This window comes from Pseudomonas inefficax, from assembly GCF_900277125.1.
In the GTDB taxonomy this organism is placed as follows: Bacteria; Pseudomonadota; Gammaproteobacteria; order Pseudomonadales; family Pseudomonadaceae; genus Aquipseudomonas; species Aquipseudomonas inefficax.
Window position 1 is genome coordinate 340,736 of the sequence record NZ_OPYN01000207.1, and the last position, 56,116, is coordinate 396,851.

A 56,116-nucleotide genomic window follows, 5' to 3' on the forward strand; every position below is an offset into this window, starting at 1 on the left:
CCGCCACTTCGCGGCCATCGTTGAAATCCCGCACGTAGCCGACAAAACCGACCACCGCGCCCACGCCGACATTTGCCGCGTGCATGGCATTGGTCTCGGCCCCCGGGTCGAACGCGCCTTCCTGTACTCGCACAGCCATGTTCAGCCTCCGGTCACCGGCGGGAAGAACGCCACTTCATCGCCCTCTTCCAGCGGTTCATCGAGCTTGCACAGCTCTTCGTTGCGCGCACACATCAGGTTCTGCTCGGCCAGCACTTCGTAATGCCCGCCCTTGGCCACCAAGGCCTGGCGCACATCGTCGAGCACCTTGAACGCGCCCTCCACCCGCTCCACATCCACGCCCAGCAATTCGCGGTAACGGGCGAAGTACATCACCTTGACCTTCATCACGCCTCCACCTTGTAGTGGCCGCTCTTGCCGCCGAGTTTTTCCAGCAGGCGCACCTGCTCGATGACCATGCCCTTATCCACAGCCTTGCACATGTCATAGATCGTCAGCGCGGCCACGCTGGCGGCGGTCAGCGCCTCCATCTCCACGCCGGTCTGCCCGGCCAGCTTGCAGCGGGCGACGATGCGCACGGCGTCCTGCCCCTCGGCGCTGAGCTCGACCTTTACGCTGGTCAGCATCAGCGGGTGGCACAGCGGGATCAGGTCGCTGGTCTTCTTCGCCGCCTGGATCCCGGCAATGCGCGCCACGGCGAACACGTCGCCCTTGGGGTGTTCACCGTCGACGATCATCTGCAAGGTCTGCGGCAACATGCGCACCCGCGCCTCGGCGGTGGCCTCGCGCTCGGTCACGGCCTTTTCAGTGACGTCGACCATGTTGGCCCGCCCCTGGGAATCAAGATGTGTCAGCACTGCTCTGCTCCTGTGAAGGGAACTCGCAGTGTAAACCTGTGAGTCAGGTTTGAGCAGAGGGGTGCGTCAACCGGGCCGGCCTCTTCGCGGGCACGCCCGCTCCCACAGGATTTGCACCTGGTTCGAGGCAGTGGAGATCCTGTGGGAGCGGGCGTGCCCGCGAAAAGGCCGGGCGGCGAACCGCCCGGCGGTGAGGGTTACAGATGTGACTCGGCGTACTCGGCCAGCACCGAGCGTGGCACGCCCTGCAGGGTGATGTGCACGCCATGGGGGAAGTCCTTGAAGCGCTCGGTCAGGTAGGTCAGGCCCGAGCTGGTCGCGGACAGGTAGGGGGTGTCGATCTGCGCCAGGTTGCCCAGGCAGACCACCTTGGACCCGGAGCCGGCACGAGTGATGATGGTTTTCATCTGGTGCGGCGTCAGGTTCTGGCACTCGTCGATCAGGATCAGGCTCTGCTGGAAGCTACGACCTCGGATGTAGTTCAGCGACTTGAACTGCAACGGCACACGTTCGAGGATGTATTCCACGCTGCCATGGGTGCTTTCGTCATCCATGTGCAAGGCTTCGAGGTTGTCGGTGATGGCGCCCAGCCAGGGCTCCATCTTCTCGGCCTCGGTGCCCGGCAGGAAGCCGATCTCCTGGTCCAGCCCCTGCACGCTGCGGGTGGCGATGATGCGCCGGTAGCGCTTGCTGACCATGGTCTGTTCGATGGCTGCGGCCAAGGCCAGGATGGTCTTGCCGGAACCGGCGGCGCCGGTCAGGTTGACCAAGTGGATATCCGGGTCGAGCAGGGCGAACAGCGCCAGGCTCTGGTGGATGTCCCGCGGTTTCAGGCCCCAGGCTTCCTGGTGCAGCAGCGGTTCCTGGTGCAGGTCGAGCAACAGCAGCTCATCGTTGCGGATACCCTTGATCCAGCCGACGAAACCCTGTTCATCGATGATGAACTCGTTGACATGAACCGCCGGCAGGTTGTCGATCAATTGCACGCGATGCCAGGTGCGGCCGCGCTCCTGGCGGGTATCGACCTTGCTCACCCGGTCCCAGAACGAACCGGTGACCGAATGGTAGCCCTTGGACAGCAAGGACACGTCATCGACCAATTGGTCGGTGCTGTAGTCCTCGGCCGCGATGCCACAGGCACGCGCCTTCAGGCGCATGTTGATGTCTTTGGTGACCAGCACAACGTCCAGGTCGGTGCGCCGGGCCCGTACTTCGAGCAACTGGTTGATGATGATGTTGTCGTTGAGGTTTTCCGGCAGCAGCTTGTTCGGCTCGTTGCGCGGAGTCATCAGGATGGACAGGAAGCCCTTGGGCCCGCTCTTGCCACGCTGGATCGGCACGCCCTGCTCGACATCGCTGGGAGAGGCGTCACCAAGGGTCTGATCGATCAGGCGAATGGCCTGGCGGCATTCGGCGGCGATGGTCTGTTTGCCGGTCTTGAGCTTGTCGAGTTCCTCCAGCACCGTCATCGGGATGGCGACATGGTGCTCCTCGAAGTTCAGTAACGCGTTGGGGTCGTGAATCAGGACGTTGGTATCGAGCACATACAGGATAGGCTTGCTGGAGGAAGGGTTGCGTCCTTGGTCATCCATACTCGGTCACCTTATGTCGAAGCCACACGGCGTGGTCTGTTACGCCGCAGAGTGACTGCCGCTGTCCCCGTATCCGCGTTGTTACGGGCGGGAAGCGAACCTGGCTAGGTGGGCCTGGATGACGCCACCTGTGCTGCAGGAATCGGCTGTCTGGTTTCTTCATACAGCAAAAATGATGACTAAAAAAAGTCTTTTTACGTGCAGGTGAAGTTTATTTTTCCAAATGACGAACAGGGGTTGGCGAGGGGGCGCGTGGGGGCTACAGTAAAAATTCAGGCTGGCATTGGCGGGGGGCGCTTCGCACCCCGATCGCGACACAAGGCCGCTCCTACAGGCATCGCGTAACCTTGTAGGAGCGGCCTTGCGTCGCGATGGGCCGCAAAGCGGCCCCTACCCCCTCAAGCCATAAGCTTGGCAATCTTCCCAACCAATCCCGCTCTGCGCCGTATTGCGCAACAGCCACTCCACCGCTGGCTGCGCCTTGGGCAGGCTGTCATGGAACTGGATCACCCCCTTGCGCCATAGCAGCATCAAGGTCAGCACCCGCTGGGCAGAGGCCTCGGCGCTCAGTGCGCCATCGTCCTGGGCATCGATGTCCCACAACGACACCTGCAACTGCTGGCTGGCCATGAACGCCTCGCCATCGGCCCGGCGCTGCCCGTAAGGCGGCCGAAACAACGGTACATACTGCTCCGGCAGGTCAGCCTGCACCCGCGCCTGGCTGCGCCGCAACGAGTCCTGCCAGCCGGTCCACTGCGCATGGGAGCGGTACTCCCAACCTTGGATCCCCACGCACTGCCCGCCATAGAGCTGGCGCAAGGCATCTGCCGCCCCGGCGTCGCGGCGTTGCTGCAGACGGTTGCCGAGCACGAAGAACGTACCTTCAAGCTTTTGTCGACGCAGGTAATCAGCCAGCAGATCGGTGCTGCCGCCATCCGGCCCGGGGCCGCCGACGAAGGTCAGCAGGAACATGCGGTCGTTCAGTTCATCCCCATTGCGCTCGCCCGGGGACAGCCGCTCCACCTCGCTGCTGGTCTGTGGCAGCAACGCAGCCTTGCGCAGTTGGTCGTCCAGATAACGGACATGGAACTGATGGCTAGGCTCGATCCAGCCTGTATAGAACGTGCCGACATCAGCGGCGAATGTCGCTGCCTGCGTACGCAAATCCGCCATCGACGTGACCGGATAGCAGAACGACGCATCCTGCTCGCAACTGCGCTGCGCCTGTTGATACCCTTCCCACAAACGCTGCCACATGCGCGCCCGCACCTGGCGCACCTTCTGCAGGTTGACCTGCCTTAGCCCCAAGCGTGCCGCCAGCGCCGCGTCGTCCAGCAGTTCGCTTTCGTGCAGCACCTGGGCGAACGAGAGGATCTCGGCCCGCGAGGCCACATCGAACAACGCCGGGCTGTCCAGCTGTTCAGGCCACAGGCTCCGGTCCAGGCTCGGCTGGGGTGAAGGGGCGGCTTGCGCGGCCAGGCTCAGCAGAGCGGCCAGCAAGGCAGAGGCAATACGCACGGTTGAAGGCTCCGCAACGGCGAAACGCGCACTATAGCCTCTGCATCGGCCATGGTCTGTGACTATCGTCGCCATAGTTTGGAGTTGCACTGTCCAGCCCGTAGAATTCCCGGCCAACGATGCCAGGAGCCGACCCGATGCTGACGGTGATTTCACCCGCCAAGACCCTCGACTACGACACCCCGCCGGTAACCGAGCGTTTCACCCTGCCCCAGTACCTGGACGACTCCCAGGAGCTGATCCAGCAGCTACGCGACCTGTCGCCGGCGCAGATCAGCGAACTGATGCATCTGTCCGACAAGCTCGCCGGCCTGAATGCCGCGCGCTTCGGCAGCTGGACCCCGGACTTCACCCCGGCCAATGCCAAGCAGGCGCTGCTGGCGTTCAAGGGTGACGTGTACACCGGCCTCGACGCCGAGAGCTTGAGCGAGGATGACTTCAGCTACGCCCAGCAGCACTTGCGCATGCTTTCGGGGCTGTACGGCCTGCTGCGCCCGCTCGACCTGATGCAACCCTACCGCCTGGAAATGGGCACCAAGCTGGCCAACGCCCGCGGCAAGGACCTGTACGCCTTCTGGGGCACGCGCATCAGCGAATGGCTGAACCAGGCCCTGGCCGAACAAGGTGATGATGTGCTACTGAACCTGGCCAGCAACGAGTATTTCAGCGCGGTAAAACGCAGTGCGCTGAAAGCCCGGGTGATCAATGTCGACTTCAAGGACCTGAAGAACGGCCAGTACAAGATCATCAGCTTCTACGCCAAGAAGGCACGGGGGATGATGAGCCGCTTCGTGATCCAGCAGCGCATCAGCGAGCCGGAGCAGCTCAAGCAGTTCGATGTACAGGGGTACTACTACAGTGCAGAGCAGTCGAAGCCGGACCACCTGGTGTTCCTGCGCGATCATCCTTCCGAATAGTCAGGCAATACACAATCCCCTGTAGGAGCGGCCTTGTGTCGCGAAAGGGCCGCATAGCGGCCCCGGCAATTTCTGCTTTGATGCTGAAATCCTGGGGCCGCTGCGCGGCCCTTTCGCGACACAAGGCCGCTCCTACAAAAAGCGCTCCCCTCCTTACCCCTCCGCCCCGCAACAGGGCACGACGCAAAGCGCCATCACGCCATAAAACCAACGCCAAAAAATCGACACGCCACCACTTATAGCCAAACGCCATAAGACCGTTCGTAGCTTTTTTGACGAATTTTTCAAAATATTTTTCGATGCTGGCACAAAAATATCTCGCAACAGTTTCGCCCTTTATATATAGGGGCAAAACACCCGTGTGCTATCAGATTGAAATTGTCTGCCACTGAAAAAATATTTAGAAATCTTTCATCCGCGCCGAACCCACCCCGGAACTTCTGCTACGACGAATCGCTCATAGTGCCGTAACGATTTTCCTGCCCCCGGGCTGTGAGAGATGACTTACAGATGACAACGGCAGGTATCCACTACCAGCCCCAACAACTTCGACAGGTATGACGGCAACCCCCGAAGACCCTGTCCACGCAGGAGAGACGCGTCCCTTACAATTCGTCCTAGTGGTTGATTTCAAAGGATTTTTCCACTTGAAAAAACAAGCACAGCAAAGCGCCATGTAGCGCATTGCAATAAAGACGGCTGCATTCCAGGGCACGTTTTTTAATTAATGGCTTTTTACTGCCACATTTGAGTGCATAACTTTTTGCGCTCCGGATTTATTTTGCCTGCGCTCGGCGAAGTGTGCATTTCGCCATGGATCCGTGCGCCCGAAAACTGTTGTTAATCAACCCAGCCCGGCTCTCTCCAGAGGCGCCGGCGTGATAAACACATGAGGTGATAGCGATGCGTATCAGCATCTTTGGTTTGGGTTATGTGGGTGCAGTCTGTGCAGGCTGCCTGACGGCGCGAGGCCATGAAGTGATCGGTGTGGACGTATCCAGCACCAAGATCGACCTGATCAATCAGGGCAAGTCGCCCATCGTCGAACCTGGCCTGGAAGCACTGCTGCAACAGGGCATCGCCAACGGCCGCCTGCGCGGTACTACCGATTTCGCCGAAGCCATCCGTGCCAGCGACGTATCGATGATCTGCGTGGGTACCCCAAGCAAGAAGAACGGCGACCTGGGCCTCGAATACATCGAGTCGGTTTGCCGCGAGATCGGCTACGTGCTGCGTGACAGCGAGCGCCGCCACACCATCGTGGTGCGCAGCACCGTGCTGCCGGGCACCGTGAAGAACGTGGTCATCCCGATCCTCGAAGACTGCTCGGGCAAGAAAGCCGGTGTCGACTTCGGCGTCGCGGTCAACCCGGAATTCCTGCGTGAAAGCACCGCGATCAAGGACTACGACCAGCCACCGATGACCGTCATCGGCGAACTGGACAGCGCCAGCGGCGACATCCTGCAGGCCCTGTACGAAGAGCTCGACGCACCGATCATCCGCAAGCCGATCGAAGTGGCCGAGATGATCAAGTACACCTGCAACGTGTGGCACGCCACCAAAGTCACCTTCGCCAACGAGATCGGCAACATCGCCAAGGCCGTAGGCGTGGATGGTCGTGACGTGATGGACGTGGTCTGCCAGGACAAAGTGCTGAACCTGTCCCAGTACTACATGCGCCCTGGCTTCGCCTTCGGCGGCTCGTGCCTGCCCAAGGACGTACGTGCCCTCACCTATCGTGCCGCCAGCCTCGATGTACGCGCACCGCTGCTCGACTCGCTGATGCGCAGCAACGAATCGCAGGTGCAGAACGCCTTCGAGCTGATCGAAGCCCACGACAAGCGCAAGGTCGCACTGCTGGGCCTGAGCTTCAAGGCCGGTACCGACGACCTGCGTGAAAGCCCGCTGGTGGAGCTGGCCGAACGCCTGATCGGCAAGGGCTACCAGCTGGACATCTACGACGAGAACGTCCAGTACGCCCGCGTCCACGGCGCCAACAAGGACTACATCGAGTCGAAGATCCCGCACGTGTCGTCGCTGCTCAACGCCGACTTCCAGAAGGTGATCGACAACGCCGACATCATCGTCCTGGGCAACCGTGACGAGCAGTTCCGTGAACTGGCCCAGCAAGCGCCGGCCGGCAAGCACGTGATCGACCTGGTCGGTTTCATGAGCAAACCGACCTGCGCCACCAGCCGTACCGAAGGCATCTGCTGGTAAGTGCTGGCCGGGCAGCGGTGTGGCTCTCGACAAGAGCGGCACCACCGCTGCCCACCTTTTCCCGAATTCTCGACGGATGCTGAACATGCAAAGGATCCAGACAGTGCTGTTGCAGTGCGCCGGTTGGCTGCTCTACATGAGTCTGCTCATGTTGATCGCCCTGGCCCTGCCAGCCGATATCTTCGACTCGCAGTCGAAGCACTTCATCTTCCTGGTCGGCGCAGTCGGCATCTGGCGCTATTCCATGGGCGCCACCCACTTCATCCGCGGCATGATCTTCCTCTACGGTGTGTACCCGTACCTGCGCCGCAAGGTGCAGAAGATGGGCAAGGACGCCGACCCGTCCCACGTGTACCTGATGGTGACCAGCTTCCGCATCGAAGCACTCACCACCGCCCAGGTGTACAGCTCGGTGATCCGCGAGGCGATCAACTGTGGCTTCCCCACCACCGTGGTCTGCTCGCTGGTGGAGATGTCGGACGAACTGCTGGTGAAAAGCCTGTGGGCCAAGTACAACCCGCCAGCCCACGTGAAACTGGACATCGTGCGCATCGCCGGTACCGGCAAGCGTGACGGCCTGGCCTACGGTTTCCGTGCGATCTCGCGCATGCTGCCGGACGAGAACGCTGTAGTGGCGGTGATCGACGGCGACACCGTGCTGGGCGATGGCGTGGTACGCAAGACCGTGCCGTGGTTCAAGCTGTTCCCCAACGTCGGCGGCCTGACCACCAACGAGTTCTGCGAAGTGCGTGGCGGCTACATCATGAGCGAGTGGCACAAGCTGCGCTTCGCCCAGCGCCACATCAACATGTGCTCGATGGCCCTGTCCAAGCGCGTGCTGACCATGACCGGGCGCATGTCGATGTTCCGCGCCAGCGTGGTGACCAACCCCGAGTTCATCGCCGACGTCGAAAGCGACTCGCTGATGCACTGGCGCCTGGGCCGCTTCAAGTTCCTCACCGGTGACGACAAGTCCAGCTGGTTCAGCCTGATGCGCCTGGGCTACGACACCTTCTACGTGCCGGACGCCGCCATCAACACCGTCGAGCACCCGCCGGAGAAGAGCTTCCTCAAGGCCAGCCGCAAGCTGATGTACCGCTGGTACGGCAACAACCTGCGGCAGAACTCCCGTGCGCTGGGCCTGGGCCTGCGCCGCCTGGGGCTGTTCACCAGCATCGTGCTGTTCGACCAGCGCGTGTCGATGTGGACCAGCCTGCTGGGCCTGACCGTGGCGGTGATCGCCAGCCTCAAGTTCGGCTTGGGCTTCCTGCTGGTGTACCTGCTGTGGATCGGCATCACCCGCCTGATCCTCACCATCATGCTGCTGTGCTCCGGCCACAACGTCGGCCCGGCCTACCCGCTGATTCTCTATTACAACCAGATCGTCGGCGCGCTGATGAAGATCTACGTGTTCTTCCGCCTCGACAAGCAGTCCTGGACGCGTCAGCCCACTGCCCTCAAGCGTGACCTCGCCAGCTTTCAACAATGGTTCAACACCTGGTCCTCGCGGACCATGACCTTCTCGGCTGCCAGCATCTTCGTTGCTGTGCTGTTCATGGTCGTGTGAGCCCAACCCGGATCGGAACTAACAGGAACAAAACACATGAATACCGCCGTGAACGTCAACGTCGTGCATGAGTCCGAAGCCCAGCGCCAGCATGCCCGGGTACGCATCCCCGCCAAGCTGCGGTTCCTCGACCCTCAGCGCCAGGCCCACGATGTGAAGGTCGACGACCTCTCCGCCGGTGGCCTGAGCTTCCACACCAAGCAACCACTGTCGGTTGGCGACGTGCTCCGCGGACGGCTGCAGTTCACGGTCGACAACCTCGGCCTGTCGATGGACATCGAGTTCCAGGTGCGCTCCTACCACCCGGACAATGGCCGCACCGGCGCGCAGTTCCAGAACCTCGAGCCACGTGACATCGCCACCTTGCGACACATCATCACCTCGCACCTGTCGGGTGAGCTGATCACTGCCGGCGATGTGCTCAGCACCTTGCAGCGCGACAACTTCACCAAGGCGCGCAAGCAGAAGGACGGCGGTGCCGGCCTGAGCGCCTTCGGCCGCCTCAAGGCGGTCACCGTCACCCTCGGCGTATTCGTGGTCGGTGTCGCCGCCTTCGGCTTCATCGCCAAGTCGCTGTACGGCATGTACTTCGTCAGCCATGCCGAAGCCGGCGTGGTCGCGGTACCCACCACCAACGTCACCATGCCGCGCGACGGCACCGTGAACAGCCTGGTCGAAAGCGGCGGGCAGATCGCCAAGGGCGCGCCACTGGCCAGCTTCACCACCAGCATGCTGGACATGCTCAAGGGCAACCTGGAGGACGCACAGCTGGAGCCGGCGAAGATCGAGGAACTGTTCGGCAAGCAGCTGTCCGGCACCCTCACCAGCCCCTGTGATTGCGTGGTTGCCCGCCAGCTGGTGGACAACGGCCAGTACGCTGCCAAGGGCCAGCCGATCTTCCAGCTGATCCCACGCACCACCAACCCGATGATCGAGGCGCGCTTCACCTACCGCCAGTTCGACGAGGTCAAGCCAGGTACCCAGGTCAACTTCCAGGTAGCCGGCGAAGACGAAGTGCGCACCGGCCAGATCGTCAGCAGCGCCAGCCTCAACAGCGAAGATCTGGCCGCCGACATCCGCGTGCAGATCAAGCCCGACAGCGCCCTGCCCGCCGAACTCGCCGGCCGCCCGGCTTCGGTCAACAGCGACCGTGGCCCATCGCTGAACTGGCTGATCGACAAAGCCATGGCCCGTGGGCTGTAAGAGGACAAGCCTATGACTAGCAGACAACCCGATACCTGTGGGAGCTGGCTTGCCGGCGATCGAGTGCGCAGCACTCGCCCAGCAGATGTATCGCCTGCACTGGCCAATCGCCGGCAAGCCAGCTCCCACAGGGTTCGTGTGAACCTTGGTTTGTGTGGCCTGGCCATGGCCATCGCCTTGGCCGGCTGTGCAGGCCTGCCCGACCAGCGCCTGGCCAACGAAGCCATGAAGCGCGGTGACACGGCACTGGCCGAGCGCAACTACAAGGCGCTGGCCGACCTGGGCTACAGCGAAGCGCAAGTGGGCCTGGCCGACATCAAGGTCGCCACCCGCGATCCGGCGAAAATCAAGGAAGCCGAGGCCACCTACCGCGCCGCGGCCGCCATTTCGCCGCGTGCCCAGGCACGCCTTGGCCGCCTGCTGGTGGCCAAGCCTGACAGCACCCAGGCCGAGCGCGAAGAAGCCGAAACCCTGCTCAAGCAAGCCGCCAAGCAGGGCGAAAGCAACACCCTGATCCCGCTGGCGATGCTCTACCTGAGCTACCCGCAGAGCTTCCCCAAGGTCAACGCGCAGCAGCAGATCGACCAGTGGCGCGCCGCCGGCAACCCGGAAGCGGGCCTGGCCCAGGTGCTGCTGTATCGCACCCAGGGCACCTACGACCAGCACCTGGGCGAAGTGGAGAAAATCTGCAAGGCCGCACTGAACACCACCGACATCTGCTACGTCGAACTGGCCACCGTGTACCAGAAGCGTGGCCAGGCCGACCAACAGGCTGCCCTGCTCGGCCAGCTCAAGGCCGCCTACGCCCGTGGCGCAGTACCGGCCACCAGGGTCGACAGCGTTGCCCGGGTACTGGCTGACCGCAGCCTCGGCCAGACCGACGAGAAAACGGCCAAGGACCTGCTCGAACAGGTGGCCCCGGCCAACCCGGCGTCCTGGGTCAGCCTGGCGCAACTGGTGTACGACTTCCCCGAGCTGGGCGATACCGACCAGTTGATGGCCTACATCGACAAGGGCCGCGAAGCCGAGCAGCCACGCGCCGAACTGTTGCTGGGCCGCCTGTACTACGAAGGCAAGACCCTGCCTGCGGATGCGGCCAAAGCCGAACAACACCTGCAGGCCGCCGCCGACGCCGGCGAAGTCAGCGCCCATTACTACCTTGGCCAGCTGTACCGCCGCGGCTACCTGGGCAACGTCGAGCCGCAGAAGGCCGTCGACCACCTGCTGGCCGCCGCCCGTGGCGGGCAGAACAGCGCCGACTATGCCCTGGCCCAGCTGTTCAGCGAAGGCCACGGCATTCGCCCGCAACCGGGCAACGCCTGGGTATTCGCCCAGCTGGCCCAGGTCAACCCGACGCCGCAGTCCGCTGAACTGCTGCAGCAGCTCGACCAGCAACTCACGCCTGACCAGCGCAGCCAGGCGCAAACCCTGCTCGCGCAAGAGAAGCAGGCCCGCGGCAGCATGAGCCAGGGCGCCAACAGCACCCTGGCCATCGAAGCCCTGCAAGACGACGAAAAAGAAGTAACCGGTGAGGACTCGCTATGACGCTCAATCCCTTCGTGAAAGCCGGCATCGGCCTGAGCTTCGCCCTGCTTTGGTCTTGCCCGACCCTGGCGGAAATGACCGCTGAAAAGAACTTCGGCCTGGATGTGAAAATCACCGGCCAGTCGGAAGACGACCGTGACCTGGGCACCCGCTCCGGCGGCGACGTCAACGGCCTGGGTCTCGACCTGCGCCCCTGGGTATATGGCGAGCGTGGCAACTGGAGCGCCTATGCCATGGGCCAGGCCGTCACTGCGACCGACACCATCGAAACCGACACCCTGCGCCAGAACGACGACGGCACCAGCACCGATACCGCTGCCGACGGCCGTGAACAGGACAAGAGCTACCTGGCCATGCGTGAATTCTGGGTCGGCTACAGCGGCCTCACCGCCTACCCCGGCGAGCAGCTGCGTTTCGGCCGCCAGCGCCTGCGCAGCGACGATGGCATGTGGCGTGACACCAACATCGAAGCACTGAACTGGACCTTCGATACCACCCTGCTCAAGGCCGACCTGGGCGTGGCCCAGCGCTTCAGCGAATACCGCACCGACCTCACCGAGCTGGCCCCGGAAGACAAGGACCGCACGCACCTCTACGGCAACGTCGCCACGCAATGGACGCCTGGCCACTGGGTCGGCGTACGCGCCCACCACACCCACGACGGCGGCAGCCTGAAGAACCCGGGCGAAACCGTCGATGCGCTGGACAAGACCCGCACCGGCGACCTCACCTGGCTGGGCCTGGAAGCGAACAGCGACGCCTACAACTGGCGCAACGACCACACCGTCAACTACTGGGGCAGCGTCACCTGGCTGACCGGTGATCGCGACACCCTCAGCAGCCAGGTCGTCGGTGACGAAACCGTGGCCACCGGCAAGCAGAGCGGTGACGTCAACGCCTGGGCCACCGACCTCGGCATCCGCCTGCGCCTCGACCCGCAATGGCAGGTCGGTGCGGCCTACGCCCGTGGCAGCGGCGGCGGTGGCGACGACGGTTCGAGCAACTACGAGCAGACCGGCCTCGAGAGCAACCGCTCCAACTACACCGGTACCCGTTCGCGCGTGCACCGCTTTGGTGAAGCCTTCCGAGGCGAGCTGGGCAACCTGCAGGCGGCCACCCTGTTCGCCTCGTGGCAGCTGCGCGACGACTACGACGCCAGCTTCATCTACCACAAATTCTGGCGTGTCGATGGCAACCAGAACATTGGTTCCAGCGGCATCAACGCGGTGGTCAACGACAACGGTGTGAACCGCCCGCTGGTCGATGGCGAGAAGGACCTTGGCCAGGAAATGGACGTGGTCGTGACCAAGTACTTCAAGCAAGGCCTGCTGCCGGCTTCGATGAGCCAGGCCATCGACGAGCCATCTGCCCTGGTGCGCCTGCGCGCCGGCGTGTTCAAGCCGGGCGATGCCTACGGCAAGGAAGCGGACTCGTACATGCACCGCGCCTTCGTCGACGTGATCTGGCGCTTCTGAGGCCGGTAGAGGACTTACCGTTATGAACCTTCACCCGCACTTACGTCACAGCCTGTTGGCCAGCGCCTTGCTGCTGGCCAGCGGCCTGGTGGCTGCCGCAGAGCCCAAGGTGATCGCCAAGGAGCTGCAGCAGGCCAAGACCTACACGGTCTCCAGCGCACCGGTCGAGCCGCTGCACATGGACCCGCCGAAGCTGCCCGACCTGACCGGCTACACCGCCGAGGCGGTGCAGAAGAAAATCGACCGCCGCCACAAGGGCAAGGTCAGCCTGCGCCGCATGTTCCAGGAGGACACCCTCAAGGAATTCGTCGGCGGCGACAACAAGGCGGCCGAGTGGGTCCAGCGCCAGCATGGCATTCCGCAGGCGATCTTCGTCGATGACGGCCATGTCGACCTGGTCGAGCTGAGCAAGAAGGTACCCAAGCAGTACCTCAGCGAAGTCGAGCCGGGCGTCTACCTGGCGCGCCTGCCGATCGTGGTCGGGCAGAAGGGCATCCTCGAGATCAACGGCAAGGTCAAGCAGCTGCGCCTGTCCCAGGAAGGCGGTTCGTTCCTGGTCAACGACGGCAAGCTGTTCGTCACCGACACCCAGGTGACCGGCTGGAGAGAAAAGGACAACGGCCCGGCGACCTTCCGCTCGCCCAAGGAATTCCGCCCGTTCCTGTTGTCGTGGGGCGGCACCGAGACCTACATCGTCAACACCAAAATGGCCAGCTTCGGCTACGCCAAGTCCAAGTCGTACGGCGTGAGCATCTCGCAGTACACGCCGAACATGGCCAAGCGCATGGGCCGCCCGGAGCCCACCGGCTGGATCATCGGTTCTGAATTCAGCGACATGTGGTACGGCTTCTACTGCTACGAAACCCAGGACTTCGTGGTCAAGGACAGCACCTACCGCGACAACATCGTCTACGGCATCGACCCGCACGACCGCTCGCACCGGCTGATCATCGCCGGCAACACGGTGTACGGCACCAAGAAGAAGCACGGCATCATCGTCTCGCGTGAAGTCAACGACAGCTGGATCATCAACAACAAGAGCTTCGACAACAAGCTCTCGGGCGTGGTGATCGACCGTAACAGCGTCAACAACCTGATTGCCTACAACGAGATCTACCGCAACCACACCGACGGCATCACCCTGTACGAAAGTGGCGACAACCTGATCTGGGGCAACAAGGTGATCAACAACCGCCGCCACGGCATCCGCGTGCGTAACAGCGTGAACATCCGCCTGTACGAAAACGTCGCCATGGCCAACGGCCTGGTCGGTGTGTACGGGCACATCAAGGACCTGTCCGACACCGACCGCGACATTGCCCTCGACCCGTTCGACACCAAGGTGTCGCTGATCCTGGTCGGCGGCGAACTGGCGGCCAACGGCTCCGGCCCATTGTCCATCGACTCGCCGCTGTCGGTCGAGCTGTACAAGGTAAGCATGCTCGCCCCGCGCAAGGCCAGCGGCATCAGCCTCAACGGCATCCTCGGCGAACGCCAGGACGAAATCCTCGACCTGCTGGTACGCCAGCAAAAGGCTGTGCTGATCGACCCGGTCGAACGCCAGACCGAAATGATCGATTAAGGAAGCCCAGACCATGACTCCACATCTGATGAAACTGCTGGGCCTGTCCGCTGCCCTCCTGGCGATCAGCCAGGGCGTGCGCGCCGAAGACGTCAAGGCCCCTACCTTCAGCGCCGAGCCTTGCTGCCAGCTATGCCCTGAAGCGCATGACGCCAGCCGCTACACCACCCGTTACCAGCAGAACTTCACCACGCTGGTGCAAGCTCAGGGCGACTGGCTGTTCCGTACCCGCGAAGACCTGCGCACCGAGTTCAATACCACCCCGGCCGGCTACAAGCGCCTGCAGCAAGTGCACGACGCGTTCAAGAAACGCGGCGTGGAACTGGTGGTGGTGTACCAGCCGACCCGTGGCCTGGTGAACCGCAACATGCTCAACCCGGCGGAAAAAGCCGCCTTCGACTACCAGAAGGCCCTGGGCAACTACCAGGCCATGCTCAAGCGCTTTGCCAGCATGGGCTACAACGTGCCCGACCTGTCGCCACTGACCAACGAACAGCTGGCCGCCGCCGATCAGGGCAAGGACTTCTACTTCCGTGGCGACCAGCACTGGACGCCTTACGGCGCCGAGCGCGCGGCAAAGATCGTGGCCGATACCGTGCACAAGATGCCGGCCTTCGAAGGCATCCCGCGCAAGGAATTCGAAACGAAGAAGTCCGGGCGCATGGGCAAGACCGGCACCTTGCATAACGTCGCCGGCCAAATCTGTGGCACCAGCTACGCAGTTCAGTACATGGACCAGTTCGCCACTGAGCCGAAAGGCTCCGACGGTGGCGGTGACGACCTGTTCGGTGACACCGGCAACGCGCAGATCACTTTGGTGGGTACCAGCCACAGCGGCAAGAACTATAACTTTGCGGGCTTCCTGCAACAGTACATTGGTGCCGATGTCCTGAACGTGGCCTTCCCTGGCGGTGGCCTGGAAGGCTCGATGATCCAGTATCTGGGCAGCGAGGAATTCCAGAAGAACCCGCCGAAGATCCTGATCTGGGAATTTTCCCCACTGTATCGCCTGGACCAGGAAACTATCTGGCGGCAAATCCTTGGCCTGCTCGACGACGGCTGCGATGACCGCCCGGCCCTGATGAGCGCCAGCGCCACCCTCAAGCCCGGCAAGAACGAGCTGATGGTCAACGGCAAGGGCGGTGTGATCAAAGACCTGATCAACCGCAACATGCAGATGGACGTCAAGTTCGAAGACCCGTCGGTGAAGGTGCTGCAGGCCACCCTCTGGTACCTCAACGGCCGCCATGAGGACATCAAGCTGGAAAAACCGGAAACCTCCGACACCGACGGCCGCTTCGTCTTCCAGATGCGCGAAGACGAGGACTGGGCCAGCCAGAGCCTGCTGGCGTTCGAGGTGCAGGGGCCGGAAAGCGGTACCCAGAAAGTCGAAGCCAAGCTCTGCAAACGCAACAACTTCGCCGTGCCCGCGCAGACTGCGCAGGCCGGCCAGTGAGGCGACCATGATCCCGTTCAAGCGAATTTCCCGCCCCGCCCTGCTTGCCCTGGCGTTGTGCGGCGGTGCCGCGCACGCCGCGCTGGTACCGCCCCAGGGTTACTACGAGGGGATCGAAAAGCTCAAGACCGGCGACGGCAACTTCCGCTGCGAGGCTGCCCCCAAGCCATACACCGGTGCCCTGCAGTTCCGCAGCAAGTACGAAGGCTCGGACAAGGCGCGGGCAACGCTCAATGCCGACTCGGAAAAGGCCTTTCGCAAGTCCACCGAAGACATCACCACCCTTGAGAAAGGCGTGAGCAAGATGATCGGCCAGTACATGCGTGACGGCCGCCCGGCGCAGCTCGACTGCACCCTGGCCTGGCTGGGCAGCTGGGCCCGCGCCGATGCGCTGATGTCCACCGACTACAACCACACCGGCAAGTCGATGCGCAAATGGGCGCTGGGCAGCATGAGTGGTTCGTGGCTGCGCCTGAAGTTCTCCAATTCGCAGCCGCTGGCCGCGCACCAGGCCGAGGCCGAGCTGATCGAAAAATGGTTCGCCCGCCTGGCCGAGCAAACCGTGCGCGACTGGAGCGACCTGCCACTGGAGAAGATCAACAACCACAGCTACTGGGCGGCCTGGGCGGTAATGGCCAGCGCCGTGGCCACCGACCGTCGCGACCTGTTCGACTGGGCCGTGAAGGAATACCGGGTTGGCGCCAACCAGGTCGACGAGCAGGGCTTCCTGCCCAACGAGCTGAAGCGCAAGCAACGTGCCCTGGCCTACCACAACTACGCCCTGCCGCCGTTGGCGATGATCGCCAGCTTCGCCCAGGTCAATGGTGTGGATGTGCGCGGCGAGAACAACAACGCCCTGCAGCGCCTGGCGCAGCGGGTGCTGAACGGGTCGAAGGACCCCAGCGAGTTCAAGGCCCGCAATGGCGAGAAACAGGACATGAAAGACCTGAAGATCGACAGCAAGTACTCGTGGATGGAGCCCTACTGCAGCCTGTATGCGTGCAGTGGCGACACCCTGCAACGCAAGCGCGGCATGCAGCCGTTCAACAGCTTCCGGCTGGGCGGCGACCTGACCCGGGTCTACGACCCGAGCGCGGAATCGAAAAAGTAACGCAAAACCCCTGTGGGAGCGGGTTTACCCGCGAAAAGGCCAGACCTGCCATGTGCGGTGCCTGTGCCGGCCTCTTCGCGGGTAAACCCGCTCCCACAGGAATCTAGGTAGCCCGCCACGAACATGTGGGGGGTTTGGGGGGCGCTTTGCCCCGGATGCTGTGAACAAAAAGGAGAACCGGGATGGTCTTCTCGTCCAACGTGTTCCTGTTCCTGTTCTTGCCGATCTTCCTCGGCCTGTACTACTTGAGCGGGCAACGTTATCGCAACCTGCTGCTGCTGGTCGCCAGCTACATCTTCTACGCCTGGTGGCGGGTGGACTTCCTGGCCCTGTTCGCCGGGGTCACCCTGTGGAACTACTGGATCGGCCTGAAAGTCGGCGCCGCCGGTGTACGCACCAAGCCCGCGCAGCGCTGGCTGCTGCTCGGCGTCGGTGTCGACCTGGCGATCCTCGGCTACTTCAAGTACGCCAACTTCGGCGTCGACAGCCTGAACGCGATCATTTCCTCGTTCGGCCTGGAGCCGTTCATCCTCACCCACGTGCTGCTGCCGATCGGTATCTCGTTCTATATCTTCGAGTCGATCAGCTACATCATCGACGTGTACCGCGGCGACACCCCGGCCACCCGCAACCTGATCGACTTCGCGGCGTTCGTGGCGATCTTCCCGCACCTGATCGCCGGCCCCGTGCTGCGCTTCAAGGACCTGGTCGACCAGTTCAACAACCGCACCCACACCCTGGACAAGTTCTCCGAAGGCTGCACCCGCTTCATGCAGGGCTTCATCAAGAAAGTGTTCATCGCCGATACCCTGGCGGTTGTGGCCGACCACTGCTTCGCCCTGCAGAACCCGACCACCGGTGATGCCTGGCTCGGCGCCCTGGCCTACACCGCGCAGCTGTACTTCGACTTCAGCGGCTACAGCGACATGGCCATCGGCCTGGGCCTGATGATGGGCTTCCGCTTCATGGAGAACTTCAAGCAGCCGTACATCAGCCAGTCGATCACCGAGTTCTGGCGGCGCTGGCACATCAGCCTGTCGACTTGGCTGCGCGACTACCTGTACATCACCCTGGGCGGTAACCGCAAAGGCACCTTCAACACCTATCGCAACCTGTTCCTGACCATGCTGCTGGGTGGCCTGTGGCACGGCGCCAACTTCACCTACATCATCTGGGGCGCCTGGCACGGCATGTGGCTGGCCATCGAGCGCGCGCTGGGCCTGGACACCAACCCGCAGCGCTTCAACCCGGTGAAGTGGGCCTTCACCTTCCTGCTGGTGGTGGTCGGCTGGGTGATCTTCCGCGCCGAGAACCTGGAAGTGGCCGGTCGCATGTACGGCGCCATGTTCAGCTTCGGCGACTGGCAGCTGTCGGAGCTCAACCGTGCCCAGCTCACCGGCCTGCAGGTAGCCACCCTGGTGGTCGCCTACATCACCCTGGCGTTCTTCGGCCTGCGCGATTTCTACCGCAACGCCCGGCCAACGCCCAAGGCCACCCCGGTGGAGATCAACAGCGACGGTTCGATCGGCCTGGACTGGACCCGGGTGATGACCCGCGCCCTGGTGCTGCTGCTGTTCGTGGCCTCGATCCTCAAGCTTTCGGCGCAGAGCTACTCGCCGTTCCTTTACTTCCAGTTCTGAGGTTGATGACATGACCCGGACATTACGCATTACCTATTCGCTGTCGTTCCTGGGCCTGCTGGTGGGCATGGGCGTCTGGTCCACCGGTGGCCTGCAAAGCTTCCAGCGTACCGAGCAGATGACCCTGCTCAACGGCAAGCTGGCCAAGGCCGCCGAGACCCATTACGACGAGCAGTTCCCGATCAAGCGCCTGGGCACCAACCTGTGGGCGGCAATGGACTTCAAGCTGTTCAACGAAGGCCGCCCCGGCGTGGTGCTGGGCCGCGACCAGTGGCTGTTCAGTGACGAAGAGTTCAAGCCCACCGCCGGTGCCGAGCAGCTGATGCAGGAAAACCTGGCGCTGATCCGTGGCGTGCGTGACACCTTGCAGCAGCACGGCAGCCAGCTGGTGCTGGCGATCGTGCCAGCCAAGGCACGGGTGTACGCCGAGTACCTGGGCAAGGAACTGCCGACCAGCCTGCATGACGACCTGTACAACCAGTTCCATGCCCAGGCACGCCAGGCCAACGTGTTCGCCCCGGACCTGATGGCCCCCATGGAGCAGGCCAAGGCCCGCGGCCAGGTGTTCCTGCGCACCGACACCCACTGGACGCCGATGGGCGCCGAAGTGGCGGCGCAGGCACTGGCCGAAGCAGTCAGCCGCCAGAGCCTGCTCAACGGCGACCCGCAGGCGTTCATCACCGAAGCCGGCAGCACCGCGCCATACAAGGGCGACCTGACCAACTTCCTGCCACTGGACCCGCTGTTCAGCAACCTGCTGCCGGCCCCGGACAACCTGCAGCAGCGCACCACTCGCCCGGTAGAAGCCGAAGGTGAAGCCGGTGACGCACTGTTCGCCGACACGCAGATCCCGGTTGCGCTGGTGGGCACCAGCTACAGCGCCAACCCGCACTGGAACTTCCTCGGCGCGCTGCAGCAGGCCCTGCGCAGCGACGTGGCCAACTACGCCGAAGACGGCCATGGCCCGCTACTGCCGATGCTCAAGTACCTGCAAAGCGATGCCTTCAAGAACGCCGCACCTCAGGTGGTGGTGTGGGAATTCCCCGAACGTTATCTGCCAATGAAGAACGACCTCAGCAGCTTCGACCCGCAGTGGATCGCGCAGCTGAAGAACTCCCGTAAATCCGAAGAAAACCTGGCCTTGTCGTCCACCCGGACGAACCACTGATAAAGAGAGGAACACGCAAATGACTACCAAGACTTCCATTGCCAAAGCCCTCACCCTCGCGGCCGGCCTGTCCCTGGCCTCGATGCAGGCCTTCGCCGGCGCCGACGCCGCGCTGTACGGCCCGAGCGCACCGAAAGGCTCGACCTTCGTGCGCCTGTACAACGCCTCCAGCGCACCGACCGCAGCGTCGGTCGGCAACACCCAGATCAAGCAGGTTGGCGCCCAGGCCAGCAGCGACTTCAGCTTCCTGCCAGGGGGTGACTACACCGCCCAGGTCGGCGGCAAGAGCGTGCCGGTCAAGCTGGCTGCGGACAAGTACTACACCCTGGTCAACAGCGCCAGCGGCAACCCGCAGCTGATCGAAGAGCCGCCGTTCAAGAACAAGCAGAAAGCCTTGGTTCGCGTGCAGAACCTGAGCGACCAGCAACTGACCCTGAAAACCGCCGATGGCAAGACCGAAGTGGTCAAGCCGGTGGCCGCCAACGGCCGTGGCGAACGCGAAATCAACCCGGTCAAGGTCAACCTGGCCCTGTACCAAGGAGACAAGAAAGTGGGTGACGTGAAACCCGTCGCCCTGGAGCGCGGCGAAGCCGCAGTGCTGTACGTAACGGGTTCCGGCAACGCCTTGTCGCCGGTGTGGGTAACTCGCCCCGTGGCTAGCAACTGATTCCCCTGCCTCTCAACGACTATTGGAGAAACATGATGATCCCGGTAATTCTTTCTGGTGGTAGCGGTTCCCGTCTGTGGCCTCTGTCGCGCAAGCAGTTCCCCAAGCAGTTCCTGGCCCTGACCAGTGAACACACGCTGTTCCAGCAAACCCTGGAGCGCCTGGTGTTCGAAGGCATGGACACACCGATCGTGGTCTGCAACAAGGACCACAAGTTCATCGTCCAGGAGCAACTGGCCGCGCTGAAGCTGGAAACCCAAGGCATCCTGATGGAACCGTTCGGCCGCAACACCGCGCCGGCCGTGGCCATGGCTGCCATGAAGCTGGTCAACGAAGGCCGCGACGAGCTGATGCTGGTGTTGCCCGCCGACCACGTGATCGATGATCAGAAGGCCCTGCAACGCGCCCTGGCCCTGGCCACCGTGGCCGCCGAGCGCGGCGAGATGGTGCTGTTCGGCGTGCCGGCGACCAAGCCGGAAACCGGCTACGGCTACATCCGTTCCAGCCAGGACGCTCTGCTGCCTGAAGGCGTGGCGCGCGTGGCGCAATTCGTCGAGAAGCCCGACGAAAAACGCGCCGCCGAGTTCGTCCAGGCCGGCGGCTACTTCTGGAACAGCGGCATGTTCCTGTTCCGTGCCAGCCGCTTCCTCGAAGAGTTGAAGAAGCACGACGGCGACATTTACGACACCTGTGTACTGGCGCTGGAGCGCAGCCAGGAAGACGGTGATGTGCTGAGCATCGACGAAGCCACCTTCGCCTGCTGCCCGGACAACTCCATCGACTACGCGGTGATGGAAAAGACCCAGCGCGCCTGCGTGGTGCCGATGTCGGCCGGCTGGAGCGACGTGGGCTGCTGGTCGTCGCTGTGGGAAGTGCACGAGAAGGACGACAACGGCAACGTCACCAAGGGCGATGTGGTGGTGCAGGACAGCCACAACTGCATGATCCACGGCAACGGCAAGCTGGTGTCGGTGATCGGCCTGGAGAACATCGTGGTGGTCGAGACCAAGGACGCCATGATGATTGCCCACAAGGACAAGGTCCAGGGCGTCAAGCAGATGGTCAAGACCCTCGACGAGCAGGGCCGCAGCGAAACCCAGAACCACCTGGAAGTGTATCGCCCGTGGGGCTCGTACGACTCGGTGGACATGGGCGGCCGCTTCCAGGTCAAGCACATCACCGTCAAGCCGGGCGCTAGCCTGTCGCTGCAGATGCACCACCACCGCGCCGAGCACTGGATCGTGGTGTCCGGCACTGCCGAGGTAACCTGTGACGAGAACGTGTTCCTGCTGACCGAGAACCAGTCGACCTACATTCCGATCGCGTCGGTGCACCGCCTGCGCAACCCGGGCAAGATCCCGCTGGAGATCATCGAAGTGCAGTCCGGCAGCTACCTGGGCGAGGATGACATCGAGCGGTTCGAGGATGTATACGGCCGTACCTCCACGCCGATCGAGCGTGGTGTTTCGGTGAAGACCATCGCGCAGTAAGCAAGACCCTGGGGTCGCTTCGCGGCCCTATCGCGACGCAAGGCCGCTCCCACAGGGATCGCATGTTCCACTGCATTATCGATCCCTGTGGGAGCGGCCTTGCGTCGCGATTGGAGGGCGTAGCCCTCCCCTCTTTTGAGCCCACTTCCATTTCGGGCTACGATGGTCAGACCCTGCACAATCAAGGTCTGCCCGCCCCATGATCATCGGTGCCTTCCTCATCCTCACCTGGCTGGTGCTGCTGTTGCGTTACCCGGCCAAGGCCCTGCCGATCTCGCTGGCTGCCATTTGTGGCCTGGGCCTGGTGGCCCTGTTCGTGGTCTGGCAGGACACCCGCGAAACCTCGCAACTGGCCCGCCTGGACCTGCGCCTGACGTACGCCCCCGAACACTGCCCTGCCGACCGAGCCCTGCAAGCAAGCGTGAAGAACGGCAACGAAGTGCCGCTCACCGAATTGCGCTGGCGAGTGGCGGCGTATGCGCCGGGCGATACCGTGAACCTGGCGGAGAACACCTACAACGCCCCGCGCTACCGCGGGCCGGGTGAGTTGCAGCCAGGGGCGGAGTGGAAAGACTGCCTGCCACTGCCGCCACTGCGCTCCGGGTACCGGCCGCAGACTCTGGAGTTTCGTGCAGAGCATCTACAAGGTACGTTTGCCAACTAATGTATCGCCTGTGCCGGCCTCTTCGCGGGCTCGCCCGCTCCCACAGATACTTCACAGCCCTCAAATTCTGTGGGGACTCTGTGGGAGCGGGTTCACCCGCGAAGAGGCCAGCACAGGAAAAAACCAATCTCCTGACAACAGGCCCCAACCATGCCCACCGTCCTGATCACCGGTTGTTCCAGCGGCATCGGCCGCGCCCTGGCCGACGCCTTCCGAGATGCCGGCCACCATGTCTGGGCCACCGCCCGCAAACCTGAGGATGTCGAGCAACTGAACGCCGCCGGCTTCACTGCCCGACAACTGGATGTGAACGATAGCGAAGCGCTGGCCCGCCTGGCCGAGGAACTGGAAAACCTCGATATCCTGATCAACAACGCCGGCTACGGCGCCATGGGCCCGCTGCTCGATGGCGGCGTGGATGCCCTGCGCCAGCAGTTCGAAACCAACGTATTCGCCGTGGTCGGCGTTACCCGCGCATTGTTCCCACTGCTACGCCGCTCACGGGGCCTGGTGGTGAACATCGGTAGCGTATCAGGCGTGTTGGTCACCCCGTTCGCCGGCGCCTACTGCGCTTCGAAAGCAGCCGTGCATGCCCTGAGCGATGCCTTGCGCCTGGAACTGGCGCCGTTTGGTGTGCAGGTAATGGAAGTGCAGCCAGGAGCGATTGCCTCGCAGTTCGCCAGCAATGCCCAGCGCCAGGCCGAGCAGGTACTGGCAGCGGACTCGGCGTGGTGGCCGTTGCGCGAGCATGTACAGGCACGGGCACGGGCGTCGCAGGACAAGCCGACCTCGGCGGCGGTGTTTGCCCAAGGCGTGTTGGCGGCGGTCGGGAAGTCGCCGGTGCCGGCGGTGGTGCGGTTGGGGAATGGCAGCACGGCATTGCCGTTGATGGCCCGGTTACTGCCGCGGCGGGTGCTGGATTGGGCGTTGCGCAAGCGGTTCGGATTGTTGCGCCCACTCTGAGCGATTGGTTGCCTGTGCTGGCCTCTTCGCGGGTAAACCCGCTCCCACAGGTACCCCACAGAGTTTGAGACCTGTGCGATCCCTGTGGGAGCGGGTTTACCCGCGAAGAGGCCAGTACAGGCAGTAGAGAATCAGGCTATGGAACGCAGCACCCCGCCATCCACCCGCAAGGCAGCTCCGGTAGTGGCACTGGCCTGCATCGACGCCAGGTACACCACCATGTTCGCCACCTCCTCCACCGTCGCCAGCCGCTTGATCAGCGAGGTCGGCCGGTGCTCGGCAAGGAAGCTGGCTTCCAGCTCTGCAGTTGACACCCCCTGCTCCTCGGCCAGCTTGGCAAAGAAGTCGCCCACACCTTCCGAACGTGTAGGCCCTGGCAACACCGCATTCACCGTCACCCCTGTGCCAGCCAGGGTCTCGGCCAGCCCGCGCGACACCGCCAGCAACGCCGTCTTGGTCATGCCGTAATGAATCATCTCGGTCGGGATCTGCAGCGCCGACTCACTGGACAGGAACACCACCCGTCCCCATTTGCGCCCGGCCATGCCTTGGGCATAGTGGCGCGACAGGCGAACGGCATTGAGCACATTGACGTCGAAGAAACGCTGCCAGTCCTCATCCTCGATCTCGAAGAACGGCTTGGGCTCGAAGATGCCCAGGTTGTTGACCAGGATGTCAGTATGCGGCACCTGGTCGAACAGCGTCTGCGCCCCGGCCTGGGTACCCAGGTCGGCAGCGATGCCGATGATGCGCGCCTGTGGCAAACGCTCGCGCACAACTTTGAGGGCTTCGTCGACCCGGGCCTGGGTACGACCATTGAGGACCACTTCGGCCCCCGCCTCGGCCAGGCCGATGGCGATGGCCAGGCCGATGCCGGCGGTGGAGCCGCTGACGATGGCGCGCTTGCCGTTCAGGGAAATGTGCATCTGTGCCTCCTCGTCTGTCTGGGAAATCGCAGGGGGCTGCTTTGCAGCCCATCGCGACACAAGGCCGCTCCTACAGGCGGACGCGATCTCCTGTAGGAGCGGCCTTGTGTCGCGATGGGCCGCAAAGCGGCCCAATCACACTTTCTTCACAGGCTGCTCATCAAACGCCTGCCAGCCACCACCCAGGGCCTTGTACAGCCCCACCAGCGCCTGCGACACCGCCGCCGAACTGTCGATCCACTGCTCCTCGCTGGCCAGCAAGGCACCCTGCACCGTCAGCACATTGAGAAAGTCCACCGCCCCTTCCACATACTGGCGCTGGGCAGTTTCCAGGGCGATGCGGTTCTGCCGCACCGCCTCGGCCAAGTGGTCGCGGCGCAACTGGCTGGCGTTGTACAGGCGTAGCACATCGTCGATTTCATGCCAGGCCCCCAGCACCACCTTGCGGTAGTTCAGCGCCGCTTCCTGCTGCTGCGCCTCGCGCAGTTCCAGGGTGCCCTTGAGCCGGCCACCCTCGAAGATCGGCAGCGACAGCTGCGGCCCGAAGGCGAAGCGGCGCGAATCCCAGGCGCCGAAATCGGACAGCTGCATGGCCTGGAACCCGACACTGCCCGACAGCCGGATGCTGGGGTAGAAGTCGGCCTTGGCCACGCCAATGCTGGCGGTGGCGGCATGCAGGCGGGCCTCGGCCTGGCGAATGTCCGGGCGGCGTTCGGCCAGTTCGGACGGCAGGCCAATGGCGAACTTCTGCTGCGGCGCAGGCAGTTCGCCGCCCTGCAGCAACTCGGCCTGCAGGCTGCGCGGCGGTTCGGCGGCGAGCAGGCTGAGGGCGTTGATCAGGTCATCGCGCCGCGCTTCCAGGCTTGGCAGGCGCGACTCGATCGAGGCGACCTGGGCACTGGCCTGGGCTACGTCCAGGCGCGTGGCGACCCCTTCGGCCTGGCGGTTTTCGGACAACTTCAGGCTGTGCTGGGCGACCTTGAGGTTGTCGCGGGTCACATCGATGGTGTGCTGCACGGCGCGCAGCTGGATGTAGTTGCCGGCGGTTTCCGAAAGCAATGCCAGCAACACGCCGCGGCGATCATTCTCGGCCACTTCGACCGTGGCATCGGCAGCCTCGACCTGGCGCCGCACACGGCCCCACAGGTCCAGCTCCCAACCGGCCACCAGGTCGCCCTGCCAGAGGTTGAAGGCTTCCTTCCCCGCCTTGCCGGAAGGGTCGCTCAAGCCTTCGGCGCTGTTGCGCGCGCGGCTGTAGCCAGCGTTCACGTCCACCGCTGGTACTTCGTCGGCAGCCACGGTGCTGCGCAGAGCGCGGCTTTGCAGCAGGCGGGCACTGGCCATCTGCAGGTCGAGGTTGCGCTCGGCTACACGCTGGATCAAGGCACTCAGGCAGGCGTCGTGGAAGCTCTCCCACCAGCGCAGTTCCAGCGGTTCGGCCTGCGGCTGGCTGGCCGCCGCCTCGCCTTGCAGCGGCGCCCACTGTTGCGGTGGCTGGCTGTCGGGGCGCTGGAAGTCCGGGCCCAGAGTGCAGCCAGCCACCAACACGGCCAGCAGCAACGGGCTCAAGCGTAATGCCGGTTTCATCGTGCGCTTACCTCTTTGCCGTCCAGCTTGTCGCCACGGGTGTCGATGGTCGCTTCCACCGACATGCCCACGCGCAGGCGGGCAAGCAGCGGCTGGCCGTCATCGAAAACGATCTTCACCGGGATGCGCTGCACCACCTTGGTGAAGTTGCCGGTAGCGTTGTCCGGCTTGACCGCGGCGAAGGTCACGCCGGTGGCCGGGGCGATGCTTTCCACATGGCCTTGCAGCTTCTCACCGGCAAAGGTGTCGACGCTGATACTCACGGCCTGGCCAGGTTGTACGTGGGTCAGCTGGGTTTCCTGGAAGTTGCCGACCACGTAGGCTTGCTGCAACGGCACCACCGACAGCAGGCGGGCGCCCGGGTTGACGTAGGCACCGACACGCAAGGCGCGCTCGCCGACCATGCCGTCCACGGGCGCGGTGATGCGGGTGTAGGACAGATCGAGCTGGGCCCTTTCCAGCCCTGCCTCGGCCCGCTTCAGCTGGCCGTCGGCACTGGCCACCTGGGCGGTAAGGATATCCACCTGCTTGCGCGCCGCTACCAGTGCCGCCTGGGCATTGGCCAGGCGTGCGCGGGCCTGGTCGACCCCGCTGCGCGCCTGCTGGGCGTTCTGCACGGTGCCGGCACCCTGCTCGGCCAGGCGGCTATAGCGGTTGACCTCATGGTCGGCGAACGCTGCTTCGGCCTGGGCCGCTTTCACGGCAGCCTCAGCCTGGGCAATCAGCGACGCCTGGCGCTCGAGGGTGGCACGGGCATCGGCGCTTTGCGCCTGGGCCACCAGCAACTGCGCCTGCGCGGCATCCAGCGCGGCCTGGTAGTCACGGGCATCGATGGTCGCCAACAACTGGCCGGCCTTGACCTGCTGGTTGTCCTCCACCAGCACCTCCTTGATGAAGCCGGCGACCTTGGGCGCGACCACGGTGTAGTCGGCGATCACATAGGCATCATTGGTGCTCTGGCGGTGGTCGCTGCCGAACATCCAGGGGCCGACGATGCCGGCCAGGACGGCCACGGCAAGCACCGAGCCGATGAACAGGGTTTTGCGGTTGTTGGTCATTTCAGTGGTTCTCGAATTCATCCAGGGTTCAGGCCACCGCGCGCGGCGGATAGACCCGGGTAGGCACGAAAGGAATCAGGCAGATCAGGGCCACGGCAATGCAGGCCATGACCAGGTAGAGGTCGGCGGAGGTCAGCACCAGCGCCTGGTCGTGGATGCGCCTGGCCAGGCCGGCTGCGTTACCGTCGACCAGCGGGGCGTTGCCCAGGCTGTCCACCAGGTGGTTGGAATGAAAGTGCCGGCGCAGGGTGCCAAGGGCGTCCAGCAGGCCACCGGCGATCACCGCGGCCAGGCCCTTGACGGTGTTGAACCAGCTGGAAGCGAACGGGCCTTCCTGCGGGGTCATGCCGTTGGTGGACAGCATCAGCAGCGGCAGCACTGCCATTGGCTGGCCGAACACCTGCAGCAGGTAGAACGGGTAGAAGTCGCCACGGATCCACTCGCTGGTCAGCAGGCTGCTGCCGACACAGGACACCGCCAGCATCGCCAGGCCGATGCCCAGCACCCAACGGCAGTCCACCGCGCGGATGTTGCACAGCGCCGCCGTCAGCGGCAGGGCGATCAGCTGCGGCATGGCTACCAGCATCATCAGCGGGCTGGTCTGCGCCGGCCGGTAGCCCTGGATCTGCGCCAGGTACGCCGACGGAATGCTGCCCACACCTGAGAGCACGATCAGCACGCCGGCCAGGGTCACCAGGGCGAAACTCAGGTTGCGCCGCGACAGCATGCGCAACTGGAAGAATGGCAGCGGCTCGGACCATTCGTTGTACATGAACAGCACCAGCAACAGCAGGCCACCACCGAGCAGCCAGCAGATCAGTGGCGAATCGAACCAGCCCCAGCGGTCGCCCAGCGACAGGCCCAGCACGATGCAGCTGATGGCGGGCAGGCCGAGCAGCACGCCGCGCCAGTCGAACTGCTTGAAGCGCTCCAGGCGCAGCGGGTCCTGCGGCAGGCCCCAACCGACACAGAACATGGCCAGCATCGAGGGCAGGATGATCTGCCAGAAAGCCCACTGCCAGCCGACATATTCGGTCCACAGCCCTGCCAGCGGCGTGCCGAGGTTGGGGCCGAAGGTGGCGGTGAGGGCATAGCAGGCCAGGCCATAGACCTTGATGCCCGGTGGCAGGAAGCGCAGGGCCACGCTCATCAACATAGGCGGCAAGGCGCCAGAGGCGAAGCCCTGAAGCACACGCAGCAGCATCAGGCTGTGCAGGTTGGGGGCGAACGGTTGCAGCAGGCCGAGCACGGCGAACAGGCCGATGGCGCTCATGGTGAAGCGCCGCAGCGAGAACGTGGTAGCCAGCCATGGCGCGAAAGCCATGGCCGAGACCGAGGCGGCGCTGTAGACGGCCAGCAGCCAGGCGCCTTCGTCGGCGCCGATGCCCATGGCCCCACGGATATCGGCCAGGGAGATCTTGGTCACCGACTCGTTGAGGCCCGCGCACAACACGGCCAGCAACACACCGAACAGCCCGACCACTACCTGCAGGCCGAACGCAGTCTGCGCAGGCGCGGCCGGCGCGGGCGCGGCGGCAACCACAGCAGACGGGGCGGACAGGGAACTCATGGGCAGACATCTCCAGCAACAATTTGCGACTGGAGCAAGTCTAAGAAGGTCGAATGCTTACGAAAACTGACTTATCGGTAGGTTTATGTTGCGTCAGACGCAATCCACTTCAAAACCGAGTCGCCTGCTTCGCGGGCGCGCCCGCTCCCACAGGTACAGTGCACCTCTCAAGACCTGTGATATCCCTGTGGGAGCGGGCATGCCCGCGAAGAAGCCAACCTGGTATCAAGGGTCAACACTGCAGCAAGCCTTCAAGGTCTGCCGCAACCACCGATGCGCCGGGTCATTGTGAAACCGTGGGTGCCATGCCTGCAGCACGGTCACCCGCTCCAGCGGCACCGGGATTTCGAACGAGCGCAGCGGCAGCCCTAGCTTGTGCACGCTATTGAGGATGTTGGCCGGCATCGGCAGGATCAGGTCGGAATCCGGCAGCGAGAACAGCGCCGAGTGAAAACTCGGGGTAATCAGCGCCACCCGCCGCTGCACCTTGAAGTTGGCCAGTTCCACATCGATCGGCCCATTGGCCCGTCCACGACGGGACACGCTGATCTGTGGATAACTGGCAAAACTGTGCGGCGTGATCGGCTGCTCAAAAATCGGGTGGTCGCGTCGCGCCAGCCCCACGTAGTAGGTCTGGAACAGGCTCTGCACCTTGATCTCCGGCCCCAGGTCCACGGTCGAGCTGATGATCAGGTCGGTACGACCGTCGCGCAGCACGCTGTCATCATCACCGCCGGGGCTTTCCGGCACGAAGCGCAGCACCGTGCGCGGTGCCTGCTCGTGCATGCGCCGCAGCAACTGGGCGCCGTACAGAGCGATGAACAGGTCGTTGGTGCGGATGTTGAAGGCCCGGTCAAGCTTGGGCAGGTCGACCTCGTCGGCACTCCGGAACACCTCGCCGGCCTGCTCCACCAACGCGGCCACCTGCTCACGCAGGGCCAGCGCCCGCGGTGTCGGCACCAGGCCACGGCCGGCGCGCACCAGGATCGGGTCACCCAATGCATCGCGGATACGCCCCAGGGTCCGGCTCATCGCCGCCGGGCTGAGGTTCATGCGCTGCGCCGCGCCGACCACGCTGCCCTCGTCGAGCAGGGCGTCGAGGGCGACGAGCAGGTTCATGTCCGGGAGTTGCATGGCCGTTTTCCGTTACAGCTGTGGGAGATGGCGATGGTAGCAGGTTGCTGGATTGCACCAGACGCAATGCGCTCGTGCGTGGCGGGGCATTTATTCAGAGAGTGGATTGAGCCAAGAATGAGGAATGGCAGGTTCGGCCTCTTCGCGGGTGAACCCGCTCCCCCAGTGACTGCACAAGCTCCGAATACTGTGGCGCACCTGTGGGAGCGGGTTCACCCGCGAAGAGGCCAGAACAGACAACCCCTTAGCCAGCCTGAAACAAGGACCCCACATGCCCAGCCCCGTCCTGATCGCCATCGACGCCTCCCCTGCATCCACCGCCCTGCTCACCCTCGCCCGCCGCTACTGCCACCCCGGCGAGCACGAACTGCACGTGCTGCTGGCCATCGACGCTACCTTCGCCGTCCACGACCAACCCGCGCCCTACACCGCAGAAGAACTGGAAGAATACCCCGCCGCCTGCGAAGAGCAGCACCAGGCCGACCACGCAGTGGCCGAGGCAGTGCGCCACTTGCAACAAGCCGGCTTCGCCTGCCAGGGCTGCATGGTGGCCGGGCAGCCGGTCGAGGCGATCGTGGCCAAGGCGCAGGAGCTGAATTGCGAACTGATCATCATGGGCCACCGCCACCTGTCCCGGCTGGGGCGGATGCTGGATCCGTCGATCAGTGCGAAGGTGATTGATCGGGTGAAGGTGCCAGTGTTGGTAGGGGCCGCGAGCTAACTGCACCGCTCCCACAGGATTTGCGCCAGCCCCAAGAGCAGCACATCACTTGAGGGAGCGGGCAAGCCCGCGAAGAGGCCAGTAGCTGCACTACCTCACCCCGGATCATCCCTCGCTCGGCTTCACCACCACCGTACAAGTCGTCCCCGCCGCCAGCAAGAACCCGTCCGGCACTTCATCGATATGAATGCGCACCGGCACCCGCTGCGCCAGGCGCACCCAGTTGAAGGTCGGGTTCACATCCGCGATCAACTCGCGGCTCTGCGGGTTGTCGCGGTCGTAGATGCCGCGGGCGATGCTTTCCACATGACCCCTTATGCGCTCGCCGCTCATCATCTGCAGCTCGGCCTGGTCGCCCACCTTCACATGCGGCAACTTGGTCTCCTCGAAGAACCCGTATACCCAGAACGAATTCTCGTCGACCACCGCCATCACCGCTTCACCGGTACGCGCATAGTCACCCTTGTGGATATTCAGGTTGGTCACGTAGCCGTCCACCGTGGCCACGATATGCGTGCGCTTGAGGTTCAGCTCGGCCGCAGCCAGTTCGGCAAGGGCCTGCTGGTAATCCGCCTGGGCGGAGTTGGCGATGTTGCTGGCGTCGTCGCGGTTTTCCTTGGAGATCACCAGGTTGTCCATGTCGGCACGGCGCTTGGCGTTGACCTTGCGCATTTCCCAGGTGGCCTTGCGCGATGCAACCTGCGCCTTGGCCTGGTCGACCGCCAGCTGGTAGTGCTCAGGGTCGATCTGGATCAGCAGGTCGCCCTTCTTCACCCGCTGGTTGTCCTTGACCGGCACGTCCACCACATAGCCAGGCACGTCGGCAGCGACGTTGATGATGTCGGCACGCACACGGCCGTCGCGGGTCCATGGCGTGGTCATGTAGTGCAGCCACAACTGGCGACCGATCACCACGGCAGCGGCAAGCACCAACAGGGTGGCGACCAGGCTGAAGAACTTTTTCATCGAAGGATTCTCACCAGTAGAGCGATAGCGCCAGGGCGCCGAACAGGCAGACGAACAGGCTCAGACGCAGCAGCGCCGGGTGCCAGAAGAAGCGATAGCCATCATGGCTGGCGATGAACCGGTCCAGGCCCCAGGCCAGGCCCAGGGCGAACAGGAACATCAAGGTCATGGTGGGCATGTACACGCCATGGAAGGCGATTTCACGGGGCATGGTTTCACGGAGCATCGTGCAGTCCTTTCGCCGGTGCCAACGGCGACTGTGGGTCGAGCAGGGAAGAACGGATGAAGTGCAGGTAGCTTTGTGCGCGGCGCAGCACCGAAGTGTCGAAGTGGCGGGCGAAGGGCTCGTCGGTGGCCTGCACGCGGGCGATGGCGTGGTCCACTGCCACCAGCGCGCGTTCGTGGTTGCTGGCGCTGGGCTGCAGGAATAGCCGCGCCAGGGCACGGCCCATCACGCGGATGGCCTGGCGCCAGGGCTGCGATTCGGCGTAGGCCGGGTGCACCGGCGCACGGGCCTGCTCCTTGCGCAGCTCGATGATGGCATGGCCGATTTCCAGCACGGTGAACATCCAGCCCATCAACTGGCTCTGTACCTGCGGCTTGCCGGCTGCCAGGCCATAGGCCTGGTGCAGCAGGTCGCGGGTGCGGCTTTCGAAGGCCGTGCCGATGCCGCGCAGGCGGCCGCTGATGGCGAACAGCACCTGCTCGCGCAGCTCCTGTTCCAGGCGGCTCCACAGCCAGCGGCTGTTGGGCGGCAGGATGATCGCACCGGCAGCGGCACAGACGAACATGCCGATGACCATGCCGATGTAGTCGTTGATGAAGGTGTACGGGTCATACACGGTAAGGTTGTTCGGCACCGAACCGATGGCGAAGAACACCAGCAGGCCGATGCCGTAGCCAGCGTAGGCCGGCCGTGACGAAAGGAACGCGCCCAGCACGAACACCGGCGCCAGCACCATGCACAGCAGCGGGAAACCGTCGATCCAGGGGAACACGAAGAAGGTTTCGAAGAAGCCGACGAAGGCACCGATCGCCGTGCCGCAGGCCATCTGGAACGACATGCGCTTGGGGTTCGGCGAGGCCGCCGACAGGCCCACGGTGACGGTGGCGATCAGGGTCATCATGGCGCCGCTGGGCCAGTCGCTGAACAGCCAGTAGCTGCCCAGCAGCAACAGCACCGCCGAGGCGCGCACACCGGCGGCCAACGATACCAGCCAGCTGGTCTGCGCCACGTAGGGCTCATCCCACTGCTCGCGTTCGTGCCGGTGCGCGGCCAGCGAGGCGTGGGTTTCGGCGTAGCTGTACATCTCGTCGACGAAGCGGTAGAGCAGCTCGAAGGCGGTGTGGAAGTCGAGCAGGTCGGACTCGCTCGGCTCGGTTTCCAGGTACTCGGCGCGCAGGCCGCGCACCTGTGCCTGCAGGCCTTCCTTGTAGGCGGCCAGCTCCAGGGTCAGGCGCAGCGCATCGGCGTCGGTCAGCGCCCGGCCCACATAGGGCTGCAACAGCTCCACCAGGGTGTTCAGGCCCGGCTCGATGGCGCCCACGATCTGCAGCGGGCCGCGGGCGCGCAGGCGCTCCAGCAAACGGTGCAGGGCATTGAAGCGCGTGGTGATGGCCATGAACTCGCCGTTCATGCGCACCAGGCGACCAGAGCGCCGGCGCATGTGCGGGTCTTCGAAAGCGGTGACGTTGCGCAGGCTCTCGAGGCCCACGGCTTCAGCGACGAAGCGCACGTTGCTGCTCTCGAAACGGTCCCGCTGGCTTTCGCCGCGCAGGGCCTCGACCACCACCCCGGCGAACACGCCGAAGCGCTGGTACAAAGCGTTGCGCATGGCGGCACTGGCTGACTGTGGCAGGATCGCAGCGCTGACGAAGGTCGACACCAGAATGCCCAGGGCGATTTCCAGTACTCGCCATACCGCCGCCATGAACGCCTGGTCAGGGTGCTCCAGCACCGGCAGGCCGATCATTGCCGCGGTGTAGCCGGCCAGCACGAAGCCATAGGCGCGGAAGGTGCGGTAGCGCATGGCTCCGGCCGAGCACAGGCCTACCCACAGGGCCAGGCTGGGCAGGAACAGCTCGGTGTTTTGCGGGAAGATGGCGATCAGCGCCACCATCATCGCCGAGCCGGCCAGGGTGCCGAGCACCCGGTAGAAGCTCTTGGCGAACACATGCCCGCTTTGCGGCTGCATGACGATGAACACGGTGATCATCGCCGTGCGCGGTTGCGGCAGTTCCAGGCGCATGGCCAGCCACAGGGTGATGAACGCAGCGGCCAGCACCTTGAAGATGTACACCCAGGTCACCCCGTCGGTGCGCGCCCAGGCAAAGAAGCCCCGGCGCCATTCCAGGCTCTGCAGCCAGCGCACGGGCAAACTGGAAGTGCTCATTCGGCGTTATCCGGCTTCTTGTCGAAAATGGCCAGGGTGGCCGGGGTTTTCGGTGCGGCCTGGCGCTCCTCTTTCGGCACGTCCTGACCAGCCTGCAAGCCGCCGCCCAGGGCGGTGACCAGCTCGGCATGGGCAATCAAGCGGGCGGCCTGCACCTGCTGTTGCACCTGCTGCTGGCGGAACAGCAAGGTCTGGGCGTTGAGCACGTTGAGGTAGTCGGTAAGGCCACGCTGGAAGGCGACCATGGCGATGTCGTAGGTTTTCTGCGCGGCCGCGACCGATTCGGCGGCGAAGTGCGACTGCTCCTTCATCGACTCACGGCGGATCAGCTGGTCAGAGATATTCTTCAGCGCACCGACAACGGTCTGGTTGTAGCGCGCCACGGCCACGTCATAGCCCGCCGAGGCCACGCCCAGCTGCGAGCGCAGGCGGCCACCGTCGAAGATCGGCAGGCTGATGGCCGGGCCGACGTTGTAGTTGAACTTGCGCCCGGTGAGGAATTCCAGCGGGCCACCACCGGTTGCCATGAAGCCAAGGCTGCCGACCAAGTCTACGTTGGGAAAGAAGCCGGCGTGGGCTACATCGATGCCACGCGCCTGGGCAGCTACCTGCCAACGGCTGGCAACCACGTCGGGGCGTTGGCCGACCAGTTCGGCCGGCAGGTTCGACGGCAATTTCAGCGGCGCGGCCAGGGCCAGGCTCGGGCGCTGCAACTGCGCCCCCTCCCCCGGGCCCTTGCCAGCCAAGGCGGCCAGCTGGTTGCGGGCCAGCGCAATTTCTTCGTCGAGGCTATCGAGCTGGCGGTGGGTTTCCGGCAGCGGCGCTTCGGCCTGGCTGACCTCGAAGTGGGTGCCGATACCGGCATCCAGGCGGCGCTTGGCCAGGGCTAGGATCTGCTCCTGCTGCTCCAGCTCGGCCTTGACGATGTCGCGCTGGGCGAAGTGCAGGCTCAGCTGGATGTAGGCGCGCACCACGTTGTTCTGCAGCTCCAGCTGCGCCTGGCGGGCTTCGGCCACGCTCATGTGCGCCTGGTCCACGGCCTGCTCGCTGGCGTTGCGTTCGCGGCCCCACAGGTCGAGCGCATAGCTGAAGCCAATTGCGGCGTTGTTGTCCCAGGTATTGGCGCCGGACAGCGCGCCCGGGCCGTAGAACTGGTCCTCAGGCCAGTTGTGGCGCTTGAGCGTGGCCTGGCCGTTGGCCTGGAGCTTTTCCGCCGACTCGACCACGCCGGCCATGGCCTTGGCTTCGCGTACCCGCGCCGCAGCCATGGCCAGGCTCGGGCTGCCAGCCACGGCCAGGGCAACCCAGCGGTCCAGCTGCGGGTCACCATAGGCGCGCCACCATTGCTGATCGGGCCAATGGGCGTCGGTCGCGGCTTCGCGTATGGCCGCGTCGGTGGTCAGGGTGTTGGCTTGCAGCGTCTTGCTTTGCGGGGCGATGCCCCAGGTTCCGATACAGCCGCTCAGGGCGAGGGCAAGGGCACAGGCACTGAACGCATTGAGCGTTCTGATGATGCGACGCGGCACAGCTGCGATTTCCCGAGGAAGAGGTGAAGAGGCCGGGCAATTCTAGGGGGCGGCAGCACTGGCGATAAGCGTGGATTCCTGCGAATCTTTGTTACCAAAACAGCGATAATCCGCCTTTGGTCGAAGGCAACTTTTCATCTCTTTTACGTTACTTCGTGACACAATTTTGTCCTCTACATCGAGAGTGACCCATGGACACCCTGCAAAACATGCGTGCATTCAGTTGCGTAGCCCAACTCGGCAGCTTTACCGCTGCCGCCGGGCAGCTGGATACGACCACCGCGAACGTGTCGCGGGCGGTCTCCAATCTGGAAGCCCATCTGCAAACAAGGCTGCTCAACCGTACCACCCGCCGCATTGCGCTGACCGAAGCCGGCAAGCGCTACCTGATGCGTTGCGAACAGATTCTTACCTATGTCGAAGAAGCCGAGGCCGAGGCCAGCGACGCCCATGCCCGCCCGGCCGGGCAATTGAAGGTGCACTCGATGACCGGGGTCGGCCAGCACTTCGTGGTCGACGCCATCGCCCGCTACCGCGAATCGCACCCGGACGTGACCTTCGACCTGACCATGGCCAACCGCGTGCCCGACCTGCTCGACGAGGGCTATGACGTGTCCATCGTGCTGGCCACCGAACTGCCCGACTCGGGGTTCGTGTCCCAGCGCCTGGGCATCACCTACAGCATCGTCTGCGCCTCGCCTGCCTACATCGCCCGCCACGGCGTGGCGCACAAGCCTGCCGACCTGCTCAAGCACGCCTGCCTGCGCATGGTCAGCCCGGTGATCCCGTTGGAGAAATGGCTGTTCGACGGACCGGAAGGCCAGGAGATGGTCAACATCACCAGCTCGCCGTTCATGGTCAATACTGCCGATGCCATGAAGACTGCGATCCGCAGCGGCATGGGCGTAGGCGTGTTGCCGATCTATTCGGCCATCGAAGGCCTGCGCGATGGCAGCCTGGTGCGGGTACTGCCCGAGTACCGCCTGCAGGAGCTGAACCTGTACGCCATCTACCCGTCGCGGCAGTACCTGGATGCCAAGATCAAGACCTGGGTGGAGTACCTGCGCAACTCGCTGCCAGAGATTCTGGCAGCCCATGAGGCGGACCTGAAAACCCATCAGGTGATGATCGCCAACTAAAAAGCTGCTGCATTGCGGGGGCGGACAATGGTAGGTTGCTAACCATTGCCGGCCTCTTCGCGGGTAAACCCGCTCCCACAGGTACACCACTGCCTTCCAGGCCTGTGCAATATCTGTGGGAGCGGGTTCACCCGCGAAGAAACCACCACCGCCCCACTGCCTTGCAGAGAAGTTGCCCGATGAAAAAGACCGTCCTGGCCTTCAGCCGTATCACCCCGGCCATGGCCGAGCGCCTGCAGCAAGACTTCAACCTGATCCTGCCCAACCCCAAGCTGGGCGACATCAGCGCCCAGTTCAACGCAGCCCTGCCCGAGGCCCACGGCCTGATCGGCGTCGGCCGCAAGCTCGGCCGGGCGCAGCTGGAAGGCGCGGCCAGGCTGGAGGTGGTGTCCAGCGTTTCGGTCGGCTACGACAACTACGACCTGGACTACTTCAACGAACGCGGCATCGCCCTGACCAACACCCCCGACGTGCTGACCGAAAGCACCGCCGACCTGGGCTTTTCGCTGATCATGGGCTGCGCCCGCCGCACCGCCGAGCTGGATGCCTGGACCAAGGCCGGCAACTGGCAAGCTACCGTAGGCCCGGCGCACTTCGGCAGCGATGTGCACGGCAAGACCCTGGGCATCGTCGGCATGGGCAACATCGGTGCCGCAATTGCCCGCCGTGGCCGATTCGGTTTCAACATGCAGGTGATCTATTCCGGCAACAGCCGCAAGAGCGCGCTGGAGCAAGAGCTGGGCGCGCAGTTCCGTAGCCTGGAACAACTGCTGGCCGAAGCCGACTTTGTCTGCATCGTGGTGCCGTTGTCCGATGCCACCCGCAAGCTGATCGGTGCGCGTGAGTTGCAACTGATGAAGCCGAGCGCGTTCCTGATCAACATCGCCCGCGGGCCGGTGGTGGACGAGGCGGCGCTGATCGAGGCACTGCAGAGCGGCACCATTCGCGGTGCGGGCCTTGATGTGTACGAGAAAGAGCCGCTGAGCGATTCGCCGCTGTTCAAGCTGCCCAATGCCCTGACCTTGCCGCACGTTGGCTCGGCCACTGCCGAAACCCGCGAGGCCATGGCCAACCGGGCAATCGACAACCTGCGCGCGGCGCTGCTGGGTGAGCGGCCGCGGGACCTGGTGAACCCGCAGGTGTGGAAGGGCTGATAGCCCCGTGCTGCCTGCCTGGCCCTTTCGCGGGCTCGCCCGCTCCCACAGGTACACCACCGCCCTGAAGGCCTGTGCAGTACTTGTGGGAGCGGGCGAGCCCGCGAAAGGGCCGGCACAGGCAACCCATCACCTATTTGGCCACCACAACACCCCCAGCCAACTTGACTCTGGGCTTGCGAAACACCAGCACATTCCCCGCCATCACCGCCACCAGCCCCAACAAAGCCGGCGCCGTCCACTGATATCCCTCGGCCACCGCCGACACATTCAGCGCCACCAACGGGAACAGCACCGTGCAGTACGCTGCCCGCTCCGGCCCCATGCGCCCGACCAGGGTCAGGTAGGCGGTAAAGGCGATCACCGAGCCCGGCACCACCAGGTACAGCAACGAGCCGATATACCGTACGTTCCATTCCATGCTGAACGGCACCCCGCTGACCACGCAGAACACCGCCAGCATCACCGCCCCGTAGACCATGCCCCAGGCATTGGTGGTCATGGGTTTGAGCCCAGCCTTCTGCTGCATGCTCGACAGCATGTTGCCGGCCGAGAAGCACAGCGTGCCGAGCAGGGCCAGGCCGAGGCCGTACAGGGTTTCGCGGCTGGCCGCATGGTGCGCCAGCTCCGGCCAGAACAGCAGGCCCAGGCCAAGTAACCCCAGGGCGCCACCACCAAGCACATTGCCGGCGATCTTCTGGCCGAAGAAGATCCGCGCGTTGAGCGCGTTCCACAGGGTGGCGGTGGAGAACACCACGGCGATCAGGCCGCTGGCAATCCACTGGCTGGCGCTGAGGAAGCAGATGAAGTTGACGCAGAACAGGCACAGGCCCTGGGCTAGGCAAATCTGGTGGCCACGCCGGTTCATCGGCTGCAGGCGGCGAGTGAGCAGCAGGAAGGCGAACAGGATCAGCCCGGCCAGGGCGAAGCGGTAGACAATCGAGACCGGAATGGCGACCACGCCCAGCTGGAGTTTCAGGGCGATCCAGGTAGTGCCCCAGATCAGGACGGTGAGCAGGTAGAGTGACAGGTTCATGGCGGCGGTTCCTTGGGCCTTTCAAGATCGGTGCCCGGCGCTTCGCGGCTAAAGCCGCTCCCACAGGGACCGTGCTGCTCTCGAGGCTGGCGCGGTCCCTGTGGGAGCGGGTTCACCCGCGAATCGAGGGCGCAGCCCTCGCCGAGGCATTTCAGTGTTCTCCTGTCGAACACCCACGCGCTTGCACAAACTTGCGCATTTGTCCTGCCGGTGGCTGTAAGCCTGCCCAAGGCGCAGTAGGATGGCTGGCAAGAGGAACCGCCCATGACCCCACTTACCCAGCTGCAAGTGTTCAACGCCATGCACGCCTCGCCCCATGCCCGCCTGGAGCTGAGCGCGCACCTGGGCGACGGGCTGGCGGCAGCGTTGTGGAGCAACCGCGACGATGCCCGCGATTACCAGGCACCGAGCCATCACACCCTGTCGTGCTACATCGCCGACGGCACCGGCACCTTTCGCCGCCAGCGCCCCGGCGACAAAGGGGCACCCGACAAGCTGTGCGTGATGCCGGCCGGGCATGAATCGAACTGGGTGGTCAATGGCGCGATCCGCCTGGCACACCTGTATGTCAGCGAGGCCCAATTTGCCTTGGGCTGTGTTCGCCTGCTCGACCGTGAACCGCGTGAGCTGCAACTGCAGGAAGCGACCTTTCTCGATGACCCGCAGCAGGCCAAGCGCTTTCGCCAGCTGATAACTCTGGACTGGGACGAACCTGGCGAACGCTTGCTGGCCAGCAGCCTGGCGCACGATATCGTCGACCATGCGCTACTCAACCAGGTCGGGCTGCGCCAGGGCCTGCGCCTGAAAGGCGGGCTGGCTCCGAGCCTGCGCCGGCAAATGGTCGACTACATCGAAGCGCACCTTGACCAGCCCATTACCCTGGGTGAACTGGCCGTGCGCTGCAACCTGTCCGAATACCACTTTGCGCGCATGTTCCGCGCCAGTTTCGGGCTGCCGCCGCATCAATATCTGCTGGCCCGGCGGCTACATCGGGCTTGCCAGCTGTTGCGGTTGGGGGTGATGCCGCTGGGGGATATTGCCCTGTCGTGCGGGTTTGCCAGTGCCAGCCATTTCAGCAACCGGTTCCGCCTAGCGGTCGGTGCAACGCCGGGCGAATACCGTAGTGCTTTCTGTTCGTGATATTGGGGCCGCTTTGCGGCCCTTCGCGGGCACGCCCGCTCCCACAGTGACCGCGGCGCTGCCCATACTTGTGGGAGCGGGCGTGCCCGCGAAGGGCTGCAAAGCAGCCCCAAATGCCTAGAACTCGAAGGTACTGGACAAGCTCACCTGCCGCGCATCACCAATGGCCACAAAGTACTGGTTCACCGCCGAGCTGTAGTAGACCTTATCGAACAGGTTCTTCACGTTCAGCTGCAACAGCACCTTGTGCTCGTCGAGCCTGGTCTCGTAGCTGGCAAAGGCATCGGCCACGGTATAGGACGGCAGGTCGAAGGTGTTGGTCGGGTTGCCAGCGCGCTCGCCCACGTACCGCGCCCCCGCGCCAATGCGCAGGCGATCGCCGCCGAACAGGCTGCCATAGTCATACACCGCCGACAGCGAACCACTGTGGCGGGCCACGTTCTGCAGGCGGTTGCCCTTGAGGTCCGGGTCCTTGGTCACTTGCGCATCGGTGAAGGCGTAGCTGCCGATCAGGCTCCAGCGCTCACTCAACTGGCCGGTCAGGTCCAGCTCGACGCCGCGTGAACGCACCGCGCCGGCGTTGCGGTAGATGATTGTCCCGGGTTGGCTGTCGCCGTCGGCCACCAGTACGTTGCGCTTGTCGATGTCGAACAGTGCCAAGGTGCCGGTCAACGCGCCTGGCATGTCGAGCTTGGCGCCCAGCTCCCACGACTTGCCTTCCTCCGGGGCAAAGCTGCCGTCGAGGGTCTGGGTACGGCCGCCACCAATGCTCAAGGGAGCAATCGTCGAGTTGGGCTTGAACGATTCGCTGTAGCTGGCATAGAGCGACAGCTGTTCGTCTACCTTGTAGACCACACCGGCATGCGGTACCCAGCTCTGGCCGCCGGTGTCGGTGTTGACCAGGAACGGCCGGCCGCGCCCGGCCCACTGGTCGTATTGCTGGAAGCGTGCGCCAGCCACCAGGATCCAGTGGTCGTCCAGGTGCAGGGCATCCTGAAAGAACAGCGAGTCGGTCCGCAGCTTGTCGGTCTGGTCACTGTCGCTGGCCTTCACGTTGGTACCTTCCACTTCCTGGCCATAGACGGGGCTCACATAGCTGAAGGTGGATCGGGGCGTCTGCCGGATCAGGTCCCCACGAAAGACCTTGCGGTCTTCATGATCGACACCGAACAGCAGGTCGTTCTGCATCCCGGCCAGTTCCACATTGCCGGCCAGGCTCAGGGTGGCGAACTGGTCACGACTCATGGCGTTGTGGGTGCCATCGATACTGCGCGACAGCGTGCCGCTTTTTTCATTCGCGCCGGTCACCCGCACCTGGCTGGCATCATAGGTTTCGCGGTTGAAGCTGTAGCCGAAGTGCAGCTTCCAGTCATCGGCCAGCTGGTGATCGACTTCCAGACGGTACAGGTCGGAACGCCCTTCCATGTCGTTGAAGGGCTCGTCCAGGCGCCGCGTGGCAGGGATGTCCAGCGGGTGGCCGTTGCTGCCGAACGCAGTACCACGGTCGAAGGGGTAGAGAAACTCGCGGTGCTCATAGGCCAGTACTACCTGGGTGTCTTCACCCAGCCAGGCCAGCGACGGCGCCACCAGAGACTCACGGTGCACGCCGTAGTTGCGCCAGTAATCTTCATCTTCGTGGTCGACGATCAGGCGATAAGCCAAGTTGCTGTCGCCCAGCGCGCCGGTACTGTCGAAGCCGCCACCGCTGCCGTTCTTGCCGCTGCCGTAGGTGGACCCGCGCACGGTCAGGGCGTTGTACTGTTCGAGTTGCGGGCGCTTGCTGACCACGTTGATCACCCCGCCCGGGTCCTGGATGCCGTATAGCAGCGAGGCCGGGCCCTTGAGTACTTCGACCCGCTCGGTGCTGGCGTTGAGGCTGCGGCCCTGCACGATGGGCATGCCATCGCGCATGATCGAGCCGTCGCGGTTGTCGCCGAAGCCGCGCTTCATCACCGTGTCGGAGGTGCCACCGAAATTGTTGCCCTGGGTGATGCCGCTGACATTGGCCAGGGCGTCATCGAGGTTGCGGGGGGCCTGGTCACGGATGACCTGGGCCGGTACCACGTTGATGGCCTGGGGGATGTCCTGGCTAGGGCCCTGCCCGCGCATGATCGAGGCGATAGCCGGTGGCTGGTAGCTGTGGTCGTCCAGTTGCGAGGTCACGGTGATGGCCTGCAGGTTGAGGGCACCGGAGGTGTCCACCGCTTCGAGGGTGAAGGTGCGTGCATCGACGCGGCGCCAGGCCAGCCCGGTAGTGCCCAGCAGCTGTTGCAAGGCGTGTTCGGCGCTGAACCTGCCGTTCAGCGCCGGCGCCTGCTGGCCGGGAAGTTCCAAGGTGTAGACGACGCTCTGGCCTGTGGTGCGGCTGAAGGCATCGAGTGCCTGCGCCAAGGGTTGCGCCGGCTGGGCGAAGGTGTACGCCTGCTGTTGCTCCGCGGCGCAGGCCAAGGGGGCAAGAGTAAATGCCGGGAGCGCGCAAAGGCCGAGCCAGAGAGGGACGCAACGCGGGGTGAACTTCATGGACGCTGACCTGTGAGAGGGATATGACTGCGAATGAATCGCACTTCCACTCATTACACGGATGCCACGTTCTGTTACCTCACCCGCTATCTGAAAATATTTTTGCCTGTGCGGGCCTCTTCGCGGGTGAACCCGCTCCCACAGGCACTGCACAGGATTTGAAACTTGCGCCCTTCCTGTGGGAGCGGGCAAGCCCGCGAAGAGGCCGGCACAGGCGACTACCTGATGACAGTCAACCGCCCCAGCACAGTCTGCCGCGAAAAGCCCATCACCTTGCCCAGCGAATCCAGCGCCAGCATCGGCTCGGCCACGGGGAAACTGCCACTGACCTTGCGCTGCCCCAGTTCACCATCAAGCAACAGGATGCGCCCCGGGTAATAACGCCCCAGGTCCTCGATCACCTGCGCCAGCGGCACCTGGTAGTAATTCAGCCAGCCCTGGCGCCATGCCAGGCGGTTGTCGCTGTCCACCGCCAGGGTGTCGCCAACTCGGCCGGTAGCGTAGGCCACCTGCTGGTTGGCCGTCAGTTCACGCGCTGCGGCGCCCGGTGCCGGGCTCACCGCCACCCGCCCGCTGCGCACCGTGACCTGGGCGCCCTCGCCCCGCTCGCGCACCTCGAACTGAGTGCCAAGCACGCGCACCTCGCCGCCGGCAGCTTCCACCACGAACGGGGCGCCGGTATGCGTGACCTGGAAGAACGCCGCGCCATGCAACAACCGCACGCGGCGCTCGCCCTGCACAAAATCGACTGTAATCGCGCTCCCTGCATCCAGCGTCACCTGTGACTGGTCGGCCAAGGTCACCTGGCGAACTTGATCAGCACTGCTGTAGTCGGCCTGCAGGTCCTGCAGCCACAGGCCCGGGCGCCAACCACCGGCAACGCCCACGGCCAGCACCAGGCAGGCAGCCATCGCCAACGCCGCGACCCGTTGCCGCCAGGGGCGCCCGGCCGGCGGCCTGGCCATCGCATCCAGGTAACGTTGCAGCTTTGCCTGTTCTTCAGCGGCCAGGCGCGCCGCCGGGGCGGCGCTGTTCTGCCACAGCGCCTGGGCCTGGGCGTAGGCCTCACGGTGCCCAGGGTCGGCCAGCAGCCAACGCTTGAACGCCGTGCCCTCGGCTTGCGCAGGCTGCTCGTTGATGCGGCTGAGCCATTGCAGTGCAGCCCGGGACTGCGCCTCGGTGATCGGCGGTAAACAGCTCATCGACGGGCACTCCCTGGCCGGCGTGGGGTGGACGCGGGCTCGGCAACACTCGCCTTGCACGCTTCGAGGGCGCGCATCATATGCTTTTCCACAGCACTCTGGGACAGTTGCATGGCCTTGGCGATCTCGCCGTACTTGCAGCCGTGGATACGGTTGAGCAGGAAGATCTGCCGGGTGCGCTCGGGCAAGGCGCGCAAGGCAGCGTCGATGCGCTGCAAGTCGTGATCAACCTCCACGGCCTGCTCCGGGGCCTGGGCCATGGCCACCTCATCCAGCGGCAGCACAGCTTCGGCCACGCGTTCGCGGCTACCCTCGCTGCGCAGGTGGTCGATGGCCAGGTTGCCGGCGCAACGCAGCAGGTAGGTATCCAGCGCCTCGACCTTGACCTCGGGCCGACGCCAGAAGCGCAGGAACAGTTCCTGGACCAGGTCCGATGCCGTGGCGCGGCAGCCGACCCGGCGGCTCACCAGCGCCTCCATGCGCGCCCGCTGGGCCTGGAACACCTGGACGAAGCGCGCACGCCCGCCGCCGCTTTCGGCATCCACCTCGGTCATGTCGCCCGGCTCGCTCACCGGCTCACTCGGAGAACACGGCCAGTAACGGCCCCAGCACCACGCTGGCGGCGGCCAGGCCCAGCAACAGGCGGGGCTGGTATGGCAGGCCGAACACCCACAGGGTCACCCCGGCCATCAACACTGCGGTCCACTCCACCAGGCCATGGGCCCAGCCACGCAGGTGCACGCTCAGCACCAGCGACAGCACCAGCAGCAGCCAGCCCGCGCCGCGCAACAGGCGCAACTGCCCGGGGCGCGGCTTGCGCCCGAGCAGGTCGACAAAGTGTTTCTCCATGGCCAGGCACAGGGCAACGAAGCCGGCGTAAGCGATCAATGCATTACCCAGCATCAGCTCGCCTCCGCCGTTTCAGTGCTTGGCTTTTTTGCTGCACGAGGTGCCCGCTTGGCCACAGGCTTCGGGCTGCGCAACATCTTGCCGGCCAGCCAGCCCAGGAACAGGCCGGTGCCCAGCGCTGTCAGGTCGAAGCCGGCCATCGCCCAGTCACCCGCCGGCAGCGAATGGTTCAGGCCCTGGCCGGTGGTCAGGCCGTTGAGCAGCGGCAGCAAGGCAAAGGCCAGCGCGCCCAGCGCCAGTTGCTCGCCCCAGGCCCGGCGCCCGCTACGCAGCACAGCGTGCACCAGCGACAGGCCCCAGACGGTGAAGAAGGCGTTGACCTCCCAGTCGGCTCGGCCTTCGACACCCATCGGGATCAGGCGGTTGGCCCAGAAGAAGCCCGCCACGGCCAGCAGCAGGCCGCTCATGCTGGCGATATTGAGCACCTCGACCAGGCGCAGTTCGCCCGGCAGGCGTTCGCTGCTGGCATGCTTGAGCTGGCGTTTGCCCAGCCACATCACCAACCCGGTGCCGATCACCGCGGTACCGGCCAAGCCAAAGAAGAAGTACAGCCAGCGCAGCCAGGGCCCGGCGAAATTGCCCATGTGCAGGCCGGCAAAGCTGAAGGCGGTCATCATTACACCGCTTTCCGGCTTGCCCTGGCTCAGCAGCGCACCGCTGGCACCATCGAAGGTCCAGTTGGCGCTGCGCCGATAGGCCACATGGTCAGCCGCGGACTGGGTGAAGGTGACGCGGGCATTGCTGTCGCCGGCGTTTTCCACCTGGATACGGCCAATACGCGCGCCCGGTTGCAGGTCCTGCACCTTGGCGTACAGGCTCGGCAACGGTACCAGCGGTGCGGCCACATGGGCCGCCTTGGGCGCATCGTTACGGCCGAACAGGTCGTTGAAGTACTTGCCGGTGTCATTGCCGTAGCCGGCCATGATGCCCGCCGGCATCACCATGTACATGAACAGCACCAGGCTGCTGTAGCTGATCATCAGGTGGAACGGCAGCACCAGCACGCCAATGGCGTTGTGCCCATCCAGCCAGGAGCGCTGGCCCTTGCCGGGGCGGAAGGTGAAGAACTCCTTGAAGATCTTCTTGTGGGTGATGATGCCGGTAACCAGCCCCAGCAGCATGATCAAGGCGCAGAACGTCGACAGCCAGCGGCCGAAGGGGTATGGCATCTGCAGCTGGAAGTGGAAGCGGTAGAAGAACTCGCCACCGCGGCTGTCGCGTGCCTCTACCGGCCGGCCGGTCTGGGTATCGAGGGTCTTGGTGACGAAGCCGCGTGGCCCGCCATTGGGGTCGCGATAACCCACGCTCAGGGCGGCCTCGCGTGCGTTGGGCATGCGGATCAGCCAGGTGCCCGAATGCCCGGCGTTGTCCTGCAGGTAACGCTGGGCCACCTCCAGGCTACGGGTCGGCTCCAGGGCATGGCTGCGCACCTCTGGCTGCGACCAATGGGTGATTTCTTCCTTGAAATACGACAGCGTGCCGGTGAGGAAGATGGCGAACAACAGCCAGCCGAAGATCAGGCCGGTCCAGGTGTGCAGCCAGGCCATGGCCTGGCGGAAGCCTTCTTTCATGGGTTTTTCATCCAGTAGGCCAACCCGCTGATCACCCCCAGCAGCACGCTTGGTGCCAGCACGCCCAGCCAGGCGCGCAAAGCGCTGCGGCAGGCAAAGCACCAGATGAACGCCAGCAGGTAGAAGACGAATGACAGCAGCAGGCCGGTGAGCGTGGCATCGACCCGTGGCAGCGGCGCTACCAGGGCAATGCAGACGCTGGCCATGGACGCCAGCAGGTAGCCGCCCAGCAGCGCGGCCAGGCTGCGTGAAGCCACGGCCAGACGATAGCTGGGCGAGAGACCGGCAGTTTTGCGCGTCATGGCGAAGGTCCGGGCGTTTTCGGGCCTGCAATAATAATGATTTCAATTCTCATAAGCAAAGGCCGAGCGATGAGCCGCCTGCCGCCCTGAATGCAACAAGAAATTTATTTTCAAAAAGGGCTTGAATTCGTTTCGCCGTTGCCTGACCTTAGAGTCAAGAGACGCAGAAATACCAAGGGTCTCAAAGGCCTAGGCGCGTCTCCATGCGAGCAAGCTGAATAAGGATTGAATCATGCAAATCCAGGTCAACAGCAGCAACCATTTCGAAGGCAACGCCCGGCTCGACCAGTGGGTCCGCAGCACACTGCAGAACTCGCTGGAACGTTACGAAGACGACCTCACCCGCATCGAGGTTCACCTGCGCGACGAGAACGGCGCCAAGCCCGGACCGCATGACAAACGCTGCCAGATGGAGGCTCGCCCCAAAGGCCACCAACCGATTTCCGTGACCCACACCGCCACTTCGCTGGACCAGGCGGTCGATGGTGCCGCCACCAAGCTCAATCACGCGCTGGAACACTTCTACGGCAAGCTGCGCAGCAAGCGCGGCGCCTTGGAGCTGAGTGACCCGGACGCCTGATCGGCACCGCAGACAACGCCCGGCCCCGTGCCGGGCGTTTTCGTTTGGGTCGATCAATGGCGCTGAACCAACTGGCGTTCGCGCCGGTCAACCTCTGCAGTCATTCACCGCAGAAGCAAGACCATGAACAACCCATTCGAACGAATCAGTGCTGCATTCGCCCCCGAATACCGGGTCAACCTGAGCATCACCAACCTCGACGGCAGCATCATGCTGACCCTGTCAGACGACGCCGGCGTGGTTGCCAAGCGGCTCATCACCCAAGCTCAGCGCAATGACCCGGTGCGCCTGCAGCGGGTGATCGACAGCATTCGCCTGGGCCTGGCCATCGAGCACAGCCAGAACCCGATGCAGGTGCTGGCCGCGCTGACCCGCGATGCCCGCCAGGAGCCGCGCCACTTCGTCGCCAACTGAGGCTTACTTGCCCTCTTCCACTTCCTTGCCGTTGGCGTCCAGCGCCTTGGTCGAGGGGTAGCGGTAGGAGGCGTAGCGCACCACCAGGATCGAGAACGCCAGCAACAGGATGCCGCCGCACACGTACAGCAGCCCTGCGTCCGGCGCCTTGTGGTGCGAGACATCGCCGATCAGCAGGCGGGTCAGCGCGGTGATGGCCACGTAGAGCAGGAAGCGGATCGGCATGTGGTTGGTCTTGAAGTAGATCCCGACCATCGCCCCCAGCTCCAGGTAGATGAACAGCAGCAGGATGTCATCGACACTGACCCCGCCCTTGCCGAGCATGTCCAGGAACGTCACCACCGCCGCATAGGCGGTGATCGCGCCAATGCCGAACAGTGCCAGGTAATGGAATGCCTCGACGCACAGGTTGCCCAGCGAGTCGGCGGAGCCGTGCAGGCCCTTGCGCAGCTTTTCTGCCCATTTGGTGTTCACGATGTTCCATTCCCCGATACGTCTTGAAGGATGATGCGTCACCGGTGTGACGCTTGTGCCATGCAGTTAAAGGGCCAGGCCCCTGGCTTGGAAGGCGACCGATTGCCGCAAGGCACGTTGAGGCCATGTTCCGGAAGGACTTTTGCACCAATGCTTGAGTGATGTGTCGCCTGGACCGGCCCTTTCGCGGGTAAACCCGCTCCCACAGGTACTGTGCAAGTCTTGAAGACTGTGATGATCCTGTAGGAGCGGGTTTACCCGCGAAGAGGTTCGGTTCATGCCACGCTACAATTTCTGCTTGCGAACCGATCAACATTGCCATTACTGTATATGGATACAGTACAAACCCAGCAAAAGGCATAGAGGTGATGAATGGCCGTCGAAGTGGTGTACCGCAGCAGCCGCGACCCGGAGCGCTTGTTCATGGATAAGGCCGAAGCAGACCGTCACGACAAGATGCTCGAACTGGCCGAGCGCCTGGCCGAAGTACTGCACAAGGCAGTGCCCTCGCTGAGCGAGAAACAGGTCGAGGAAGCTGGTATCTACATGGCCAAAAACCGCGATGTGTTCGCCCGGGCCTTCAAGAGCCAGCCGGATGCGTTGGCCGAGTTGCTCGAGGGTGGCGCTGCCGAGTGATGTCGGCGGCGCCTGCTTCGCGGGTAAACCCGCTCCCACAGGTACTCCACAATGTTCAAGACCTGTGCGATACCTGTGGGAGCGGGTTTACCCGCGAAGAGGCCAGCAAGGCCAATATCAACTTTCAGCCATACAACAACCGCTCCGCCAACATTTGCGCGACCCGCGCCGGCGAGCGCTTCTCTGCCTGGGCATGGCCAAACACTTCGGTCAGCCGTGAAGGTATTCGCGCCAGGTGCGCAGTGATGGTACCCAGGTCTTCGCCACGATGGGTAAGTGCCACGTAGATCAACCCTCCGGCATTGATCACGTAATCGGGCGCATACAGTATCCCGCGCGATTCCAGTTGGTCGGCTACCTGTAAAGTGGTCAGCTGATTGTTCGCCGCCCCCGCCACTGCCGCGCAACGCAACTGCATCACGCTCTGCCCGTTCAACACCGGCCCCACGCCGCAAGGAGCAAAGATGTCGCAAGGGGTGCTGATCAACGCATCGTTGGTCACCGGATGGGCATTGAACTGCTCCACCGCCAGCCGCACCCGCCCTGGGTCCAGATCGCTCACCAGCAGGTCTGCACCCGCCGCATGCAGTTGCTCCGCCAGCGCATAACCGACATTGCCCAACCCTTGCACCGCCACTCGCAACCCTTGCAGGTCATCACTGCCAAGGCGGAACGAAGTGGTGGCACGAATGCCGGCAAAAACCCCCATCGCCGCATGCGAAGAGGGGTCCCCCGAGGCCGTGGTGCTGGTCACATGCGGCGTAGTCTGAGCAATACAGTCCATGTCCAATGTCGAGGTGCCGCTGTCCACGGCGATGATGAAGCGCCCTTGCAAGGTATCGATGAAGCGGCCAAAGGCCTCGAACAGCGCGGCCCGGTTTTCCACATGCGGGTTGCGCATGATTACCGCCTTGCCGCCCCCCAGTGGCAGGCCGGCCAGCGCCGCCTTGTAGCTCATGCCCTGGGCCAGGCGAATGGCATCGATCATGGCGCTTTCATCATCGGCATAAGGCAAGTAGCGGCAACCGCCCATGGCCGGGCCCAACTGCTCGCTATGGATCGCCACCACGGCCTTCAGCCCGGTGGGCGGGTCGGTGAACAAGTGCAGCGACTGGGTCCGGGTGCTTTGCATCAGCGCGAACATCGACAGGCTCCCCTACGAGGTGCTCCTTCCAGTATAGGCGCGGCCCTTGGGCTGGCGCCGCCGCCGGACCACTGGACGAAACCGCCGGCTGCGGCTAATACTCAAGCGTGTGTGGAGAAGCCCATGAAGCCACGTCAAGCCTGCCTGGCCTGCCTGGAACGCGAGCCCGTCGCCCTGCTGGAAGCCGCATTATGGATTGCCGCCGAGCACGACCGAAGCGTCGAGCCCGCGGACAGCCTTGCCATGCTGCATGGCCTGCAGCGCGAGATAAGCGCCAACCTGCCGATGCTGCCACTGTGCGAACTGGCCCAGCCACTGCTGCGCCAACTCAATGCCCTGGGCTTCCAGCAGGATGAACACCACCCGCTACGCCCGCATGCCGCGATGATGGACAAAGTGCTGCAGCGACGCCGTGGCCAACCGCTGACCCTGGCCATCCTCGCCCTGGAACTGGCCCGGCGCCTGTCCATTCCCCTTGAGGGCGTAGGATTCCCAGGCCATTTCCTGGTGCGCGTGCCGGGTGCCGATCATCTGCTCGACCCCTGTGGCGGCCGGCGCCTGTACCCCAACGATTGCCGTGAGCTGCTGGCTCGCCAGTTTGGCCCGCACGTAGCGCTGACTGCCGAGCACATGCGCAGTGCCAGCCCGCTGCAGATGCTGCAACGCCTGTCACGCAACCTGCGCCAGTTGCATATCAGCAACGACAACCACCTGGCGGCGCTGATTGATGCCGAGCGGGTCATGCAACTTGGCCCGGTGCAGGTCAGTGACTATGTGACCCGTGCTTCGCTCTACCAGCATCTGGATTGCCCGCAGGCCGAGCGCTTTGACCTGGAGCATGCGTTATTGCTGACAGAGGACCCGGTCCAGCGCCTGAAACTGTCCGAACGTATCGGCAAGCTTCCGGCGACGAACCGTTCCATTCACTGAGCCGGGCTGTCCGGCTGCCGGGCGGGATGGGCCTGTACGAACGCCGGGTGCCCCGCCGCCAGGGCGGCAACCCGCAGGATGCGCGGGTAGCTGTCGAGGTCGATATTGAAGCGTTCGGCCGCATACAGCTGCGGGATCAGGTAGATATCCGCCAGGCCCGGCTGATCACCGAAGCAGAAGCCGTGATCGCCAATCAGTTGCTCCACTGCCGCCAACCCCTGGCTGATCCAGTAGCCGATCCACTGGTTGACCTGACTTTCGTCCTGGCCAGCCTGGCGCAGCCGGTTGAGCACGCTGACGTTGTGCAGCGGGTGGATGTCGCAGCCGATGATCGCCGCCACGCCCCGCACCTTGGCGCGCGCCTCGGCCGTGGCAGGCAGCAGCGCGGGCTGTGGATAAGCCTCTTCCAGGTACTCGATGATCGCCGGCGACTGCACCAGCAGCTCACCGCCATCGGTGCGCAAGGCCGGCACGCGGCCCTGCGGGTTGACTGCGACATAGCCCGCACCGCGCTGCTCACCCTGCAACAGGTTGACCGGCAAGGACTGGTAGGCCAGCCCCTTCAGTGCCAGGGCAATGCGCACCCGGTAGGACGAGGTGGAACGGTAATAGGTGTACAGCTCCATGCCCGTGCCCCTCAGTTGGCGGCGATGACCGTGCCGCGGCATTCGCCGAAACCGATGCTGGCCACGCCATCACGCGCGCAGCGGGCACGCAGGATGATCTCGTCGCCGTCTTCGAGGAACTTGCGCACCTCGCCACTGGCCAGTTCCACCGGCTGCTTGCCGCCTTCGGTGATCTCCAGCAGGCTGCCGAACGAACCTGGCGTGGCGCCCGACAGCGTGCCCGAACCGAACAGGTCACCCGGTTGCAGCTGGCAGCCGTTGACGCTGTGATGCGCAACCAGCTGCGCGACGGTCCAGTACATGTTGCGGGTATTGCTCAGGGCCAGGCGGTGCGGGGCAAGGCCTTGCTCGCGCATGCGCTCGGTCAGCAGCAGCACCTCAAGCTCGATATCGAAAGCACCGGCGGCCTGGTCGCGCTTGTCCAGCAGGTACGACAGTGGCTGCGGGTCGCCTTCCGGGCGTGCCGGCTGGGCACAGCGGAACGGTTCCAGCGCTTCGGCGGTCACCACCCAGGGCGAGATGCTGGTAATGAAGCTCTTGGACAGGAACGGCCCCAGCGGCTGGTATTCCCAGGCCTGGATATCGCGCGCCGACCAGTCGTTGAGCAGACACAGGCCGGCCACGTGCTCGGCGGCATCGCCTACCGGGATCGCCTGGCCCATGTCGTTGCCCTGGCCGATCCAGATACCCAGCTCCAGCTCGTAGTCCAGGCGCGCGCAGGGACCGAAGCTTGGCTCGGTGTGCCCGGCCGGCAGGGTCTGGCCCTTGGGGCGGCGCACGTCGGTGCCGGACGGGCGAATGGTCGAGGCGCGGCCGTGATAACCGATCGGCACGTACTTGTAGTTGGGCAGCAGCGGGTTGTCGGGGCGGAACAGCTTGCCCACGTTCTTGGCGTGCTCGATGCCCACGTAGAAGTCGGTGTAGTCACCGATCTGCGCCGGTACATGCAGCTGGCAAGCGCTAGCCGGATACAGTGCGGCCTGCAGCGCCGCCTGGTGCTCGCTGTGTTCGCCCAGCAGTACCAGCAGGCGCTCGCGCAGGGCAACGCGGGCACTGCGGCCGAGGGCGAAGAATGCGTTCAAGACCCCACCATGGGTGGCCTCGACAGCGGCCTTGGCGGCACCGTCGAACAGGCCGGCGGCCAGCACCGCTTCCAGGTCGAGGATCGCGTCGCCGATGGCCACGCCACAGCGTCTGGCTTCACCCGGCCGGCTGAAGATGCCCAGCGGCAGGTTCTGCAGCGGGAAGTCGCTGTGCCCGTTGGCGTGCTCGACCCAGCTACGGGCAATGGCAGTGTGATTCATGGGTTATCTCCGGCTCGGGTTGAAGGTGCTCGGCAAGGTGGCCCAGCAACTATCGTAGTCGGCCTGCAACTGCGGGCATTCAAGGGCTTGCAGGCTCGGGCGCAGCACCTGGCTGGTCTCGAACATGAAGGCCATGGTGTTATCGATCTTGTGCGGCGCCAGGTCGGCGGCAATGGCCTTTTCGCAGGTTTCGGCGTCGGGGCCATGGGCGCTCATCACCCCATGCAGCGAGGCACCGCCCGGCAGGAAACCCTCGGCCTTGGCGTCGTAGGCACCGTTGATCAGGCCCATGAACTCGTTCATCAGGTTGCGGTGGAACCATGGTGGACGGAAGGTGTTCTCGGCCACCATCCAGCGTGGCGGGAAGATCACGAAGTCCATGTTGGCCAGGCCATGCACGCTTGTCGGCGAGGTCAGCACGGTGAAGATCGACGGGTCCGGATGGTCGAAGCTGACCGTGCCGATGGTGTTGAAGCGGCGCAGGTCGTACTTGTACGGCACGTTGCTGCCGTGCCAGGCGACCACGTCCAGTGGCGAGTGCTGCAGTTCGCAGGCCCAGTGTTCGCCAAGGAACTTCTGCACCAGTTGCACCGGGCCATCGGCCTCTTCGTAATGCGCCACCGGCGTGAGAAAGTCGCGCGGGTTGGCCAGCCCGTTGCTGCCGATCGGGCCCAGGTCCGGGATGCGCAGCGGCGCGCCGTGGTTTTCGGCGATGTAGCCGCGTGCCTCGCCGTCGAGCAGTTCGACGCGGAACTTCATGCCACGTGGGATAACCGCGATTTCCAGCGGCTCGACTTCCATCACCCCCAGCTCGGTGGCAATGCGCAGGCGCCCCTGTTGCGGCACCAGCAGCAGTTCACCGTCGGCGTTGAAGAACACGCGCTCCATGGAACGGTTGGCGCGGTAGATGTAGATGCTCACGCCGGCCGGTTTTTCCGCAGCAGCGTTGGCCACCATCGGCAGCCAGCCTTCGATGAAATCGGTCGGTTCGACGGGGATTGGCTGGGGGCTCCAGCGCAGGCGGTTGGGGGTGATGGCCCCCAGCGGGCCGGTCAGCGGCTGGCGCGCCAGGCGCTCGAAACGCGGGTGCAGGGCAGACGGGCGAATACGGTACAGCCAGGTGCGGCGCAGCTCGCTGCGGGTCATGGTGAACGCCGTGCCCGACAGCAGCTCGGCATACAGCCCATAGGGTGCCTTCTGCGGCGAGTTCTGCCCGACCGGCAGGGCCCCTGGCAGCGCTTCGCTGGCAAACTCGTTGCCGAAGCCGCTGAGGTAGTGAAGGTCGGGTGACGTATCGCGATTCATCGATGCCTCCGGGCTCTGGCCGAGCCGTTGCTGGCAGCTGGCTGCTGGCCCGGGGCGGGGTGGCAGCGCGTCTGCATTGTTTTTATCGTAATCAGATTACGAATAACGTAATTTGCTACGGACAATGCGTCAAGCTATAAAGGCGCGACTCGACGAATCCGGAAGAAGATGTCCATGGCCAAAGCCAGCTCCCCCGCCGACAACGGCAAGCAGAAAGTCCGCTCGGCGGAGGTCGGCACCGACATCCTCAAGGCCCTTGCCGAGCTCTCCCCGTCCACCTCCCTGTCGCGCCTGGCGGAACATGTGCAAATGCCAGCGAGCAAGGTGCACCGTTACCTGCAGGCATTGATCGCCAGCGGTTTTGCCGAGCAGGATGCGGCCACCAACCATTACGGCTTGGGGCGCGAGGCACTGCGGGTGGGGCTGGCGGCGCTGGGCAGCATCGATGTGCTGAAGATTGCCGCGTTGCCGTTATCGCAGCTGCGCGATGAACTTAACGAGAGCTGTTTCGTTGCCGTATGGGGCAACCAGGGTGCGACAGTGGTCAGCATCGAGCCGGCAGTACGCGCGGTCACCGTGGTAACGCAGATCGGCTCGGTACTGCCGCTGCTCACATCGTCCACCGGGCTGGTATTCGCCGCCTACCTGCCCGAGCGCGAGACCGTGGAGTTGCGTGACCGGGAACTGGCCGCCCTGCAGCACAACGCTGCCGACTACCAGGCGGTGTTGGCGGGCATCCGTGAACGTGGCCTGCACCATGTGCACGGGCTGTTGATGCCGGGCGTGGATGCGCTGTCGGCCCCGGTGTTCAATGCCATGGGGCAGATCGCCGCGGTGATGACGGTGGTCGGGCCAACGTCGATCTTCCATGCCGACGAGCATGGCCCGGCGGCGCAGCGGCTGCTGGCGGCAACGCGGGAAACCAGCTGGCGCATGGGGTACTCGCCCGCTAGCTGAGCGCCTGCGGCACTATTGCCCGAAACGTAAAGGTGAATGTCATAAGCGGCTATTTTTCCTACAGGATCAGGCGCTTATTCTTAACTCACTGGCCGGCATGAAGGGCTCTCCCCCCCGCCTTTCAGGCCTGCGAGGTTCACCGACGTAGATTTTGAAGCTCCTTGATCTGACGTCTCGATTGGCCGCTGCGGCTTGCAGCGGCCTTTTTTATTTGCCCTGAAAATTTCCGTCGCCTGTGCTGGCCTCTTCGCGGGCTTGCTGAACTGGCCTAATGATCCCGGACACCTCTTAAGGGCGATATGATTCGCCCAATCAGGAGGTTCATGCAAGAACGAAAGACCTACACCCGCGAGTTCAAGCAACGTGCTGCCAGCATGGTTCTAGATGACCACTGCTCGATTCCCGACGTCTGCGCATCAATGGACGTCGGCCCTACAGCCCTGCGCCGCTGGGTTGATCAGGTACGTAAAGAGCGACAGAAGGGCCAGCCAGTAGCCGGTACCAAAGCGATCAGCGACGAACAGCGAGAGCTCCAGCAACTGCGAGCCAAGATCAAGCGCCTGGAGACCGAGGCTGAAATCTTAAAAAAGGCTACGGCTCTCTTGATGTCGGATCCCGATCGTTTTTCCTGATCGAGGAACTGAGAGAGTCAGGTTCGTATCCGACCAGCCTCCTTTGCAGTGCGCTGAGCGTGTCCCGTAGCGCGTTTTATGACTGGCTTCGCCGCCGTTCAGTGCCGAATACCAAGCGTGACGAACTCAGAGAAAAAGTCATTCAACTGCACGGCGAAAGCAGGGGAAGCGCGGGTGCGAGAATGATCTCTGAGCACCTGAAGGCCCAGCAGCTCAAGGTGGGGAGGTATCTGGCCGGAAAACTCATGGAGGAGGCAAATCTGGACAGCAAGCAACGCCGTCCGCATCGAAATCGCTCCAAAGGCGTTGAAGCGTTTGTGGCCAAGAATCTGCTCGCGCGTAACTTTGAGCCAACAGCAATTAACCAGGTCTGGTGCGGTGATGTGACCAGTTTGATGGTCGGGAAGCGCTGGTATCACCTAGCAGTAGTGATTGATTTGTTCGCGCGTCGGATCGTTGGCTGGGCGTTTTCCCTGATCAACGACGCCAACTTGGTTAGCAAGGCGCTGAGGATGGCGGTAGGGGTCAGGGGCAAGCATGCAGGCTTGATGTTTCACTCGGATCAAGGCTGCCAATACACCAGCCAGCGCTTCCAGTCCGAGCTGCTTGAGCATGGGACAACGCA

At 64.0% G+C, this 56,116-nt stretch carries 52 protein-coding genes (1 of these 52 only partly in view); 26 read left to right on the forward strand and 26 right to left on the reverse strand.

The genetic code is table 11. The features are described from left to right. The 5 genes from moaE to JV551A3_RS26635 all read right to left on the reverse strand — a co-directional run. Nucleotides 1-139: the 5' portion of a molybdopterin synthase catalytic subunit MoaE gene (gene moaE, locus JV551A3_RS26615; protein ID WP_025340575.1), read on the reverse strand. Its footprint begins 308 nt before the window's first position; 139 of the gene's 447 nt are visible here — the first part of the coding sequence; the start codon lies at nucleotides 137-139; its stop codon lies beyond the left edge, outside the window. A 2-nt stretch (nucleotides 140-141) separates the two neighbouring features. Next, nucleotides 142-387: a MoaD/ThiS family protein gene (locus JV551A3_RS26620; protein WP_133975323.1), complete on the reverse strand. Its 246-nt coding sequence runs from the start codon at nucleotides 385-387 to the stop codon at nucleotides 142-144. Continuing rightward, nucleotides 387-857 (reverse strand): cyclic pyranopterin monophosphate synthase MoaC, encoded by a 471-nt coding sequence (gene moaC, locus JV551A3_RS26625; protein WP_003251775.1) that lies wholly within the window; start codon nucleotides 855-857, stop codon nucleotides 387-389. Before moaC ends, JV551A3_RS26620 begins: the two co-directional genes overlap by 1 nt. A gap of 197 nt (nucleotides 858-1,054) precedes the next feature. After that, on the reverse strand, nucleotides 1,055-2,449 hold the full coding sequence (locus JV551A3_RS26630; protein WP_013974146.1) for a PhoH family protein: 1,395 nt from the start codon (nucleotides 2,447-2,449) through the stop codon (nucleotides 1,055-1,057). A 390-nt stretch (nucleotides 2,450-2,839) separates the two neighbouring features. After that, entirely contained in the window at nucleotides 2,840-3,967 is a 1,128-nt protein-coding gene (locus JV551A3_RS26635) for a polysaccharide deacetylase family protein (RefSeq protein WP_133975325.1), read from the reverse strand. Nucleotides 3,968-4,104: 137 nt separating this feature from the next. Here JV551A3_RS26635 and yaaA point away from each other — a divergent pair, with 137 nt between their 5' ends. From yaaA to JV551A3_RS26720, 15 genes are all read left to right on the forward strand, one after another. Next, nucleotides 4,105-4,884 carry a peroxide stress protein YaaA gene (yaaA, locus tag JV551A3_RS26640; RefSeq protein WP_133979231.1) on the forward strand — a complete coding sequence of 260 codons (780 nt, stop codon included), beginning with the start codon at nucleotides 4,105-4,107 and terminating at the stop codon, nucleotides 4,882-4,884. A 903-nt stretch (nucleotides 4,885-5,787) separates the two neighbouring features. After that, complete coding sequence (locus tag JV551A3_RS26645; protein WP_112250245.1) at nucleotides 5,788-7,104, forward strand: nucleotide sugar dehydrogenase; 1,317 nt, start codon at nucleotides 5,788-5,790, stop codon at nucleotides 7,102-7,104. A gap of 85 nt (nucleotides 7,105-7,189) precedes the next feature. Next, nucleotides 7,190-8,671 carry a glycosyltransferase family 2 protein gene (locus JV551A3_RS26650; RefSeq protein ID WP_085614376.1) on the forward strand — a complete coding sequence of 494 codons (1,482 nt, stop codon included), beginning with the start codon at nucleotides 7,190-7,192 and terminating at the stop codon, nucleotides 8,669-8,671. Nucleotides 8,672-8,707: 36 nt separating this feature from the next. After that, nucleotides 8,708-9,874 carry an alginate biosynthesis protein Alg44 gene (locus JV551A3_RS26660; protein WP_133975329.1) on the forward strand — a complete coding sequence of 389 codons (1,167 nt, stop codon included), beginning with the start codon at nucleotides 8,708-8,710 and terminating at the stop codon, nucleotides 9,872-9,874. A gap of 165 nt (nucleotides 9,875-10,039) precedes the next feature. After that, a complete protein-coding gene (gene algK / locus JV551A3_RS26665) occupies nucleotides 10,040-11,419 on the forward strand; it encodes an alginate biosynthesis TPR repeat lipoprotein AlgK (RefSeq protein ID WP_133979238.1) in 1,380 nt (459 codons plus the stop codon). Further along, nucleotides 11,416-12,894: an alginate export family protein gene (locus JV551A3_RS26670; RefSeq protein WP_013974153.1), complete on the forward strand. Its 1,479-nt coding sequence runs from the start codon at nucleotides 11,416-11,418 to the stop codon at nucleotides 12,892-12,894. The genes algK and JV551A3_RS26670 overlap by 4 nt, the downstream gene beginning before the upstream one ends. A gap of 22 nt (nucleotides 12,895-12,916) precedes the next feature. Then, complete coding sequence (algG, locus tag JV551A3_RS26675; protein ID WP_133975333.1) at nucleotides 12,917-14,476, forward strand: mannuronan 5-epimerase AlgG; 1,560 nt, start codon at nucleotides 12,917-12,919, stop codon at nucleotides 14,474-14,476. Between the two features lie 13 nt (nucleotides 14,477-14,489). Then, nucleotides 14,490-15,932: an alginate O-acetyltransferase gene (locus JV551A3_RS26680; RefSeq protein WP_133975335.1), complete on the forward strand. Its 1,443-nt coding sequence runs from the start codon at nucleotides 14,490-14,492 to the stop codon at nucleotides 15,930-15,932. 7 nt (nucleotides 15,933-15,939) lie between these two features. After that, a complete protein-coding gene (locus JV551A3_RS26685) occupies nucleotides 15,940-17,043 on the forward strand; it encodes a mannuronate-specific alginate lyase (protein ID WP_133975337.1) in 1,104 nt (367 codons plus the stop codon). Between the two features lie 182 nt (nucleotides 17,044-17,225). Then, the gene (locus tag JV551A3_RS26690; RefSeq protein ID WP_133975339.1) at nucleotides 17,226-18,683 is read left to right on the forward strand and encodes an MBOAT family O-acyltransferase; all 1,458 of its coding nucleotides are present in this window, start codon (nucleotides 17,226-17,228) and stop codon (nucleotides 18,681-18,683) included. 10 nt (nucleotides 18,684-18,693) lie between these two features. Further along, complete coding sequence (locus tag JV551A3_RS26695) at nucleotides 18,694-19,851, forward strand: alginate O-acetyltransferase (protein WP_112250233.1); 1,158 nt, start codon at nucleotides 18,694-18,696, stop codon at nucleotides 19,849-19,851. A gap of 19 nt (nucleotides 19,852-19,870) precedes the next feature. Further along, entirely contained in the window at nucleotides 19,871-20,518 is a 648-nt protein-coding gene (locus tag JV551A3_RS26700) for an alginate O-acetyltransferase AlgF (protein ID WP_087500486.1), read from the forward strand. A gap of 35 nt (nucleotides 20,519-20,553) precedes the next feature. Beyond that, entirely contained in the window at nucleotides 20,554-22,008 is a 1,455-nt protein-coding gene (locus tag JV551A3_RS26705) for a mannose-1-phosphate guanylyltransferase/mannose-6-phosphate isomerase (protein ID WP_075046291.1), read from the forward strand. A gap of 199 nt (nucleotides 22,009-22,207) precedes the next feature. Further along, entirely contained in the window at nucleotides 22,208-22,672 is a 465-nt protein-coding gene (locus JV551A3_RS26710; RefSeq protein WP_133975341.1) for a multidrug transporter, read from the forward strand. Nucleotides 22,673-22,822: 150 nt separating this feature from the next. Then, on the forward strand, nucleotides 22,823-23,635 hold the full coding sequence (locus JV551A3_RS26720) for an SDR family oxidoreductase (protein ID WP_133975343.1): 813 nt from the start codon (nucleotides 22,823-22,825) through the stop codon (nucleotides 23,633-23,635). A 131-nt stretch (nucleotides 23,636-23,766) separates the two neighbouring features. Here JV551A3_RS26720 and JV551A3_RS26730 read toward each other — a convergent pair whose 3' ends face one another. The 5 genes from JV551A3_RS26730 to JV551A3_RS26750 form a co-directional block, all read right to left on the reverse strand. Continuing rightward, entirely contained in the window at nucleotides 23,767-24,561 is a 795-nt protein-coding gene (locus JV551A3_RS26730) for an SDR family NAD(P)-dependent oxidoreductase (RefSeq protein WP_133975345.1), read from the reverse strand. Between the two features lie 135 nt (nucleotides 24,562-24,696). After that, nucleotides 24,697-26,148 (reverse strand): efflux transporter outer membrane subunit, encoded by a 1,452-nt coding sequence (locus JV551A3_RS26735; RefSeq protein WP_133975347.1) that lies wholly within the window; start codon nucleotides 26,146-26,148, stop codon nucleotides 24,697-24,699. Beyond that, complete coding sequence (locus tag JV551A3_RS26740; protein WP_133975349.1) at nucleotides 26,145-27,206, reverse strand: HlyD family secretion protein; 1,062 nt, start codon at nucleotides 27,204-27,206, stop codon at nucleotides 26,145-26,147. Before JV551A3_RS26740 ends, JV551A3_RS26735 begins: the two co-directional genes overlap by 4 nt. Before the next feature lie 28 nt (nucleotides 27,207-27,234). Continuing rightward, nucleotides 27,235-28,776: an MFS transporter gene (locus JV551A3_RS26745; RefSeq protein WP_133975351.1), complete on the reverse strand. Its 1,542-nt coding sequence runs from the start codon at nucleotides 28,774-28,776 to the stop codon at nucleotides 27,235-27,237. Between the two features lie 225 nt (nucleotides 28,777-29,001). Further along, nucleotides 29,002-29,910, reverse strand: a complete 909-nt coding sequence (locus JV551A3_RS26750) for a LysR family transcriptional regulator (RefSeq protein WP_112250221.1) — start codon at nucleotides 29,908-29,910, stop codon at nucleotides 29,002-29,004. A 271-nt stretch (nucleotides 29,911-30,181) separates the two neighbouring features. Between JV551A3_RS26750 and JV551A3_RS26755 the strand changes: the two genes are divergently transcribed. Next, nucleotides 30,182-30,631, forward strand: a complete 450-nt coding sequence (locus JV551A3_RS26755; protein ID WP_133975353.1) for a universal stress protein — start codon at nucleotides 30,182-30,184, stop codon at nucleotides 30,629-30,631. Nucleotides 30,632-30,736: 105 nt separating this feature from the next. On the opposite strand, the gene JV551A3_RS26760 is transcribed toward JV551A3_RS26755, so the two are convergent. The 4 genes from JV551A3_RS26760 to JV551A3_RS26775 are packed head-to-tail and all read right to left on the reverse strand — an operon-like array spanning nucleotide 30,737 to nucleotide 35,516. Beyond that, entirely contained in the window at nucleotides 30,737-31,597 is an 861-nt protein-coding gene (locus JV551A3_RS26760) for an efflux RND transporter periplasmic adaptor subunit (protein ID WP_133975355.1), read from the reverse strand. A 10-nt stretch (nucleotides 31,598-31,607) separates the two neighbouring features. Then, nucleotides 31,608-31,808, reverse strand: a complete 201-nt coding sequence (locus JV551A3_RS26765; RefSeq protein WP_008097766.1) for a DUF1656 domain-containing protein — start codon at nucleotides 31,806-31,808, stop codon at nucleotides 31,608-31,610. 4 nt (nucleotides 31,809-31,812) lie between these two features. Continuing rightward, complete coding sequence (locus JV551A3_RS26770; RefSeq protein ID WP_133975358.1) at nucleotides 31,813-33,990, reverse strand: FUSC family protein; 2,178 nt, start codon at nucleotides 33,988-33,990, stop codon at nucleotides 31,813-31,815. Next, entirely contained in the window at nucleotides 33,987-35,516 is a 1,530-nt protein-coding gene (locus tag JV551A3_RS26775; RefSeq protein ID WP_133975360.1) for an efflux transporter outer membrane subunit, read from the reverse strand. The genes JV551A3_RS26770 and JV551A3_RS26775 overlap by 4 nt, the downstream gene beginning before the upstream one ends. 191 nt (nucleotides 35,517-35,707) lie before the next feature. Here JV551A3_RS26775 and JV551A3_RS26780 point away from each other — a divergent pair, with 191 nt between their 5' ends. Then, on the forward strand, nucleotides 35,708-36,655 hold the full coding sequence (locus JV551A3_RS26780; RefSeq protein ID WP_112250215.1) for a LysR family transcriptional regulator: 948 nt from the start codon (nucleotides 35,708-35,710) through the stop codon (nucleotides 36,653-36,655). 179 nt (nucleotides 36,656-36,834) lie between these two features. Beyond that, on the forward strand, nucleotides 36,835-37,809 hold the full coding sequence (locus JV551A3_RS26785; protein WP_133975362.1) for a 2-hydroxyacid dehydrogenase: 975 nt from the start codon (nucleotides 36,835-36,837) through the stop codon (nucleotides 37,807-37,809). A gap of 133 nt (nucleotides 37,810-37,942) precedes the next feature. Here the strand turns inward: JV551A3_RS26785 and JV551A3_RS26795 are convergent, their stop codons facing one another. Continuing rightward, entirely contained in the window at nucleotides 37,943-38,845 is a 903-nt protein-coding gene (locus JV551A3_RS26795) for a DMT family transporter (RefSeq protein ID WP_133975364.1), read from the reverse strand. A 264-nt stretch (nucleotides 38,846-39,109) separates the two neighbouring features. On the opposite strand from JV551A3_RS26795, the gene JV551A3_RS26800 reads away from it, so the two are divergent. Beyond that, entirely contained in the window at nucleotides 39,110-39,985 is an 876-nt protein-coding gene (locus tag JV551A3_RS26800; protein WP_133975366.1) for a helix-turn-helix domain-containing protein, read from the forward strand. Nucleotides 39,986-40,102: 117 nt separating this feature from the next. Here JV551A3_RS26800 and JV551A3_RS26805 read toward each other — a convergent pair whose 3' ends face one another. The 6 genes from JV551A3_RS26805 to JV551A3_RS26830 all read right to left on the reverse strand — a co-directional run bounded on the left by JV551A3_RS26805 (nucleotide 40,103) and on the right by JV551A3_RS26830 (nucleotide 46,489). Then, nucleotides 40,103-42,505 (reverse strand): TonB-dependent siderophore receptor, encoded by a 2,403-nt coding sequence (locus JV551A3_RS26805; RefSeq protein ID WP_133979233.1) that lies wholly within the window; start codon nucleotides 42,503-42,505, stop codon nucleotides 40,103-40,105. Nucleotides 42,506-42,723: 218 nt separating this feature from the next. Next, nucleotides 42,724-43,707 (reverse strand): FecR family protein, encoded by a 984-nt coding sequence (locus JV551A3_RS26810; RefSeq protein ID WP_133975370.1) that lies wholly within the window; start codon nucleotides 43,705-43,707, stop codon nucleotides 42,724-42,726. Next, nucleotides 43,704-44,261, reverse strand: a complete 558-nt coding sequence (locus JV551A3_RS26815; protein WP_166674304.1) for an RNA polymerase sigma factor — start codon at nucleotides 44,259-44,261, stop codon at nucleotides 43,704-43,706. Before JV551A3_RS26815 ends, JV551A3_RS26810 begins: the two co-directional genes overlap by 4 nt. A 22-nt stretch (nucleotides 44,262-44,283) precedes the next feature. After that, the gene (locus JV551A3_RS26820) at nucleotides 44,284-44,610 is read right to left on the reverse strand and encodes a DUF3325 domain-containing protein (protein ID WP_133975374.1); all 327 of its coding nucleotides are present in this window, start codon (nucleotides 44,608-44,610) and stop codon (nucleotides 44,284-44,286) included. Then, on the reverse strand, nucleotides 44,610-46,187 hold the full coding sequence (locus JV551A3_RS26825; RefSeq protein WP_133975376.1) for a PepSY-associated TM helix domain-containing protein: 1,578 nt from the start codon (nucleotides 46,185-46,187) through the stop codon (nucleotides 44,610-44,612). The genes JV551A3_RS26820 and JV551A3_RS26825 overlap by 1 nt, the downstream gene beginning before the upstream one ends. Continuing rightward, nucleotides 46,184-46,489 carry a DUF3649 domain-containing protein gene (locus JV551A3_RS26830; protein ID WP_133975378.1) on the reverse strand — a complete coding sequence of 102 codons (306 nt, stop codon included), beginning with the start codon at nucleotides 46,487-46,489 and terminating at the stop codon, nucleotides 46,184-46,186. Before JV551A3_RS26830 ends, JV551A3_RS26825 begins: the two co-directional genes overlap by 4 nt. 232 nt (nucleotides 46,490-46,721) lie before the next feature. On the opposite strand from JV551A3_RS26830, the gene JV551A3_RS26835 reads away from it, so the two are divergent. Both JV551A3_RS26835 and JV551A3_RS26840 read left to right on the forward strand, forming a co-directional pair. Continuing rightward, nucleotides 46,722-47,069 carry an HPF/RaiA family ribosome-associated protein gene (locus JV551A3_RS26835; RefSeq protein ID WP_003260689.1) on the forward strand — a complete coding sequence of 116 codons (348 nt, stop codon included), beginning with the start codon at nucleotides 46,722-46,724 and terminating at the stop codon, nucleotides 47,067-47,069. 123 nt (nucleotides 47,070-47,192) lie between these two features. Next, entirely contained in the window at nucleotides 47,193-47,483 is a 291-nt protein-coding gene (locus JV551A3_RS26840) for a DUF3509 domain-containing protein (protein ID WP_112250197.1), read from the forward strand. Nucleotides 47,484-47,486: 3 nt separating this feature from the next. Here JV551A3_RS26840 and JV551A3_RS26845 read toward each other — a convergent pair whose 3' ends face one another. Then, nucleotides 47,487-47,957: a phosphate-starvation-inducible protein PsiE gene (locus JV551A3_RS26845; RefSeq protein ID WP_133975380.1), complete on the reverse strand. Its 471-nt coding sequence runs from the start codon at nucleotides 47,955-47,957 to the stop codon at nucleotides 47,487-47,489. Between the two features lie 372 nt (nucleotides 47,958-48,329). Between JV551A3_RS26845 and JV551A3_RS26850 the strand changes: the two genes are divergently transcribed. Further along, nucleotides 48,330-48,593 carry a YebG family protein gene (locus tag JV551A3_RS26850; RefSeq protein WP_112250189.1) on the forward strand — a complete coding sequence of 88 codons (264 nt, stop codon included), beginning with the start codon at nucleotides 48,330-48,332 and terminating at the stop codon, nucleotides 48,591-48,593. A 124-nt stretch (nucleotides 48,594-48,717) separates the two neighbouring features. Here JV551A3_RS26850 and JV551A3_RS26855 read toward each other — a convergent pair whose 3' ends face one another. Beyond that, nucleotides 48,718-49,737 (reverse strand): Leu/Phe/Val dehydrogenase, encoded by a 1,020-nt coding sequence (locus JV551A3_RS26855; RefSeq protein ID WP_133975382.1) that lies wholly within the window; start codon nucleotides 49,735-49,737, stop codon nucleotides 48,718-48,720. 123 nt (nucleotides 49,738-49,860) lie between these two features. On the opposite strand from JV551A3_RS26855, the gene JV551A3_RS26860 reads away from it, so the two are divergent. Further along, a complete protein-coding gene (locus tag JV551A3_RS26860; protein WP_112250184.1) occupies nucleotides 49,861-50,667 on the forward strand; it encodes a SirB1 family protein in 807 nt (268 codons plus the stop codon). Here JV551A3_RS26860 and maiA read toward each other — a convergent pair. The 3 genes from maiA to hmgA are packed head-to-tail and all read right to left on the reverse strand — an operon-like array spanning nucleotide 50,661 to nucleotide 53,902. Beyond that, the gene (gene maiA, locus JV551A3_RS26865) at nucleotides 50,661-51,293 is read right to left on the reverse strand and encodes a maleylacetoacetate isomerase (protein WP_133975384.1); all 633 of its coding nucleotides are present in this window, start codon (nucleotides 51,291-51,293) and stop codon (nucleotides 50,661-50,663) included. The genes JV551A3_RS26860 and maiA overlap by 7 nt on opposite strands. Nucleotides 51,294-51,304: 11 nt before the next feature. After that, nucleotides 51,305-52,597 (reverse strand): fumarylacetoacetase, encoded by a 1,293-nt coding sequence (gene fahA, locus JV551A3_RS26870; protein ID WP_133975387.1) that lies wholly within the window; start codon nucleotides 52,595-52,597, stop codon nucleotides 51,305-51,307. A 3-nt stretch (nucleotides 52,598-52,600) separates the two neighbouring features. Beyond that, entirely contained in the window at nucleotides 52,601-53,902 is a 1,302-nt protein-coding gene (gene hmgA, locus JV551A3_RS26875; protein WP_133975389.1) for a homogentisate 1,2-dioxygenase, read from the reverse strand. 174 nt (nucleotides 53,903-54,076) lie between these two features. On the opposite strand from hmgA, the gene JV551A3_RS26880 reads away from it, so the two are divergent. From JV551A3_RS26880 to JV551A3_RS26890, 3 genes are all read left to right on the forward strand, one after another. Next, the gene (locus JV551A3_RS26880) at nucleotides 54,077-54,859 is read left to right on the forward strand and encodes an IclR family transcriptional regulator (protein ID WP_133975391.1); all 783 of its coding nucleotides are present in this window, start codon (nucleotides 54,077-54,079) and stop codon (nucleotides 54,857-54,859) included. 323 nt (nucleotides 54,860-55,182) lie between these two features. After that, nucleotides 55,183-55,491: a transposase gene (locus JV551A3_RS26885; protein ID WP_133970486.1), complete on the forward strand. Its 309-nt coding sequence runs from the start codon at nucleotides 55,183-55,185 to the stop codon at nucleotides 55,489-55,491. 8 nt (nucleotides 55,492-55,499) lie between these two features. Beyond that, the coding region (locus tag JV551A3_RS26890; protein ID WP_235874646.1) for an IS3 family transposase at nucleotides 55,500-56,116 on the forward strand (617 nt) is incomplete at its 3' end.

What these genes read in the sequence shown, in the direction of transcription:
- JV551A3_RS26835 (WP_003260689.1), top strand. Translation starts at nt 46,722, where the DNA reads ATGCAAATCCAGGTCAACAGCAGCAACCATTTCGAAGGCAACGCCCGG.
- JV551A3_RS26885 (WP_133970486.1), top strand. Translation starts at nt 55,183, where the DNA reads ATGCAAGAACGAAAGACCTACACCCGCGAGTTCAAGCAACGTGCTGCC.
- JV551A3_RS26660 (WP_133975329.1), top strand. Translation starts at nt 8,708, where the DNA reads ATGAATACCGCCGTGAACGTCAACGTCGTGCATGAGTCCGAAGCCCAG.
- JV551A3_RS26720 (WP_133975343.1), top strand. Translation starts at nt 22,823, where the DNA reads ATGCCCACCGTCCTGATCACCGGTTGTTCCAGCGGCATCGGCCGCGCC.
- JV551A3_RS26645 (WP_112250245.1), top strand. Translation starts at nt 5,788, where the DNA reads ATGCGTATCAGCATCTTTGGTTTGGGTTATGTGGGTGCAGTCTGTGCA.
- JV551A3_RS26695 (WP_112250233.1), top strand. Translation starts at nt 18,694, where the DNA reads ATGACCCGGACATTACGCATTACCTATTCGCTGTCGTTCCTGGGCCTG.
- JV551A3_RS26650 (WP_085614376.1), top strand. Translation starts at nt 7,190, where the DNA reads ATGCAAAGGATCCAGACAGTGCTGTTGCAGTGCGCCGGTTGGCTGCTC.
- JV551A3_RS26685 (WP_133975337.1), top strand. Translation starts at nt 15,940, where the DNA reads ATGATCCCGTTCAAGCGAATTTCCCGCCCCGCCCTGCTTGCCCTGGCG.
- JV551A3_RS26755 (WP_133975353.1), top strand. Translation starts at nt 30,182, where the DNA reads ATGCCCAGCCCCGTCCTGATCGCCATCGACGCCTCCCCTGCATCCACC.
- JV551A3_RS26700 (WP_087500486.1), top strand. Translation starts at nt 19,871, where the DNA reads ATGACTACCAAGACTTCCATTGCCAAAGCCCTCACCCTCGCGGCCGGC.
- yaaA (WP_133979231.1), top strand. Translation starts at nt 4,105, where the DNA reads ATGCTGACGGTGATTTCACCCGCCAAGACCCTCGACTACGACACCCCG.
- JV551A3_RS26690 (WP_133975339.1), top strand. Translation starts at nt 17,226, where the DNA reads ATGGTCTTCTCGTCCAACGTGTTCCTGTTCCTGTTCTTGCCGATCTTC.
- JV551A3_RS26855 (WP_133975382.1), bottom strand. Translation starts at nt 49,737, where the DNA reads ATGTTCGCGCTGATGCAAAGCACCCGGACCCAGTCGCTGCACTTGTTC.
- JV551A3_RS26780 (WP_112250215.1), top strand. Translation starts at nt 35,708, where the DNA reads ATGGACACCCTGCAAAACATGCGTGCATTCAGTTGCGTAGCCCAACTC.
- JV551A3_RS26860 (WP_112250184.1), top strand. Translation starts at nt 49,861, where the DNA reads ATGAAGCCACGTCAAGCCTGCCTGGCCTGCCTGGAACGCGAGCCCGTC.
- JV551A3_RS26820 (WP_133975374.1), bottom strand. Translation starts at nt 44,610, where the DNA reads ATGCTGGGTAATGCATTGATCGCTTACGCCGGCTTCGTTGCCCTGTGC.
- JV551A3_RS26680 (WP_133975335.1), top strand. Translation starts at nt 14,490, where the DNA reads ATGACTCCACATCTGATGAAACTGCTGGGCCTGTCCGCTGCCCTCCTG.
- JV551A3_RS26785 (WP_133975362.1), top strand. Translation starts at nt 36,835, where the DNA reads ATGAAAAAGACCGTCCTGGCCTTCAGCCGTATCACCCCGGCCATGGCC.
- JV551A3_RS26740 (WP_133975349.1), bottom strand. Translation starts at nt 27,206, where the DNA reads ATGACCAACAACCGCAAAACCCTGTTCATCGGCTCGGTGCTTGCCGTG.
- algK (WP_133979238.1), top strand. Translation starts at nt 10,040, where the DNA reads ATGGCCATCGCCTTGGCCGGCTGTGCAGGCCTGCCCGACCAGCGCCTG.
- JV551A3_RS26670 (WP_013974153.1), top strand. Translation starts at nt 11,416, where the DNA reads ATGACGCTCAATCCCTTCGTGAAAGCCGGCATCGGCCTGAGCTTCGCC.
- JV551A3_RS26745 (WP_133975351.1), bottom strand. Translation starts at nt 28,776, where the DNA reads ATGAGTTCCCTGTCCGCCCCGTCTGCTGTGGTTGCCGCCGCGCCCGCG.
- JV551A3_RS26850 (WP_112250189.1), top strand. Translation starts at nt 48,330, where the DNA reads ATGGCCGTCGAAGTGGTGTACCGCAGCAGCCGCGACCCGGAGCGCTTG.
- JV551A3_RS26880 (WP_133975391.1), top strand. Translation starts at nt 54,077, where the DNA reads ATGGCCAAAGCCAGCTCCCCCGCCGACAACGGCAAGCAGAAAGTCCGC.
- JV551A3_RS26750 (WP_112250221.1), bottom strand. Translation starts at nt 29,910, where the DNA reads ATGCAACTCCCGGACATGAACCTGCTCGTCGCCCTCGACGCCCTGCTC.
- algG (WP_133975333.1), top strand. Translation starts at nt 12,917, where the DNA reads ATGAACCTTCACCCGCACTTACGTCACAGCCTGTTGGCCAGCGCCTTG.
- JV551A3_RS26765 (WP_008097766.1), bottom strand. Translation starts at nt 31,808, where the DNA reads ATGCCCCGTGAAATCGCCTTCCATGGCGTGTACATGCCCACCATGACC.
- maiA (WP_133975384.1), bottom strand. Translation starts at nt 51,293, where the DNA reads ATGGAGCTGTACACCTATTACCGTTCCACCTCGTCCTACCGGGTGCGC.
- hmgA (WP_133975389.1), bottom strand. Translation starts at nt 53,902, where the DNA reads ATGAATCGCGATACGTCACCCGACCTTCACTACCTCAGCGGCTTCGGC.
- JV551A3_RS26735 (WP_133975347.1), bottom strand. Translation starts at nt 26,148, where the DNA reads ATGAAACCGGCATTACGCTTGAGCCCGTTGCTGCTGGCCGTGTTGGTG.
- JV551A3_RS26800 (WP_133975366.1), top strand. Translation starts at nt 39,110, where the DNA reads ATGACCCCACTTACCCAGCTGCAAGTGTTCAACGCCATGCACGCCTCG.
- JV551A3_RS26805 (WP_133979233.1), bottom strand. Translation starts at nt 42,505, where the DNA reads ATGAAGTTCACCCCGCGTTGCGTCCCTCTCTGGCTCGGCCTTTGCGCG.
- JV551A3_RS26810 (WP_133975370.1), bottom strand. Translation starts at nt 43,707, where the DNA reads ATGAGCTGTTTACCGCCGATCACCGAGGCGCAGTCCCGGGCTGCACTG.
- JV551A3_RS26710 (WP_133975341.1), top strand. Translation starts at nt 22,208, where the DNA reads ATGATCATCGGTGCCTTCCTCATCCTCACCTGGCTGGTGCTGCTGTTG.
- JV551A3_RS26840 (WP_112250197.1), top strand. Translation starts at nt 47,193, where the DNA reads ATGAACAACCCATTCGAACGAATCAGTGCTGCATTCGCCCCCGAATAC.
- JV551A3_RS26815 (WP_166674304.1), bottom strand. Translation starts at nt 44,261, where the DNA reads ATGACCGAGGTGGATGCCGAAAGCGGCGGCGGGCGTGCGCGCTTCGTC.
- JV551A3_RS26705 (WP_075046291.1), top strand. Translation starts at nt 20,554, where the DNA reads ATGATCCCGGTAATTCTTTCTGGTGGTAGCGGTTCCCGTCTGTGGCCT.
- JV551A3_RS26770 (WP_133975358.1), bottom strand. Translation starts at nt 33,990, where the DNA reads ATGAGCACTTCCAGTTTGCCCGTGCGCTGGCTGCAGAGCCTGGAATGG.
- fahA (WP_133975387.1), bottom strand. Translation starts at nt 52,597, where the DNA reads ATGAATCACACTGCCATTGCCCGTAGCTGGGTCGAGCACGCCAACGGG.
- JV551A3_RS26795 (WP_133975364.1), bottom strand. Translation starts at nt 38,845, where the DNA reads ATGAACCTGTCACTCTACCTGCTCACCGTCCTGATCTGGGGCACTACC.
- JV551A3_RS26760 (WP_133975355.1), bottom strand. Translation starts at nt 31,597, where the DNA reads ATGAAAAAGTTCTTCAGCCTGGTCGCCACCCTGTTGGTGCTTGCCGCT.
- JV551A3_RS26830 (WP_133975378.1), bottom strand. Translation starts at nt 46,489, where the DNA reads ATGACGCGCAAAACTGCCGGTCTCTCGCCCAGCTATCGTCTGGCCGTG.
- JV551A3_RS26620 (WP_133975323.1), bottom strand. Translation starts at nt 387, where the DNA reads ATGAAGGTCAAGGTGATGTACTTCGCCCGTTACCGCGAATTGCTGGGC.
- JV551A3_RS26630 (WP_013974146.1), bottom strand. Translation starts at nt 2,449, where the DNA reads ATGGATGACCAAGGACGCAACCCTTCCTCCAGCAAGCCTATCCTGTAT.
- JV551A3_RS26730 (WP_133975345.1), bottom strand. Translation starts at nt 24,561, where the DNA reads ATGCACATTTCCCTGAACGGCAAGCGCGCCATCGTCAGCGGCTCCACC.
- JV551A3_RS26825 (WP_133975376.1), bottom strand. Translation starts at nt 46,187, where the DNA reads ATGAAAGAAGGCTTCCGCCAGGCCATGGCCTGGCTGCACACCTGGACC.